General features: G+C 63.9%; 54 protein-coding genes and 1 tRNA gene (1 of these 55 only partly in view). 17 read left to right on the top strand and 38 right to left on the bottom strand.

The genetic code is table 11. The annotated features are described in order from the left end of the window. Positions 1–198, top strand: partial view of an RDD family protein gene (locus tag ACP7EG_RS02805; RefSeq protein ID WP_426086332.1) — the 3' portion only. It extends 345 nt beyond the left edge of the window; the window shows 198 of its 543 coding nt (coding positions 346–543); the start codon falls outside the window, past its left edge; the stop codon is at positions 196–198. Positions 199–261: 63 nt separating this feature from the next. Next, the gene (locus ACP7EG_RS02800; protein ID WP_071076336.1) at positions 262–690 is read left to right on the top strand and encodes a group III truncated hemoglobin; all 429 of its coding nucleotides are present in this window, start codon (positions 262–264) and stop codon (positions 688–690) included. On the opposite strand, the gene ACP7EG_RS02795 is transcribed toward ACP7EG_RS02800, so the two are convergent. From ACP7EG_RS02795 to ACP7EG_RS02740, 12 genes are all read right to left on the bottom strand, one after another. After that, on the bottom strand, positions 687–1,445 hold the full coding sequence (locus tag ACP7EG_RS02795; protein WP_426086330.1) for an rRNA pseudouridine synthase: 759 nt from the start codon (positions 1,443–1,445) through the stop codon (positions 687–689). The two genes, ACP7EG_RS02800 and ACP7EG_RS02795, sit on opposite strands and share 4 nt — an antisense overlap. A 238-nt stretch (positions 1,446–1,683) precedes the next feature. Next, positions 1,684–2,601, bottom strand: coding sequence for a class I SAM-dependent methyltransferase (locus tag ACP7EG_RS02790; protein WP_426086329.1), 918 nt, complete (start codon positions 2,599–2,601; stop codon positions 1,684–1,686). Then, positions 2,588–2,782, bottom strand: coding sequence for a Fe-S cluster assembly protein IscX (iscX, locus tag ACP7EG_RS02785; protein ID WP_071076333.1), 195 nt, complete (start codon positions 2,780–2,782; stop codon positions 2,588–2,590). Before iscX ends, ACP7EG_RS02790 begins: the two co-directional genes overlap by 14 nt. Before the next feature lies 1 nt (position 2,783). Further along, a complete protein-coding gene (gene fdx, locus ACP7EG_RS02780; protein WP_035820570.1) occupies positions 2,784–3,125 on the bottom strand; it encodes an ISC system 2Fe-2S type ferredoxin in 342 nt (113 codons plus the stop codon). Between the two features lie 66 nt (positions 3,126–3,191). Further along, positions 3,192–5,072, bottom strand: coding sequence for a Fe-S protein assembly chaperone HscA (hscA, locus tag ACP7EG_RS02775; protein WP_426086328.1), 1,881 nt, complete (start codon positions 5,070–5,072; stop codon positions 3,192–3,194). A gap of 88 nt (positions 5,073–5,160) precedes the next feature. Next, entirely contained in the window at positions 5,161–5,676 is a 516-nt protein-coding gene (gene hscB, locus ACP7EG_RS02770) for a Fe-S protein assembly co-chaperone HscB (protein WP_096236713.1), read from the bottom strand. Positions 5,677–5,742: 66 nt separating this feature from the next. Beyond that, on the bottom strand, positions 5,743–6,063 hold the full coding sequence (gene iscA, locus ACP7EG_RS02765) for an iron-sulfur cluster assembly protein IscA (RefSeq protein ID WP_010399774.1): 321 nt from the start codon (positions 6,061–6,063) through the stop codon (positions 5,743–5,745). 51 nt (positions 6,064–6,114) lie between these two features. Next, on the bottom strand, positions 6,115–6,504 hold the full coding sequence (gene iscU, locus ACP7EG_RS02760; RefSeq protein WP_010399775.1) for a Fe-S cluster assembly scaffold IscU: 390 nt from the start codon (positions 6,502–6,504) through the stop codon (positions 6,115–6,117). Between the two features lie 173 nt (positions 6,505–6,677). After that, positions 6,678–7,934 (bottom strand): IscS subfamily cysteine desulfurase, encoded by a 1,257-nt coding sequence (locus tag ACP7EG_RS02755; protein ID WP_426086327.1) that lies wholly within the window; start codon positions 7,932–7,934, stop codon positions 6,678–6,680. A 42-nt stretch (positions 7,935–7,976) separates the two neighbouring features. Then, complete coding sequence (gene iscR, locus ACP7EG_RS02750; protein ID WP_426086326.1) at positions 7,977–8,453, bottom strand: Fe-S cluster assembly transcriptional regulator IscR; 477 nt, start codon at positions 8,451–8,453, stop codon at positions 7,977–7,979. Positions 8,454–8,642: 189 nt separating this feature from the next. Further along, on the bottom strand, positions 8,643–9,194 hold the full coding sequence (locus ACP7EG_RS02745) for an NADAR family protein (protein ID WP_096236717.1): 552 nt from the start codon (positions 9,192–9,194) through the stop codon (positions 8,643–8,645). A 38-nt stretch (positions 9,195–9,232) separates the two neighbouring features. Further along, on the bottom strand, positions 9,233–10,012 hold the full coding sequence (locus tag ACP7EG_RS02740) for a uracil-DNA glycosylase (protein ID WP_426086325.1): 780 nt from the start codon (positions 10,010–10,012) through the stop codon (positions 9,233–9,235). 265 nt (positions 10,013–10,277) lie between these two features. Here ACP7EG_RS02740 and ACP7EG_RS02735 point away from each other — a divergent pair, with 265 nt between their 5' ends. Continuing rightward, positions 10,278–12,017, top strand: coding sequence for a diguanylate cyclase (locus ACP7EG_RS02735; RefSeq protein WP_426086324.1), 1,740 nt, complete (start codon positions 10,278–10,280; stop codon positions 12,015–12,017). A 27-nt stretch (positions 12,018–12,044) separates the two neighbouring features. Here ACP7EG_RS02735 and maiA read toward each other — a convergent pair whose 3' ends face one another. The 3 genes from maiA to ACP7EG_RS02720 are packed head-to-tail and all read right to left on the bottom strand — an operon-like array spanning position 12,045 to position 14,322. Next, positions 12,045–12,695, bottom strand: a complete 651-nt coding sequence (maiA, locus tag ACP7EG_RS02730; protein ID WP_426087124.1) for a maleylacetoacetate isomerase — start codon at positions 12,693–12,695, stop codon at positions 12,045–12,047. Between the two features lie 20 nt (positions 12,696–12,715). Continuing rightward, positions 12,716–13,738: a fumarylacetoacetate hydrolase family protein gene (locus ACP7EG_RS02725; protein ID WP_426086323.1), complete on the bottom strand. Its 1,023-nt coding sequence runs from the start codon at positions 13,736–13,738 to the stop codon at positions 12,716–12,718. A 50-nt stretch (positions 13,739–13,788) separates the two neighbouring features. Further along, complete coding sequence (locus ACP7EG_RS02720) at positions 13,789–14,322, bottom strand: VOC family protein (RefSeq protein ID WP_070311278.1); 534 nt, start codon at positions 14,320–14,322, stop codon at positions 13,789–13,791. 126 nt (positions 14,323–14,448) lie between these two features. On the opposite strand from ACP7EG_RS02720, the gene ACP7EG_RS02715 reads away from it, so the two are divergent. From ACP7EG_RS02715 to ACP7EG_RS02680, 8 genes are all read left to right on the top strand, one after another. Beyond that, complete coding sequence (locus tag ACP7EG_RS02715; protein WP_426086322.1) at positions 14,449–15,384, top strand: LysR substrate-binding domain-containing protein; 936 nt, start codon at positions 14,449–14,451, stop codon at positions 15,382–15,384. A gap of 53 nt (positions 15,385–15,437) precedes the next feature. Next, on the top strand, positions 15,438–16,022 hold the full coding sequence (locus tag ACP7EG_RS02710; protein WP_426087123.1) for a gamma-glutamylcyclotransferase: 585 nt from the start codon (positions 15,438–15,440) through the stop codon (positions 16,020–16,022). A gap of 232 nt (positions 16,023–16,254) precedes the next feature. After that, on the top strand, positions 16,255–18,657 hold the full coding sequence (locus ACP7EG_RS02705; RefSeq protein WP_426086321.1) for a sigma 54-interacting transcriptional regulator: 2,403 nt from the start codon (positions 16,255–16,257) through the stop codon (positions 18,655–18,657). After that, positions 18,632–19,852, top strand: coding sequence for a DUF917 family protein (locus tag ACP7EG_RS02700; RefSeq protein WP_426086320.1), 1,221 nt, complete (start codon positions 18,632–18,634; stop codon positions 19,850–19,852). Before ACP7EG_RS02705 ends, ACP7EG_RS02700 begins: the two co-directional genes overlap by 26 nt. Beyond that, a complete protein-coding gene (locus ACP7EG_RS02695; RefSeq protein WP_426086319.1) occupies positions 19,849–20,562 on the top strand; it encodes an aspartate/glutamate racemase family protein in 714 nt (237 codons plus the stop codon). Before ACP7EG_RS02700 ends, ACP7EG_RS02695 begins: the two co-directional genes overlap by 4 nt. 293 nt (positions 20,563–20,855) lie before the next feature. Then, positions 20,856–22,772, top strand: coding sequence for a PatA/PatG family cyanobactin maturation protease (locus ACP7EG_RS02690; protein WP_426086318.1), 1,917 nt, complete (start codon positions 20,856–20,858; stop codon positions 22,770–22,772). A 156-nt stretch (positions 22,773–22,928) separates the two neighbouring features. Then, positions 22,929–23,105 carry a hypothetical protein gene (locus tag ACP7EG_RS02685; protein ID WP_426086316.1) on the top strand — a complete coding sequence of 59 codons (177 nt, stop codon included), beginning with the start codon at positions 22,929–22,931 and terminating at the stop codon, positions 23,103–23,105. Between the two features lie 112 nt (positions 23,106–23,217). Beyond that, a complete protein-coding gene (locus ACP7EG_RS02680) occupies positions 23,218–23,481 on the top strand; it encodes a hypothetical protein (RefSeq protein ID WP_426086315.1) in 264 nt (87 codons plus the stop codon). A gap of 86 nt (positions 23,482–23,567) precedes the next feature. Here ACP7EG_RS02680 and ACP7EG_RS02675 read toward each other — a convergent pair whose 3' ends face one another. The 12 genes from ACP7EG_RS02675 to ACP7EG_RS02620 form a co-directional block, all read right to left on the bottom strand. Continuing rightward, complete coding sequence (locus ACP7EG_RS02675) at positions 23,568–24,707, bottom strand: PA0069 family radical SAM protein (protein WP_426087122.1); 1,140 nt, start codon at positions 24,705–24,707, stop codon at positions 23,568–23,570. A 128-nt stretch (positions 24,708–24,835) separates the two neighbouring features. Further along, positions 24,836–25,528, bottom strand: coding sequence for a tRNA-uridine aminocarboxypropyltransferase (locus tag ACP7EG_RS02670; RefSeq protein WP_426086314.1), 693 nt, complete (start codon positions 25,526–25,528; stop codon positions 24,836–24,838). Between the two features lie 71 nt (positions 25,529–25,599). Then, the gene (locus ACP7EG_RS02665) at positions 25,600–27,351 is read right to left on the bottom strand and encodes a methyl-accepting chemotaxis protein (protein WP_426086313.1); all 1,752 of its coding nucleotides are present in this window, start codon (positions 27,349–27,351) and stop codon (positions 25,600–25,602) included. A gap of 263 nt (positions 27,352–27,614) precedes the next feature. Continuing rightward, positions 27,615–28,127 carry a lipocalin family protein gene (locus tag ACP7EG_RS02660; protein WP_426086312.1) on the bottom strand — a complete coding sequence of 171 codons (513 nt, stop codon included), beginning with the start codon at positions 28,125–28,127 and terminating at the stop codon, positions 27,615–27,617. 35 nt (positions 28,128–28,162) lie between these two features. Further along, complete coding sequence (locus ACP7EG_RS02655) at positions 28,163–28,948, bottom strand: substrate-binding periplasmic protein (RefSeq protein WP_426086311.1); 786 nt, start codon at positions 28,946–28,948, stop codon at positions 28,163–28,165. 48 nt (positions 28,949–28,996) lie between these two features. After that, positions 28,997–30,028 (bottom strand): type VI secretion system protein TssA, encoded by a 1,032-nt coding sequence (gene tssA, locus ACP7EG_RS02650; protein WP_426086310.1) that lies wholly within the window; start codon positions 30,026–30,028, stop codon positions 28,997–28,999. A gap of 20 nt (positions 30,029–30,048) precedes the next feature. Beyond that, on the bottom strand, positions 30,049–32,688 hold the full coding sequence (gene tssH / locus ACP7EG_RS02645; RefSeq protein ID WP_426086309.1) for a type VI secretion system ATPase TssH: 2,640 nt from the start codon (positions 32,686–32,688) through the stop codon (positions 30,049–30,051). After that, on the bottom strand, positions 32,685–33,158 hold the full coding sequence (gene tssE / locus ACP7EG_RS02640) for a type VI secretion system baseplate subunit TssE (RefSeq protein WP_426086308.1): 474 nt from the start codon (positions 33,156–33,158) through the stop codon (positions 32,685–32,687). The genes tssH and tssE overlap by 4 nt, the downstream gene beginning before the upstream one ends. 66 nt (positions 33,159–33,224) lie before the next feature. Continuing rightward, a complete protein-coding gene (locus ACP7EG_RS02635) occupies positions 33,225–33,716 on the bottom strand; it encodes an Hcp family type VI secretion system effector (RefSeq protein ID WP_034750126.1) in 492 nt (163 codons plus the stop codon). 31 nt (positions 33,717–33,747) lie between these two features. Then, positions 33,748–35,247, bottom strand: a complete 1,500-nt coding sequence (gene tssC, locus ACP7EG_RS02630) for a type VI secretion system contractile sheath large subunit (RefSeq protein ID WP_426086307.1) — start codon at positions 35,245–35,247, stop codon at positions 33,748–33,750. A gap of 1 nt (position 35,248) precedes the next feature. Continuing rightward, positions 35,249–35,758 (bottom strand): type VI secretion system contractile sheath small subunit, encoded by a 510-nt coding sequence (gene tssB, locus ACP7EG_RS02625; protein WP_426086306.1) that lies wholly within the window; start codon positions 35,756–35,758, stop codon positions 35,249–35,251. A 37-nt stretch (positions 35,759–35,795) separates the two neighbouring features. Further along, a complete protein-coding gene (locus ACP7EG_RS02620; RefSeq protein ID WP_426086305.1) occupies positions 35,796–36,398 on the bottom strand; it encodes a hypothetical protein in 603 nt (200 codons plus the stop codon). 275 nt (positions 36,399–36,673) lie between these two features. Between ACP7EG_RS02620 and tssJ the strand changes: the two genes are divergently transcribed. From tssJ to icmH, 3 genes are read left to right on the top strand one after another with little or no spacing between them, the layout of a single operon-like run. Then, positions 36,674–37,258, top strand: coding sequence for a type VI secretion system lipoprotein TssJ (tssJ, locus tag ACP7EG_RS02615; protein ID WP_426086304.1), 585 nt, complete (start codon positions 36,674–36,676; stop codon positions 37,256–37,258). A gap of 36 nt (positions 37,259–37,294) precedes the next feature. Further along, positions 37,295–38,665 carry a type VI secretion system baseplate subunit TssK gene (gene tssK / locus ACP7EG_RS02610; RefSeq protein ID WP_426086303.1) on the top strand — a complete coding sequence of 457 codons (1,371 nt, stop codon included), beginning with the start codon at positions 37,295–37,297 and terminating at the stop codon, positions 38,663–38,665. Further along, complete coding sequence (icmH, locus tag ACP7EG_RS02605; RefSeq protein ID WP_426086302.1) at positions 38,662–39,447, top strand: type IVB secretion system protein IcmH/DotU; 786 nt, start codon at positions 38,662–38,664, stop codon at positions 39,445–39,447. Before tssK ends, icmH begins: the two co-directional genes overlap by 4 nt. A gap of 50 nt (positions 39,448–39,497) precedes the next feature. On the opposite strand, the gene ACP7EG_RS02600 is transcribed toward icmH, so the two are convergent. From ACP7EG_RS02600 to ACP7EG_RS02585, 4 genes are all read right to left on the bottom strand, one after another. Next, positions 39,498–40,280, bottom strand: coding sequence for an OmpA family protein (locus ACP7EG_RS02600; protein WP_426086301.1), 783 nt, complete (start codon positions 40,278–40,280; stop codon positions 39,498–39,500). 9 nt (positions 40,281–40,289) lie between these two features. Continuing rightward, the gene (tagF, locus tag ACP7EG_RS02595) at positions 40,290–41,270 is read right to left on the bottom strand and encodes a type VI secretion system-associated protein TagF (protein ID WP_426086300.1); all 981 of its coding nucleotides are present in this window, start codon (positions 41,268–41,270) and stop codon (positions 40,290–40,292) included. Next, positions 41,267–45,073 (bottom strand): type VI secretion system membrane subunit TssM, encoded by a 3,807-nt coding sequence (gene tssM, locus ACP7EG_RS02590; protein WP_426086299.1) that lies wholly within the window; start codon positions 45,071–45,073, stop codon positions 41,267–41,269. The genes tagF and tssM overlap by 4 nt, the downstream gene beginning before the upstream one ends. 194 nt (positions 45,074–45,267) lie before the next feature. Continuing rightward, positions 45,268–46,107: a M15 family metallopeptidase gene (locus ACP7EG_RS02585; protein ID WP_426086298.1), complete on the bottom strand. Its 840-nt coding sequence runs from the start codon at positions 46,105–46,107 to the stop codon at positions 45,268–45,270. A 139-nt stretch (positions 46,108–46,246) separates the two neighbouring features. Between ACP7EG_RS02585 and ACP7EG_RS02580 the strand changes: the two genes are divergently transcribed. Then, positions 46,247–46,924: a hypothetical protein gene (locus tag ACP7EG_RS02580; protein ID WP_426086297.1), complete on the top strand. Its 678-nt coding sequence runs from the start codon at positions 46,247–46,249 to the stop codon at positions 46,922–46,924. 72 nt (positions 46,925–46,996) lie between these two features. Here the strand turns inward: ACP7EG_RS02580 and ACP7EG_RS02575 are convergent, their stop codons facing one another. Further along, the gene (locus ACP7EG_RS02575) at positions 46,997–47,788 is read right to left on the bottom strand and encodes an alpha/beta fold hydrolase (protein WP_141170187.1); all 792 of its coding nucleotides are present in this window, start codon (positions 47,786–47,788) and stop codon (positions 46,997–46,999) included. Between the two features lie 338 nt (positions 47,789–48,126). Here ACP7EG_RS02575 and ACP7EG_RS02570 point away from each other — a divergent pair, with 338 nt between their 5' ends. Further along, positions 48,127–48,510: a hypothetical protein gene (locus tag ACP7EG_RS02570; RefSeq protein WP_244198899.1), complete on the top strand. Its 384-nt coding sequence runs from the start codon at positions 48,127–48,129 to the stop codon at positions 48,508–48,510. A 152-nt stretch (positions 48,511–48,662) separates the two neighbouring features. Here ACP7EG_RS02570 and ACP7EG_RS02565 read toward each other — a convergent pair. Beyond that, positions 48,663–48,738, bottom strand: a tRNA-Asn gene (locus tag ACP7EG_RS02565). Between the two features lie 258 nt (positions 48,739–48,996). Here ACP7EG_RS02565 and ACP7EG_RS02560 point away from each other — a divergent pair. Continuing rightward, a complete protein-coding gene (locus ACP7EG_RS02560; protein WP_071076308.1) occupies positions 48,997–49,704 on the top strand; it encodes a GntR family transcriptional regulator in 708 nt (235 codons plus the stop codon). Positions 49,705–49,786: 82 nt separating this feature from the next. Here the strand turns inward: ACP7EG_RS02560 and ACP7EG_RS02555 are convergent, their stop codons facing one another. From ACP7EG_RS02555 to ACP7EG_RS02535, 5 genes are all read right to left on the bottom strand, one after another. Beyond that, the gene (locus tag ACP7EG_RS02555) at positions 49,787–51,085 is read right to left on the bottom strand and encodes an NCS2 family permease (protein ID WP_071076307.1); all 1,299 of its coding nucleotides are present in this window, start codon (positions 51,083–51,085) and stop codon (positions 49,787–49,789) included. A 75-nt stretch (positions 51,086–51,160) separates the two neighbouring features. After that, entirely contained in the window at positions 51,161–51,562 is a 402-nt protein-coding gene (locus ACP7EG_RS02550) for a GtrA family protein (protein ID WP_426086295.1), read from the bottom strand. Positions 51,563–51,705: 143 nt separating this feature from the next. Further along, positions 51,706–53,175: a c-type cytochrome gene (locus tag ACP7EG_RS02545; RefSeq protein WP_426086294.1), complete on the bottom strand. Its 1,470-nt coding sequence runs from the start codon at positions 53,173–53,175 to the stop codon at positions 51,706–51,708. Beyond that, positions 53,172–54,830 carry a GMC family oxidoreductase gene (locus tag ACP7EG_RS02540; protein ID WP_426086292.1) on the bottom strand — a complete coding sequence of 553 codons (1,659 nt, stop codon included), beginning with the start codon at positions 54,828–54,830 and terminating at the stop codon, positions 53,172–53,174. The genes ACP7EG_RS02545 and ACP7EG_RS02540 overlap by 4 nt, the downstream gene beginning before the upstream one ends. Further along, positions 54,827–55,486, bottom strand: coding sequence for a sugar dehydrogenase complex small subunit (locus ACP7EG_RS02535; RefSeq protein WP_426086291.1), 660 nt, complete (start codon positions 55,484–55,486; stop codon positions 54,827–54,829). Before ACP7EG_RS02535 ends, ACP7EG_RS02540 begins: the two co-directional genes overlap by 4 nt. Positions 55,487–55,642: the final 156 nt, after the last annotated feature.

The raw sequence follows: 55,642 nt of genomic DNA, 5'->3' as shown, positions 1-55,642 counted from the left end.
CTGCCAGCCCTGCTGGTGTCGTACGCATTCGATTTGCAGCACTGGACTGCCCTGAGCGCCATCGGCGTGGGCATCCTGGCCTGGTCAGCCACGGCCCTGTTTACGGGCAATGGACAATTCCTGCACGACAAGCTGGCGGGCACGCAGATCGTGCAATTGCCCGCCCCCGCGAAGAAGTCGAAGAAAGTCGCCGCCTGAGTTTTTACGCGGCTTGACCTGGGTCATTGAAGCGCCACGGGGGCTCTGCGATCATGGCATGCCATGAATAATACCGCCCCCCTCCCCCACACACGCTTCGCGCCCTACCGCGAGGAAGTCTGCAGCGAAGACGACGTCAAGCATCTCGTCCACACCTTTTATGCGGCCGCGCGCGATGACGCCATGCTGGGCCCCATCTTTGCCGCCGAGGTCAAGGATTGGGATGCCCATCTGGCAACACTGGTCGATTTCTGGTCAGGCTTGCTGCGCGGCACCATGCGCTACCACGGCAAGCCGCTGGCCCAGCACGCGAAAATGGAACACCTCACGCCGTGCATGTTCCGCCGCTGGCTGACCCTGTTTTTTGCCACGACCGAGAGCATGGGCAACCCGGCCCTGCAGGAGAAGGCCGACACCATCGCCTTGAATATTGCCGAACGGCTATGGAAAAGCTTTGCAGAAAGCCACGCCATCGTGGCGCCGCAGCTTTAGAACCGCTCGTAACCCTGCAGATAGCGCCACTGACCTGACGGCATGGCGCCCATCGGGATGCGCCCGATGCGCAAGCGCTTCATGGCGACGACATCCAGTCCCACCATCTTGCACATATGGGCGATCTGGCCCGGCTGCACGTTTTTCAGGGCAAAGCGCAAGCGCGTCTCGTTCTGCCAGCTGACCTTGATCGGCGGCAAAGGCTTGCCATTGAAAGGTAAGCCGTGATTCAGCAGCGCCAGGCCGTTTTCGGCGATGGCGCCAGACACTTCCACGATGAATTCCTGCTCTACCGTTTTCGCTTCGTCGACCAGCTTGCGGGCGACGCGGAAATCCTGCGTGAACACCAGCAGGCCGGAAGCCATGGTGTCGAGCGGATTGGTGATGGTCAGGCCGATCAGGTGGCGCTTGAGGAAGCGCGTGACGGCGCTGGGCAGCACGTTTTCCGGGGTGAACAGCTCTTCGGGACGCAAACAGGCCAGGGCCGGCTTGCCTTCGCTGCCCACGCCGCCGTTGATGCCGGCCGGCTTGTGCAGCAAGATCGTCACGGGCGGCATTTCTTCCAGCGTCGCATTCGGCAACAGCACCACCGCCTGATTGTCGGCCACGCGCGCGCCCGACTCTTCCACCAGCACGCCATCGACCGTGACCCAGCCGCCCTCGATATACAGCTCGGCCTCGCGGCGCGAACAGGGCACGTCTTCAGACAGGCGCTTGGCCAGGCGGACGGTGGGCATTTCTATTGGTGTGGTCATGGGGAGGCGCAAAAAGCAAGAGGAGGAGAAAGCCGGTATTGTAACCGACCCGCTCCTCCTCTCTTGTTGACGTTGTTGCTGATTGCCCGGTGGTTGTCGGATTACGCTGCTGATTGTCGGATTACGCTGCTGATTGTCGGATTACGCTACGCTAATCCGACCTACCCGACCCACCCGACCTGCGCGGCGGTGGCGGGTTTGGTAGGTTGGATTAGCGGCTTGCCGCGTAATCCAACAATCAGGCCTGCGCCTTGGCCAATTCCTCGGCAAAGAAACGGTGGCCCATCTCTTCCAGGCCCAAGGTCTGCAGCACTTCCTGCAAGCGCTCCGTCGGACGCTGGCGCGGCAAGTTTTTATAGCTAGCGATGATCAGTTCATTCTTCATCGAATGCTCCCAGCCCACCAGTTCCGTCACGCTGACCTGGTAGCCGTGCGCTTCCAGCTGCAAACAACGCAGCACGTTGGTGATCTGGCTGCCGAACTCGCGCGTGTGCAGCGGGTGGCGCCACAATTCCGTCAAGGCACCCTTGCCCAGGCTCTTGCCCTTGTTCTTCTTCAGGACGGAAGCGACTTCGGCCTGGCAGCATGGCACCAGCACCATGAATTTCGCCTTCTTCTTCAGGGCGAAGTGAATGGCGTCATCGGTAGCCGTGTTGCACGCATGCAAGGCCGTAACGATGTCGATCTGTTGCGGCAGCAAGCTCGACTCCGTCGATTCGGCCACGGACAGGGGCAAAAACGACATGCCGGGGAACTTGAATTTCTTCGCCAGCTCTTGCGAGCGCTGCACCAGCTCTTCGCGCGTCTCGATGCCGTAGATGTGCGAACCGTCGTTGCCGTTCTTGAAGAACAGGTCGTACAGGATGAAACCCAGGTAGGACTTGCCAGCCCCATGATCGACCAAGGACACGCCGGGGTGGTCGAGCTGCACTTCGCGCAACAGCGGCTCGATGAACTGCGTCAGGTGGTACACCTGCTTGAGCTTGCGGCGGCTGTCCTGGTTCATCTTGCCGTCGCGCGTCAGGATGTGCAATTCCTGCAGCAAGGCGACCGACTGGCCATCCTTGATCTCGGGCATGTTGCTGGCGGCCGTGATGACGTCTTTCGACGCAGCGACTACGGTGGCGGCGGCTGCCGCGCCCTTAGCGCGCTTCATCGATCCACGCCATCTGTATCGCTTCGAGCACTTTTTCGCCGCCGCGCGTATGGTCGTCGTCGAAGCCGTCCAGTTCCACCACCCAGTTATGCAGGTCGGTGAAACGCACGGTCAGCGGGTCGATGTCCGGATGCGCGTCGTACAGCGCTTCGGCGATCGCGTGAATATCGGACCATTTCATGTTAGTGACTGCCTTCGCTGACCTGGTTGATCGTGTATTTCGGGATTTCGACGACGAGGTCGGCGTCGGCCACGATGGACTGGCACGACAGACGCGACACGGCTTCCAGGCCCCAGGCCTTGTCCAGCATGTCTTCTTCCAGTTCCGTCGCCTCGTTCAGCGATTCGATGCCTTCACGCACCAGCACGTGGCAAGTGGTGCAGGCGCACGATTTTTCGCAAGCGTGCTCGATGTCGATGTCGTTTTCCAGCAGGATGTCGCAGATGGACTTGCCGGCCGGGGCTTCGATGACGGCGCCGTCCGGGCAAAGCTTGGCGTGCGGCAGGATAACGATTTGTGGCATGGTTTCTTCTTTCAGTCTGTCATTCGGAGCGCGGCCGCAGCTTCGGCGGCGCGCTGTTCAATTGGTTTATACGACCTGGTCGAGGGACTTGCCCTTCAGGGCCGTACGCACGCTGCGGTCCATGCGGCGCGAGGCGAAATCCTCGGTGCCGTCGGCCAGCGCTTCGATCGCCAGTTTTAATGCCTGGTGGTCGATGGCACCGCTTTGCGATTGCACAATGGCGTCGCGCACCTTGTTCATCAAGCCATCCACGGTGGCGCGCTCAAGCGAGTCGAGCAAGCTGCCGTCTTCATCGAGGGCCGACTGCGTGGCCAGCAGGATGCGTTCCGCTTCCACCTGCTCTTCGCGCAGCGCGCGCGCCACCATGTCGACGTCGGCCGAGGTGTACGAATCCTGCAGCATGCGCGCGATGTCGTCGTCGCCCAGGCCGTAGGCCGGCTTGACGCTGATCGACGCTTCCACGCCCGAGCGCAATTCGCGCGCCGACACCGACAGCAAGCCATCCGCATCGACCTGATACGTGATGCGGATGCGCGCGGCGCCCGCCACCATCGGCGGAATGCCGCGCAATTCAAAGCGCGCCAGCGAGCGGCAATCGCTCACCAATTCGCGCTCGCCCTGCAGCACGTGCACGGCCAGCGCCGTCTGGCCATCTTTAAATGTCGTGAATTCCTGCGCGCGCGCACACGGTATGGTCGAATTGCGAGGGATAATTTTTTCCACCAGGCCGCCCATGGTCTCGATGCCCAGGGACAGCGGAATCACGTCCAGCAGCAGCCAGTCGTCGCCGGCGGCGCGGTTGCCAGCCAGCAAGTTCGCCTGGATGGCCGCGCCCAGCGCCACCACCTTGTCCGGGTCGATATTCGCGTGCGGCGTCGTGTGGAAGAATTCGCTGACGGCGCGCTGCACGTGCGGCATGCGCGTGGCGCCGCCCACCATCACCACGCCGTCGACGTCGTCCGCATCCACGTTCGCGTCGCGCAAGGCTTTTTTGATGGCGTTCATGGTCTTGCCCACCAGGTGCTGCGTCATGGCGGCAAATTCCGTCGCCGTGATGCGCAGGTGGATTTCTTCGCCCGAGTTCAGGGCCGCGTCGATCATCGTTTCCGACTTGGTCGACAGCGTTTCCTTGATCTCGCGCGCCTTCACCATCAGGATGGCCGTGTCTTCGTCCGACAGCGGTGCCAGCTTGGCGTGCTCGCTGATCCAGCAGAACAGGCGGCGGTCAAAATCGTCGCCGCCCAGGGCCGAGTCTCCGCCCGTGGACAAGACTTCAAAGACGCCCTTGCTCAGTTTCAGGATCGAGATGTCGAAGGTACCGCCACCGAGGTCATACACGGCGTACACGCCTTCGGAGGCATTGTCGAGGCCATACGCGATGGCGGCGGCCGTCGGCTCGCTGAGCAGACGCAAGACATTGATGCCGGCCAATTGCGCCGCATCTTTCGTCGCCTGGCGCTGCGCGTCGTCAAAGTAGGCGGGCACGGTAATCACGGCGCCCACCAGGTCGTCGCCCAGCGAGTCTTCGGCGCGCTGGCGCAGAGTGGCGAGGATTTGCGCCGACACTTCGACCGGGCTTTTCACGCCAGCCACGGTTTTCAGCTGCACCATGCCAGGCGTATCCTGGAAGTCGTAGGGCAGGTTTTCCGCGTAGGCGATGTCGGCCAGGCCGCGGCCCATGAAGCGCTTGACGGACACGATGGTGTTCTTCGGGTCGGTGGTTTGTGCGGACAGGGCCTTGTAGCCGATGTTCGCATGGCCGTTCGGCAGGTAGCGCACGACGGAGGGCAGCAGGGAGCGCCCGTCTTCGTCATTGAGCACCTCGGGAATGCTGTTGCGGACGGTGGCGACCAGAGAATTGGTGGTGCCCAGATCGATGCCGACGGCCAGGCGGTGCTGGTGCGGCGCGGTCGACATGCCTGGTTCGGAAATTTGCAGAAGTGCCATTGTATTCGTGCCTCGATTAATTTTGTGCGTGGTGCTGCTGATGCCTGTCGCGCATTATAAGACGCGCGCCGGACTGGCGCTTGGTCAGTCAGGCTTCCATGGCTTCGTATGCAAAACGGACTTCCTCGCCGAATTTGTCGAGGAACATCAGGGCGCGCACGCTTTGCGCGGCATTCACATAGTCGGCGGCGTCCAGCTGGGCCGCCACCTGGGCCAGCAGCGCCTTGCGTTCGCCGCGCAGCTGGCGGTCCAGGGCGTCGAGCGCATCGGCATCCTTGCCGGCACGCGCATCGCCCAGCTCTTCGCGCCATTCCATCTGCTGCATCAGGAAGCTGACGGGCATGGCCGTGTTCGACTCCGTCTGCAAATCGACGCCATTCAGTTCGCACAGGTATTGCGCGCGCTTTTGCGGGCTTTTCAGGGTTTGATAGGCTTCATTGGCGCGCGTGGCCCATTGCATCGCCACGCGCTTTTCAGCGCTGCTGGCGTTGATGAAGCGGTCCGGATGGACCTTGCCCTGCACGTCGCGGTAGGCAGAGTCGAGCGCGCTCATGTCGAGCCCGAACTGCGCCGGCAACTGGAATAATTCGAAGTGATTTTGCATAATGGTCGGTGGTCGCTGTACCGCAATCGATGGGTACAGCGCACCGACCGGGGTCTTGCCAGCTGTTTAAATCCTGAAGGACTCGCCGCAGCCGCAGGCGTCTTTTTCGTTCGGATTGTGGAACTTGAAGCCTTCGTTCAAGCCTTCGCGCGCGAAATCGAGTTCCGTGCCGTCGATGTAAGGCAGGCTTTTCGGGTCGACGAAGACCTTCACGCCGTGCGATTCGAAGACGCTGTCTTCGGCCGCCACTTCATCGACATATTCGAGCTTGTAAGCCAGGCCCGAGCAGCCCGTGGTACGCACGCCAAAGCGCAAGCCCATGCCCTTGCCGCGCCGTTCGATATAACGGTTGATGTGTTTCGCCGCTTTTTCGGTCAGTGTGATCATGTATTTCTCCGCAACTGCCCCGGCCTTGCGGCTGGGGCGGGCTGCCAACGTTTAAGCTGCTACTGGATGGCGGGTCTGGTAATCCAGCACTGCCGCCTTGATGGCGTCTTCCGCCAGGATGGAGCAGTGGATTTTCACTGGTGGCAGGGCCAGTTCTTCGGCGATCTGCGTGTTCTTGATCGCCAGCGCCTGGTCCAGGGTCTTGCCCTTGACCCATTCGGTCACCAGCGAGCTCGACGCGATGGCCGAACCGCAGCCATAGGTCTTGAATTTCGCATCTTCGATCAGGCCATCGGCGCCGACCTTGATCTGCAGTTTCATCACGTCGCCGCAGGCAGGCGCGCCCACCATGCCGGTGCCGATGGTGTCATCACCCTTGTCGAAAGCGCCCACGTTGCGCGGGTTTTCGTAGTGATCGAGTACTTTGTCCGAGTAAGCCATTTTGATGCTCCTTAAATATTCTTGCCGGCCCCGTTTGGGGCCTGATTAGCGTAAAGTGCCTGGAAAACCGTAGCGAGCGGCAGTGAGTTGTGGCCGAGAAGCGGAACTGTGCTGTAGCACAGTGAGCATCGCAGGCCGCAAATCGCGACGCGCAGTAGGTTTAACAGGTGCTTTTAGTGGGCTGCCCATTGGATCGAATTAATATCGATGCCGTCCTTGAACATATCCCACAGCGGCGACAGTTCGCGCAGCTTGTGTACTTTCGATTTCAGCAGGTTCACGGCGAAGTCGATGTCTTCCTCGGTCGAGAAGCGGCCGATGGTGAAACGGATCGAGCTGTGCGCCAGTTCGTCGCTGCGGCCCAGGGCGCGCAGCACGTACGATGGCTCCAGGCTGGCCGAGGTGCAGGCCGAACCGGACGACACGGCGATATCCTTGATCGCCATGATCAGCGACTCGCCTTCAACGTAGTTGAAGCTGACGTTCAGGTTGTGCGGCACGCGGTGCTCCATGTCGCCGTTGATGTAGACTTCTTCGATCTCTTGCAAGCCCTTGGCCAGGCGGTCGCGCAAGGCCTTGATGCGGCCGATTTCGCTGTCCATTTCTTCCTTGGCGATGCGGAAGCACTCGCCCATGCCGACGATCTGGTGCGTCGGCAGGGTGCCCGAACGCAGGCCGCGCTCATGGCCGCCACCGTGCATCTGCGCTTCCAGGCGCACGCGCGGCTTGCGGCAGACATACAGGGCGCCCACGCCTTTCGGGCCGTAGGTTTTGTGCGCCGTGAAGGTCATCAGGTCGACCTTGGTCTTTTGCAGGTCGATGACGACCTTGCCCGTCGCTTGCGCAGCGTCGCAATGGAAGATGATGCCTTTCGAGCGGCAGAACACGCCGATTTCGTCGATCGGCTGGATCACGCCGATTTCGTTGTTCACCAGCATCACCGACACGAGGATGGTGTCCGGGCGCACGGCCGCGGCCAGTTGCTCGACGGTGATCAGGCCGTTGTCCTGCGGTTCCAGATACGTCGCTTCGAAGCCGATGCGTTCCAGTTCGCGCACCGTGTCGAGCACCGATTTATGCTCGGTCTTGACGGTGATGATGTGCTTGCCCTTGGTCTTGTAGAACTGTGCCGCGCCCTTGATGGCCAGGTTGTTGCTTTCCGTCGCGCCGGAAGTCCAGATGATTTCGCGCGGATCGGCGTTCACCAGGGCCGCCACGTAGCCACGTGCCTCTTCCACGGCTTTTTCCGCCGTCCAGCCATACATGTGGCTGCGCGATGCCGGATTGCCGAACTGCTCGCGCAGGTAAGGAATCATCTTGTCGGCGACGCGTGGATCGATCGGCGTGGTGGCCGAGTAATCCATGTAGATCGGAAAATGCGGTGCGGTTTCAAAGTGCACTTGGCCTACGTTTTTTTCAGGGGCGTTCATCAATAACTCCAATGCAATCAGCAACTTAGTATTTTGTATTTATCAACCGAGGGCGGCGTGGTTACGGTGCATCACCATCACGCTTTGCTCGGCAATCTTTTGTCTCTGCTGGTCGACCAGGTCCTGCAGCGACACAGAATCCAGATAATCGACCATTTTTTCGTTGAGTGTGGACCACAATTCATGCGTCATGCAGCGCGCACCCGTGGTCGCGTCGGCGCCGTGGCAATGTTCCTTGCCGCCGCACTGCGTGGCGTCCAGCGGCTCATCGACGGCGATGATGATGTCGGCCACCGTTACTTTGTCGGCACGGCGCGCCAGGCTGTAGCCGCCGCCCGGACCACGGATCGATTCGACGATCTCATGCCGGCGCAGCTTGCCAAACAGCTGTTCCAGGTAGGACAGGGAAATCGACTGGCGCTGGCTGATGCCGGACAAGGTGACCGGTCCCTTGCCCTGGCGCAGGGCAAGATCGATCATTGCAGTCACGGCAAAACGGCCTTTTGTAGTCAGACGCATACATCCTCGGTTCAACTAGTTTAAAATATTGCGGCTTTTCAACTTCTCAAACCCTGAGTAGTTGAATGATTTAGTCAAGTATAACAAATTCGGCGGGGTTTGTCAGAGCGCCCCTCGATGACCACAGGGCTGGCAGGGGCATAGCCGGCCGCGCCAGGCGCGGCGGCTTCAGGAAAACAACAGCAGGGCTCAGGCGCGTAAAGCGCTGCGCACTTTCATCAGTTCAAAACCCAGCAGGTTCAGACCGTCCCAGGTGGCGGGGTCCAGGATGCGCGAATTGTCCGAGGCCAGGCCCACGCCCCAGATGCGGTCGACGGGACTGGCTTCGACGATGACGCGCTCGCCCGTTCCCAGCAGAAACTTGCGCAGCGCGGCCTTTTGCGAGAACTTGGCAAAGTTGCCATCGAAGACGATGCCGGCGCGCGCCGCTTCCCATACCTTGGCGTCAAAGTTCGCCACTTCGCGCCCCAGCTTCTTCACCTCCGACGGCCGCCCGGCCGCCACGATGCGCGCCTGCACCGAGGTATCGCCAAACAGGGCCGCCTTTTGCGCCATCATGTAGTGCTCGGCCGTCGCATACGTCACGCCAGCGAGACTGAACGGCGACGGAAACCACTGGCTGAAGCAACTTTTGTCGGGCACCTGCGGCTGCGCCGGCGTGTGGCCCCAGAAATACAGATAGTCGGGCACGCCGCCCGCCGCTATCCACGCCTTCAATTCTTCCACATTACTGATTTGCATATTCCCCGCACTTCCGCCAGACAGGCGCCAATTCAATCTCAAGCACGCAACAGTTGCATCGGACCAAACAAGGCCTGCATGTCGCTGTTGCCGATAAAGGACAGATTATACGGATGTTCCGCCGTCACCTGCGGCAGCATTGCCGCCACCGGCAGGCGTTTGATGAGCTCGGCAATCTTGCCCCACAACACCAGTTGCGGCAAGGCCGCCCGGCCCTGCTGCGCCAGCGCTTCCAGCACCACCTGCAGGAAGGGCAGCCAGCCGCGCGCATCCTGCACGGGCGGCACGTGGGCACGGAACACCAGCGCCGCGTTGAGCAGCAAGAAACCCTGCTCCGTCATCTTGCGCTGCAAGTCGGGCAGGGTCTGGATCACGCCGCTGCCGGCTTGCAGCGCGGCGGCCGCCACGGGCGCCATGGCCGCGCCGGACGTGTCACCGCCTTGCAACTGGCCATCGGCCACCAGCAGCATCTTCATGAAGTTGCGCAGGGATGTGGCGCGGTTGACGGGTTTCGACAACCCCGTGGCCGACCATAAACTGCCGACGGCGCCATCCATGAAGCACACGCCCGTGGCGCTGTCGGCGCGCGGATACGGCCCCTCGCCCACCAGCACGTAGCGCACCTGCGCCAGCGGCAGGGCAAAAGCGGCGAACAGCCGGCCCTGCGTGGGCAGATAATCGTCGACGGCCAGCGTCGGCAGATAGGCGGGATCGGCCGCCATCACGGCGTGCAAGCCACGCAGCAGGATGGGATGCCAGGAAACATGCGCCAGGGACAGGGCATCGGTGATGCTGGCAGGAACGGTGGTTGCGGTCATGAGGCGTGAAGTATTTGGGCAAACGCAAATTGTAGCGCACCGATACGCCTGCGTTGTTGAATGGGCACCATCCCCACATTTCACAGCAATACCAATATCGCCACAACCGTATCGAAAATTGCACGCCACCTGCGCCAATCGAGGCCGGCAATGCTAGACTGGTTTCCGTGGAACTTGAGCCACATCAAGATATAGTGCTTACCGGCTTCTTCGATCCACTAACGCTCATTGCGCCTGGGCAAGTTCTCAACACACTGCCCTGTCCATGCCCCGTCCCTACCTCATCCGATTGCGCGCCGCGCTACGCCTGCCCTGCCTGAGCTTTCTGCTATGGCTATGCTGCAACGCCCCCGTCCATGCGCTAGACCTGGCGGAGATCAGCGCACCGCGTTTTGCGCCAAGGCAAGTGCTGGTACTGTATTCGCTGGGCAGCGATGCCTCCTCGCAGTGGCAAACGCTGATCCACAAGGGCATGAGCGTTGAACTGGCCAACGAGAACTGGCACCTCGCGCCCGGCATCTATGAGGAGCGGCTCGATTCCGTGCGCGTGGGCGAACAGCCTGCCGTCGCCGGGCTGGAAACCTATCTGCAAACCAAGTACAGGATGGTGCAATTCGATGCCATCATCACGGAAAACTACCTGGCGGCCCAGTTCCTGAGCCAGCATCCGCAGCTGTTTCCCGGCGTGCCGCGCTACTATGTGAATCAGGGACGGCAGGACTGGACTCCTGCCGACGGCATCAATCTCGATGTGCGCCACGATTTCGGCAAGGCCATCGCCGTCATGCTGCAAGTGACGCCAGGACTGCGCCATATCGCCGTCGTCGGCGACGGCAGCGCACGCGGCCAGGCGTGGATCGCCGCCATCCGCGCCGCCATCGCGCCCTACCAGGGCCGTCTCAAGGTCGACTTCTGGGACCACCTGAGCCAGGAAGAGCTGTGGCGCCGCACCGGCACGCTGGGACCGGGCAGCGCCATCTACCTGCTGCCCGTGTATCGCGACGTGCTGGGGCAGCGAACCACGCCGCCCGCCATGGCGCGCGACCTTGCCTCGCGCAGCGCCGTGCCCATTTTCACCAGCGTGGAATCGCTGATACTGCCCGGCGTGGTGGGCGGCTATGTCATCAGCGGAGAGAAAGTGGGGCGCACCATTGCGCGCATTCTGCTGGGCAGAACGCCCGACCCGGATGGCATGCAGGCAACTATCTTCGACGATGCCGCGGTACAGCGTTTCGGCTTGCACAATCTGCCCGACGAGTCGCGCATCCTGAACCGGCCACAGGGTGTATGGGCGCAATATCACTGGCAGATCATCGCCGGACTGTCGCTGATCGCGCTGCAAGCGGCGCTGATCACGGCCCTGCTACTGGCCCAGCGCAGCCGCCGCGCCAGCGTGGCGGCGCTGCATGCGGAGCGCGACATGCTCGAGGAACGGGTCTTGCAGCGCACCCTGGAACTGCTGGTGGCCAACTCCCGGCTGGAGCAGCAAGCCACGACCGACCCGCTGACGGGCCTGGGGAACCGCCGCATGATAACGCTGCGGCTGACAGAGGAACTTGAACGCGCCCAACGCTTCGGCCATACGCTGTCGCTGCTGATGATCGATATCGATCACTTCAAGCGCATCAATGACGACCATGGCCACGACGCGGGCGACCGCGCCATCGCTGCCGTCGCGCAAGTGCTGCGCAGCGTCACACGGGGCATGGATACGGCGGCGCGCTTCGGGGGCGAGGAATTCGTGCTGCTGATGCCGGAGACGCCACTGCCAGTGGCGCTGGAAGCGGCCGAGCGCCTGCGCCTGGCGGCAGCCAGCTTGCGCGTGGAATGCGATGACGGCCAACTGGTCAGTCTGACCATCAGCATCGGCGTGACATGCAACACGCCGCAATCGACCGCAGCAACCAGGCGGGAAGCGGACAACATGACCGATCTGCTGATCCGCGCCGACCAGGCCCTGTACCGCGCCAAACATGGCGGACGGGACAGGGTTGAGTGGAGCTGAACCTGCTCCCCTTGTTGACCTGATGCCCTATTCGGCGTCAGGCTGCTGCGACGGATGGGCGGCGGCAAACGCCGGCAAGCCGGCGCAATGCGCGTGGATGCGTGCCACGCGCGGGTACGGCGCCAGGTCGATGGCGAAACGCTGCGCATTGAACACTTGCGGCACCAGGCAGCAGTCGGCCATCGTCGGGCTGTCGCCATGGCAGAACAGGCCCGTGCCGGCCGGGTCGCCCTGCGCCAGCAGCGCTTCGACGGCGGCCAGTCCCTCGGCCATCCAGTGGCGGTACCACTCCTGTTTGGCCTCGTCCGACAGGCCCAGGGTGTTTTTCAGGTATTTCAGGACGCGCAGATTCGTCAGCGGATGCGCATCGCTGGCGATCGCCAGCGCCAGCGCGCGCACGCGGGCGCGTCCCAGCGCGTCCGTCGGCAGCAGCGGCACGGCCGGTCGCGTTTCGTCCAGGTATTCGAGCATCGCCAGCGACTGCGTCAGGATGGCGCCATCGTCATCGAGCGCCGGCACCAGCGCCGACGGATTCACGGCGCGGTAGGCCGGCAGCAACTGCTGTCCGCCATCCTGCAGCAGATGCACGGGGATGCTGTCGTAGGCGATGCCCTTTACATTCAAGGCAATGCGCACGCGGTAGGCGGCCGAACTGCGAAAGTAGGTGTACAACTTCATGCTCATGGCGGGGCGTCCTTTCAGGCGCGGCCGGCGTACAGCGCGACCGTCTGCTCGATGCTGCCGAAGATGCTGGCGCCAGCCGCGTCGCGCATCTCGATGCGCACCGTGTCGCCGAACTTGAGGTACGCCGTTTTCGGTGCACCATGTTCGATGGTTTCATACATGCGCACTTCGGCCAGGCAGCAATAGCCCACACCGCCGTTCTCGATGCTGGAACCGAACAGGTTGCCCTGCTTGTTCGACACGGTGCCCGAGCCGACGATGCTGCCGGCGCCCAGTTCGCGCGTCCTGGCCGCATGGGCGACGAGTTGCGCAAAGTTGAAGGTCATGTCTTCGCCGGCATTCGGCTTGCCGAAGGGCTTGTCGTTCAGGTCCACCAGCAGCGGCAGGTGCAGCTTGCTGTCCGCCCAGTCGGCGCCCAGTTCATCGGGCGTGACGGCGACGGGCGAAAACGCGCTGGCCGCCTTCGACTGGAAGAAACCGAAACCCTTGGCCAGCTCGCCCGGGATCAGGTTGCGCAGCGAGACATCGTTGACCAGCATCACCAGGCGAATCGCTTGCGCCGCATCGTCCACGCTGGCGCCCATGGCCACGTCACCCGTGACGACGGCCACTTCCGCCTCCAGGTCGATGCCCCACTCTTCCGACAGGGCGAAGATCGGGTCGCGCGGGCCGATGAAGCTGTCCGAGCCGCCCTGGTACATCAGCGGGTCCGTGTAGAACGAGGCCGGCACTTCCGCGTTGCGCGCCTTGCGGACCAGTTCCACATGGTTGATGTAGGCGGAACCATCGGCCCACTGGTAGGCGCGCGGCAGCGGCGAGTGGCACAGATTGGCATCAAACGGCTGCGCGTCCGGCGCCTGGCCCGCATTCAAGTCGGCATACGCCTGCTCCAGTTTCGGCGCCACGGCGTCCCAGTTGTCGAGCGCCGCCTGCAGGGTGGGGGCGATGGCGGCCACGCGCTGGTACTGGCGCAGGTCACGGCTGACGAGGATCAGGGCGCCATCGCGGCTGCCGTTTTTCAGGGTTGCGAATTTCATGGTGTTCCTTGTTCGGTGGTTGTTTCAGAGAGGTTGCCGATCCGGGGCGCTCAGGCGTCGGCCGGCGCGTGCATCCAGGCGGCGTGCTTCGGTGCGCGGCGCGTCTGCGACCATTCTTCCAGCATTTCCCATTTGACGGCGTCCAGTTTGGCCATCATCTCGGGCGTGCCCACGTTGGCTGCCAGCTCCAGGCGGTGGCCGTTCGGGTCGAAGAAGTAAATCGACTGGAAGATGGCGTGATTGACGGGGCCCAGCACCTCGATGCCGGCGGCCACCAGGCGCTCCTTGGCGGCCAGCAGTTCCTCCATGCTGCCCACTTCCAGCGCCAGGTGCTGCACCCAGGCGGGGGTATTGCGGTCGCGATCCATCGGCGGCTGCGTCGGCAGCTCGAAGAAGGCCAGCACATTGCCCTGGCCCGCGTCGAGGAAGACGTGCATGTACGGGTCCGGCGCCTTGGTCGACGGCACCAGGTCTTCGGCGATGGCGAGGACGAAATTCATGTTCAAATGCTTGACGTACCACTCGACGGTTTTCTTCGCGTCGATGCAGCGGTAGGCGACGTGGTGGATTTGCTTGATCTTCATGGTGCTTGTCTCCAATGGATGCGCCCGGGGCGCGATGACTGGCCTGTTTTTCAGCTTTTCACCATTAGAATCGAGTTACAGCTATCATACAAACAATTTTTAACCATTGATTTATCGGATTGTCTTATGAGTCCCAGTCTGCGACAGATGCGCGCCTTCGTGGCGCTGGCCAAGACCGGCAGTTTTACCCTGGCCGCCGAGTACCTGCACGTGACCCAGTCCGCCTTGAGCGGCTTGATCAAGGAACTGGAAAGCGTGCTGGGCGTGCGCGTGGTCGAGCGCAGCACGCGCAAGACGCAGCTGTCGGAAATCGGCCGCGAGCTGTATCCGCTGTTTGAAAAGATGATCGAGGACCTCGACGGCGCCATGGCCGGCATCGCCCAGCGCAAGGCCCTGAAAACGGGGATGGTGCGCATCGCCGCGCCGCAGATGATGGCCTGCACCCTGCTGCCGGAAGTGATCGCCGCCTACCGCCAGGCCCACCCGGACGTGCAGCTGCGCCTGGTCGATTGCCCCGTGGAAAACGTGTCGGCGCGCGTCTTCAGCGGCGAAGTCGATTTCGGCATCGGCCCCGAGCGCGACCCGACGGCGGAAATCGCCGCGCAAGTACTGTTCGAAATGCCCTTCGTGCTGGTCTTCCCCGAGCAGCATCCGCTGCAACAAAAAGAAAGAGTCACCTGGGCCGACGTGGGCGACTACCCTTTCATTTCGCTGCAGGGCCAGTTCACGGAGCGCCTGCTGCGCGACATGCACGGCGCGTTTCGCGAGCTGTCGCTCAATCCCTACAACGAGGTGACCTTCATGACGACGGCGCTGGCCATGGTCAGCGCCAACCTGGGTATCACGGTCTGCCTGCCGTACGCGGAACCGATGGTCAAGCTGTACCAACTGCAGATGCGCGCCCTGCACGAGCCGGAACTGACGCGGCGCTTTTTCGTCTACACGAAGACGGGCCGTTCGCTGTCGCCGGCCGCCGAAAGCTTCATGGCCTTCCTGTTCCAGTTCGTCGAGACGCACGAGTGGAACGTGGCAGCGGGCGGCGGTACTGGCGCACCTTTATAATCCATCATCGCCCCCTCTCCGCTTGCACCATGACCCAACCTGACCTGTCCGCCATCGACGCCGCCACCATCGCCATCAACCAGCGTATGAAAAAATTCGACGGCCATGCACAGGTCTGGCTGTTCGGCTACGGCTCGCTGATCTACAAGGCCGACTTTCCCTATCTTGAACGCCGCCCCGCCAGCATCGCCGGCTGGACACGGCGCTTCTGGCAGGGATCGCACGATCATCGGGGCACGCCGATGGCGCCGGGGCGGGTCGCCACCATCGTGCCGCAGGCGGGCGCCGTGTGCGACGGCATGGCTTATCTGATCACGCCCGAAGTCTTCGCCCACCTCGACCACCGCGAAAAGAACGGCTATTTGCGCCTGGCCACCGACATCACCTTCGACGATGGCAGCAAGGTCGAAGGCCTGGTGTACATCGCCAACGAGGAAAACGCCGCCTTCCTCGGGGCCGCGCCGGAACTCGACATCGCGCGCCAGATCGCCCGATCAAACGGCCCCAGCGGCCCGAACAGCGAATACCTGCTGCACCTGGCCAGCGCCCTGCGCGAACTGGGCAAGAACGATCCGCATGTCTTTGCCATCGAGCAACATCTGGCGCAATTGAAGGATGCGCCGCCTGCAGCGCAGTGAGTTGCGGCGGGCGAGGGCCTGGCCCCAAAACTTGCGCCTGGCTGCGGGCCGCCAACTTGCATGATGCAAGCGATGAATATCTTTGTATTGTGACAATTGGCGACTATCCCCCGTTTCATTAGCGACCATAATCGGAACGCGCGATTCCTTTAGCAATGGTTCGCGTCAGCAGGCCGCGGGGCAGAACCACGGCCCTGCATGATCGGAGCGAAATCACCGGAGTGAGACGACCATGTCCGAAACGTCTATGCTGCAACAGCATGGGAGGCAGCCGCATTACGTTCTTCCCGGTCCGGGCGCCATTGCTCCCATGCATGCCGCCATTCCCCGCGGTAGCGTCGGAGGCGGGCTGAACATCATCGGCAGCGCCCCGATATTCCAGCGCCTGCTGCGCATGGTCGAAGCGGTCGCACCGACCCGCAGCACGGTGCTCATCAGCGGTCCCACCGGTTCCGGCAAGGAAATCATCGCCCAGCTCGTGCACCGGCAAAGCGGCGATCCCGGTGCGCCATTTGTCGATCTCAACTGCGGCGCCTTGCCGGAACACTTGATCGACGCGGAACTCTTCGGCCATACCAAAGGAGCGTTTACGGGAGCGTTCAACAACCGCGCCGGTTTTTTCGCCCAGGCGGGACAAGGCACGCTGTTTCTCGATGAAATAGGCGAACTGCCATTGGCCGTACAGAGCAAGCTGCTGCGCGTGCTCGAATCGCGCTGTTTCCGGCCGCTGGGCGGAGGTGATACCCAGCCTTTCAACGGCCGCATCGTGGCCGCCACCCACTGCGACCTGGCCGCGATGGTGCAAGCGGGCCGTTTCCGCGAAGACCTGTATTACCGGCTGGCGGTAGTGAAACTCGACGTACCGGGCCTGGACCAGCGCCGCAGCGACGTCGCCGCCCTCGCCGCGCACTTTGCCAGCCAGCAGAAGCGGCCCATCCGCTTCACCGCCACCGCCGTGGAACGCCTGTGCCGGCATGTCTGGCCCGGCCATATCCGCGAACTGCGCAACCTGATTGAACGGCTGTCTATACTGGCCGAATCGGCGCTGATCGATGCCCACAGCCTGGAAGCCTTTCTGTCGGCGGGCACACCGGAGGACGCCGATCACACGCTGCTGGCAGAAGCCCTCATGCGGCTGGACGGAGATGACAAGCTGGCTGCTGCGCAACAATTGCTGATCGACTATGCGATGCGCATTGCCGATGGCAACAAGACGATCGCTGCCCGCCACCTGGGTATCAACCGCAAGGTCATCGAACGCCGCCTGCATGGCGACGAGGAGCGCAGCAATTTCGCCCGCGTCTGCCTGCTGGAGGGGCGCGCACTGATCGAGGCGGCCCGCTTCAAGGAAGCCATCGAAGTGTTGCGCCGCGGCCTTACGCTGCTGGCCGCCGATGCGCACCCCTGCACGGCGCGCCGCCTGAGCTGCGACCTGCACCGCTGGCTGGCCATCTCGCACCGCGGTATCAGCGGATGGCAAAGCGCCGAAGCGCTCGCCTGCTATCAGCAGGCATTGCAGGAGGCGGCGGCGCTGGGCGACGAGGTGGAAATCACCGCCCTGCGGTTCGGCATCTGGAGTTCGCAGCTGATGGCGCTGGACCTGGTGGCGGCCCGGGCAACAGCGCAGGACATGCTGCAGCGGGCGCAAGCGATAGGGGACACGGACTTGCTGTCCCAGGCTCACCTGGCCCTGGCCAACACGCTTTTCTGGCTCGGCGACTACCGCGAGACGCTGGCCTGCCTGGAGCGCGGACACCTGCTCTGCGGCGCGGCATCGACCGAAGCCGGGGGACAGGGCCTGGATATCGCCGGGTTGTCCGCCACCTTCGAAGGCCTGTCCTACTTCCAGGGCGGCGCCTTCCGGCGCGCGCGCCTGGTGATGGAGCAACTGATCTTGCGCGGCAGCGCCGACAACCCGCATCCCTTCCACCGCGTCATCGCGCTGCAGGGCGCCGCATGGCTGGCCTGCATGTTCGAAGATTGGGACAGACTGGCCAACCTGGCGGCGGACCTGAAAACCGTCGCCAGCGAATATGGCTATCAATTCTACCTTGGAGTAGGCCAGATATTCCACGCCTGCGCACTGGCGCCGGGCAACGCCCATGCGCAAACCGAGCAGCGCATCGCCGACGGCTACCAGCACTACATGCTGTGTGAAGGCGGCATGCTCTTCCATTCATTCCAGGCCTGGAAGCGGGGCGAACTGCTGCTGTCGGCAGGCCAGCCTTTGCAAGCCCGGCAGTTGCTGCACGGCGCCATCGAAATGGCGCTGGAACATGGCGAACGGGCCTACCTGGTCGAACTGCTCGACATGCACGCCAGGACGTGGATCGCGGTGGGCGACCTGGACAACGCGGAACGCGAGCTGGGCAGTGCGCTGTCGACAGCCAAGGCGCTGGGCGCAGCGGCCGGCAGCCTGCTGGTGGCGACCCGCCTGGCGCAACTGCTGCTGCAGCGCGGACGCCGGCCCGAAGCACTGGCGCACCTCACGCGCGCCTTGCGCAGCGTGGAACCTGACACGGCTTTCCCCCGGTTTGCCCAGGCGCTGCAGTTGCAGGCCACCCTGGCGCAGGCCATTTCCATGCCATGCCAACCTGAGGATACGCAACATGAGCTATCTGCTGAACCACGATGACCTTGAATCGCTGCTGCTGGGAGCTTGCTTCTTCGGCAGCGGTGGCGGCGGCACGCTCACGTCCGCGCGCAGCCTGCTGGCCCAGTTCCACGCCGGCGATTATTATCCGCGCGCCCAGGTGCGCGTGGTCAGCGTCGACGAAGCCACGGATGGCGATACGGTCATGGTGGCTTACCTGGGTTCGCCCGTGGCGATCAATGGCGCCCACTTTCCGCAGGGGCCCGTGGGTGCCGTGATCGCGGTCAGGGAGCGCCTGGCGCGGGAAAAACGCACGCTGTCCTACCTGGCGCCGCCGGAAAGCGGAGCACTGGGGTTTCTCGTCGCCTGCTTGGTCGCCGCCCACCTGGGGCTGGCGGTGATCGACGCCGACGGCGCCGGCCGCGCCGTACCCTCGCTGCCCCAGCTGACGTATGCGGCTGCGCAGATCAGTCCGCGTCCGGCCTTCCTCGTCAGCCAGTCGGGACTGCGCGTGGAACTTGACGTCGAACACAGCCAGGGCGAGAACGGCGCTCAGTCCCAACGGCAGGACGTGGCAACCATCATCGACCAGATGATGCGCCCCATCGTCTCGCAAGCCGATTTCAAGCAGTTCGGCGGGCTGGCCATGTGGATCATGGCACCGGCAGAGCTGGCCCGCGCGCTGCCGGTGCGCGGCACCTTGGGGCGTGCCCTGCGCCTGGGCCGCGAACTGCAGGCAGGCCGCTTGCGCAGCGCTGACGAACTGGTCAACTATCTGGCGCTGCAATTCGACGTGCGCGCCCGGCCGCTGTTTCCGCAGGGTACATTCGTCGCTGCCGAAGCCGAATCGCGCAATGGCTTCGACCTTGGGAAGATCACCATCCGCGCGGGCGACCGGCTCTGTACGGTCCTGTACCAGAACGAATCGCTGCTGGTCTGGGACAGCAGCCGCAGCAGCCCCATCTGCATGGCGCCCGACACCATCAGCTACTTTGTCGAGGGCGATGGCCAGGCCGTGTATTCGAATGGCGACTTGCTGCTGCCTGACGGCACGCTCAACCCGGCCCTGCAGCAGCGCAAGGTAACGCTGCTGGGCTTGGAAGCCAATCCGGTACTGCGTGAACGGAGCGGCCTGATACTGGACAGCTTCATGCAACTGCTCAACACCATCGGCTACCTGGGGCCCTATGTGCCGCTCACTGGCAATGCCAGCACAGCAGCAGGGAGCGCCGCATGAAACCGCTGCGCATCTGCATCGTGGCGCCGGTAGCCACCGCCGCCTACAACCAGCACCTGCTCGACGCTGTCCAGCCCGTGATGCCGCCCGACGTCGAAGTGTCCGTGCGCAACATTTCGACCGGGCACGACTGCATCGAATACCGCATCGACTGGCTGCAAAACGGCTATCCGGTGGTACAACTGGCCAGAGAAATCGAACGCGAAGGCCACGACGGCATCTGGCTCAGCGACTTCGACATGTGCGGCGTGGAAGCAGCGCGCGAAGTGATCGACATCCCCATCCTCGGCGGCTTCCCGCCAGCCGCCTTTACCGCGCTGGCACTCAGCGAGCGCCTGTCGATCATGACGATACTGCCCAGCACGCTCGCCATGCAGCAGGGCCACATGCAGGCCTACGGCTTGCAGGATAGCTTCGCCTCCATCCGCTCCATCGACTGTCCCGTCGGCGACCTCGACAAGCTGGACAAGGTGGTCGAAAAAACCTTCCAGGCCGCCATGCTGGCCGTACAGGAAGACGGTGCCCAGTCCATCCTGCTCGGCTGCACAGGCTTTGTTGGCGTCGCCGCGCGCGTCACCGCCCTGCTGGAGGATGCGCTGCACACCTATGTGCCGGTCATCGATCCGAACCAGGCAGGCTTCAGCTTCCTCGTTTCCCTCGTGCGCATGCGCCTGCGTCCCAGCCGCGCCTGCTACAGCAAGCATAGCTGATGCACCGCACGCGCCCGGGCCACGCCATGCCGTGACCGGGCGCGCCCCCCACCCTTCCCCGCTGCCGTTTTCGTCCATCCGCGTCAAAGATAGTGGACGATATCCGCCATCATTGTTGCGTCACGACAATGCAAATCAACCCTTCCCCTTGCAAATCAAGCACTTGGCGTTCTGGCACATCCCTTGCTAAAGATCATGCTATCGGTGCCTGACCAGCAGGCGCCGCAGCAGGCGGGCGGAGCACCTCAAACGGTGTGCCGCACGCCACCCAAGACCCAGCAAGGAGCCGCGCCGTGCCGACGACTATGGAAGAATCCACCACCCACGACAGCCTGGCCAATCATGGCTTGTTGCCCGGCCTGGCTGCCTTGCTAGAAGGCAACGCCGGCTGTGCCGATATCTGCATCGCCGTGCTCGACGGTCCCGTCGATACCAGCCACGACTGTTTTGCCGGCGCCAACCTGCAACTGCTTGACACCCTCGCCACGGGCTCCAGCGGCAATGGCCGGGCATCGCAGCACGGCACCCACGTCGCCAGCATCATCTTTGGCCAGCCAGGCAGCCCCGTCACGGGCCTGGTCCCCCGTTGTCGGGGTTTGATCCTGCCCATCTTTGCCGACCGCGCCGACGGCGCACTGACGCAATGTACGCAACTCGACCTGGCCCGCGCCATCACCCAGGCCGTCGAGCATGGCGCACACATCATCAACGTCAGCGGCGGTGAACTGTCCGACAGCGGCGCCGCCGATGGCCTGCTGCAAAAAGCCATACAGCTGTGCCATGAACGCAACGTCCTGCTGGTCGCTGCGGCAGGTAATGACGGCTGCGATTGCCTGCATATCCCCGCCTCCATCGAGTACACCCTGGTGGTCGGCGCCCTGGACCGGCAAGGTGCTCCCATGCCCAACAGCAACTGGGGCGAGGCCTATCGCGCGCGCGGCATCATGGCGCCCGGCACCGACATCCTCGGCGCCGCCCCCGCAGGGCGCGTGCTTGTCAACAGCGGCACCAGCTTTGCCACCCCGATCGTCTCGGCCATTGCAGCCTTGCTGCTATGCCGACAACACCAACATGGGGATCGTCCTGACCCTCGTGGAGTTTGCAGCGCACTGCTGCAAAGCGCAACGCGTTGCAACACCAATGGCGAGCTGGACTGTCGCCGCCTCCTGACTGGGACATTGAATGTGCCGGGCGCCACTCAACTTATATTATTAAAAGGGAAAATTGAAATGTCAGACGATACTGTGATTGAAGCGAGCCCAGCCAATGCCGACACTTCCGCGCAGGCGCATCCGCTCAGCGTTCCCATGCGGGAAACCCCCTCCCTGGCCAACCTCGCGGCCCCTTCCGGCGCAACGCGCCAAGGCATCAGCGCCTCCGGCATCGATGCCTCAGATTGCGGCTGCGGCGGCGGTGCGGCCAAGGGCCCGACGCTGGTATATGCGCTGGGCAACCTGGGCATCGACTTCGGCAGCGAAGCGCGCCACGATTCCTTTGTCCAGGCCATGCCCCCGGGCAGGAACAACCCGGACGATCCGCAGCAATTGATCGAATTCCTGCGCGCAAAGCCATATTTCCGCCAATCACTGACCTGGACTGTCAACCTGGACGCCACGCCGATTTACGCGATCGTGCCCGTCGGTCCGTATGCCGACCTGACCTATGAACTGCTGTTCGAGGCCTTTGTCGGCACGATCGATGGCAAGGTCGTCATGAATTCGTTTCCCGGCGTAATTGCGGGCGCCGCCAGGCTGATGTCCGGCCAGGTCGTGCCCGTGATTCAGCCAGCCATACGGGGCATGTTCAGCTGGAATGTCCCGGAACTGATCAGCAGCCTGATGGCGGCACAGGACAACCAGGAACTGAACAGCGACAACACGGGCGCGCGCCTGGAAAACTTCCTGAACCGTATCTACTACGACTTCCGCAACCTGGGCGTCACGGGCATGGACCGCGCCCTCAACTTCTCGGCCACGAATGCCATGCAGGCTGCGGAAATGCTGGCCAAAACCACCGGCATGCAGCTCGATACCATCGTGGTGCAACAGAGTCCCGTGTGCCGCCCGGGCTCCGAGTGCTACGACATCATCATGACCTTCTTCAACCCGGAAAATCTGCAGGTAGCCAACACGGTCGCCCGCTTCGCCGTCGACGTCAGCGATGTGATACCGGTCAGCGTCGGACCCGTGCGCTACTGGTCGCAGCGCTAACTGCCACGCCATTTGACTTGTCGGGGCACGTGGGCGCAGCGATGCGTGCACGCGCTTCAGCAAACGGTCGTTGGCGGGAAACGATCAGCACCGTACCCCTCGGTACACACATCCATTGTCGTTGCCCGCGGCGGCGCCACCACAAGGAGTTTTGAAATGAACAATCTGCCATTGCAAGCCAAAGCCGTTCAACGCAACCCCAGCATCTCCAGCATCAGCCAGGGTGTCGCCCCTTCCGGCATTGCCTGCACCCTGTGCCAAATGGGTTGCAGCGCCTTGAGCGGTATCGCACAGCAAGCCTGCATGGCTGCTTGCGCCGCCACCGTTTGCTGATCACGCCAGCAAGATAAAGCCATCCCGGCTAAACCCGGCATGCCTGCGGGCGATGAGTTTCTCGTCGCCCGTTCAGCGGGCCGGCATCATCCACAATTGAGGAATGACAGCGATGCGACTCCCATTACAAAGCCCGCCTGTTTCGCGCAGCGCGCGTGGCCCCATCAACGCACAAGCCAACGTACAAGCCAGCGGCCCGCACACCAGCGGCATGCAGCCGTCCGCCTGCGGACCGACCAACACCGGCCAAGGCCAGTGCTTCGATACGCACGGGCCGATAGGCGGACCGACAGCCCATAATTGCAGCGCCTGCTGCGCCCGGCGCGGCGCGATTCACTGGCAAGGCGTGAATGGCACCTTTGCCATCTGCCACTGAGCACCGATTCCGCTCGCCAGATTCCCGCCTCCTGGCCTCCGCCAGAAGCGGGAACTGCATTGACCGCAGTCCGGTCACGCCATGCGCTAAAACAAATCCAGCTGCCCCGCATTGCCCCCTTTTGCCGAGTTCCCCAACGGCGGCACCACCAGTGGCCGGCGGAACTGCGTGCAATCGAGCTGCTTGAAGCGGCCACCCTTGCCGTGCAAGCCCAGCCGATGCACGGCCTTTTCAAAGCGCTGACGGATGAGATCGGCCCACACGCCTTCGCCCCGCATGCGCATGCCGAACGCGCTGTCGTAATCCTTGCCGCCACGCATTTCGCGCACCCGGTTCATCACGCGCTGGGCCCGTTCCGGGAAATGCGCTTCCAGCCATTGCTGGAACAAGGGGCTCACTTCCCACGGCAGGCGCAGCACCACGTAATGGGCGTGGATGGCGCCCGCGTCGCGCACGGCTTCGAGCAGCTGCTCGATTTCCGGTTCCGTCACGAAAGGAATGATGGGCGCGATGCTCACGCCCACGGGGATGCCCGCCTCCGTCAGGGTGCGGATGGTGCGCAGCCGCCGCGCCGGGGCGGCTGCGCGCGGCTCCAGCGTGCGCGCGATGGCGGGATCGAGCGTGGTGACAGTGACGGCCACGGCCGCCAGGCGCCTGGCCGCCATGGGCGCGAGAATGTCGATGTCGCGTTCGATCAGCGACGATTTGGTGATCAGCGCCACAGGATGATCGCACTCGTGCAGAACTTCCAGCACGCGCCGCGTCAACTGCCGTTCGCGTTCGCACGGCTGATACGCATCGGTATTGACGCCCAGGGCGATCGGCTCGGCCACATACGACGGCTTGGCCAGTTCGCGCCGCAACAGCTCAGGGGCGTTCACCTTGGCGTAGATGCGGCTTTCGAAATCCAGGCCCGGCGACAGGCCCAGATAGCTGTGCGTGGGACGGGCAAAGCAGTAAATGCAGCCGTGTTCGCACCCCCGGTACGGATTCAGCGACACATTGAAGGGCAAATCGGGCGAAGCATTGCGCGTGAGGATGGTGCGCGCCTGCTCGTCGCTGACCTGCGTTTTCCAGCCCGGCGCCGCCTCCCCCTCCGCCGCATCCAGGCCACCCACGCTCCAGCCGTCATCGAAACCGGCGCGCGCCTGCGCCTCGTAGCGCCCTTGCAGGTTCGACACGGCACCGCGCCCCTTGAGGGCTTTCAGCGATTGCGGCGGCAACATGGCTTGCCCGGCGAAGCTGTCATCGTGCTCTGGAATGATTGCTTTCATGAACGGCCCCACTAACTGTATATACGTACAGTATACTATGCCGCTGTGCGGGCAAGATCAAGGGCTGGCGTGCTGCCGTTTCACGCTTTTTCACCATGCGGCATGACATAACTCAACTGCTGTTCGACAAAGCCGTCAAATGCCGTGATCAGGGGAACGAAGCGGGGCGCATCCTGCTCCAACTGCATCAGGGCATAGCAGGTCGCTTCCAGGGTCGATAACTGGTCTGGCGCGTGCGCCTTGCGAATCAGGTAATGGGAAGCGGGCGTATCGCGCAGTGGCAGGCGCGGCAACTGTTGCAACGAGGGATTCAGGTACAGCATCTTGCGGCTCTTGCGCCAGGTGGCGTCCAGCACCACCAGCTGCAATTGGCTCAAAAATCGGGCCGGATCGAGCAAGATGGCGGGGTCGAGCGCTGGCGGCGGCGCGATGCCCAGCGAACGGTCGCCGGGCGTATCCGGATACAGCAGCACATTGTGCTTGTCGGCCAGCAGTGCGGCGAGCGTATCGGGGGCAAACTGCTCGCCCGTCAGCATGCGGCTGTTGGGCAGGCTCAGGTGCAGCAAGCGGGCACTGCCCTTGGCGTTGTGGACTTCCAGCGGATGCTGCAGGATCAGCACGTCCACTGCATGGGCCACGGGGGCGATCCAGCGGCAGATGCAGCTGCTTGCGGCGCGCAGGCAGGCTGGGCAGCGTGCGCGTTTGGCGGGTTCAGCCAGGGAGGACGATGCGAAGGTAGAACTGGTAGAACTGGAGGTACGGCGGGTGGTCATGGCGGAGCGCGTTCGCGGCTGTCTTCAAGCCGCGATTGTAGCGCCCGCGCCAGGCCACGGGGAATCTGCGCTTAAAACTCTTCCCATTCGTCGGCGCCAGACGCCACCGGCGCCTTCGGCGCGCGTGCGCGCACAGCTTCCGCTGGCGCCGCCTTGCCCGGCGCGGCTGCGGGCTGTGCTGGCGCGCGCCGTACGGCCGCTTGCACGACAGGCCGCACGGCAGTTTTGACCGGCGCAGACGCTTTCACAGACGGGGCAGCACTGGCGGAAACAGAGTGCTGCGTGGCATCGAGCTTGAACACGCCCACCACGTCGGCCAGCTTGGCTGCCTGCTCCTGCATGGATTCAGCCGCCGCAGCGGCTTCTTCCACGAGGGCCGCGTTTTGCTGCGTCACCTGGTCCATCTGGCCGATGGCCTGGTTGACTTGTTCGATGCCTGCGCGCTGCTCATCGCTGGCATCGGTGATCTGGTTCATGATCTGCGTGACGTGGCTGATGCTTTGCACGATTTCGTCCATGGTGCGCCCCGCCTTGTCCACCAGTTGCGAACCGGCCTCGACCTTTTGCACGGAATCGTCGATCAAGCCCTTGATTTCCTTGGCCGCCGCGCTGGAGCGCTGCGCCAGGTTGCGCACCTCGGAAGCCACCACGGCAAAACCGCGGCCCTGCTCGCCAGCCCTGGCCGCTTCCACGGCCGCGTTCAGGGCCAGGATATTCGTCTGGAAGGCGATGGCGTCGATGACGCTGATGATGTCGACAATCTTGCGCGAGGAATCGTTGATCGAGCCCATGGTACTGACCACTTCCGACACCACCACGCCGCCCTTGCTGGCGATCTGCGAGGCGTCGATGGCCAGTTGATTCGCGCTGCGCGCATTGTCGGCATTGCGTTTCACGGTCGAGGTCAGCTCTTCCATCGAAGACGCCGTCTCTTCCAGCGAGCTGGCCTGCTCTTCCGTGCGCGATGACAAGTCCAGGTTGCCGGCGGCAATTTCGCTCGACGCGGTGCTGATTGATTCGGTGCCGACGCGCACCTGGCCGACGATACTGACCAGTTTATCGTTCATGTTTTTCAGCGCATGCATCAATTGCCCCGTTTCATCGCGGCTGTCCACCACGATATGGCTGGTCAGGTCGCCGGCGGAAACGGCTTCCGCCACCTCGACGGCGCGCGTGATGGGACGCGTGATCGAGCGCGTGATCCAGTAGGCGCAGGCGATGCCCAGCAAAATGGCGACCGCGCCCAGCGAGATCAGCAGCAAACGGCCATTTTCGTAGCGCGAACGGATTTGCGCGGCCGCTTCATCGAGCAATCTGGTTTCCAGCACGGCCAGCTTGTTCAGCGACGCCAGGTAAATGTCGCGCTTGGTGGCCATGTCGCCTTCATACAGGCGCTTGCCCAGTTCCAGGTCGCCCGCATTCTTGGCCTTGAACACATTCTTGCGCACTTCCGTGTACGCCTTGCGCGTGCTCAGCACTTCTTGGTATAGCGCCTGCTCTTCGGCGTTCAGCTCGCTCTTGCCGATAGCGTTCTGGATTTCCGTGGCGCGCGCCGACGAGACCGCCATTTCCTGTTCAAACTGCTTCTGGTGTTCGGGATCGCCCACTTTCCAGGCGGCCGCCGTGCGCGCCGCATTCACCTCGATGACCTTGGTCCATTCACCGATCAGGCGCTCATTGCGCACCTTGACATTGACCAGTGCATCGGTTTCCTTGCTGGCGCTTTGCATCTGCACGATGCCCACCACGGTCAGGCTCGTCAACAGCAGCAGGACGGCGGCAAAAGCGCCACCGAGGCGTACGCCGATTTTGAGGTTTTTCATTGCGTGATTCCTATCTGAAAAAACAATGCACAGACGCCACGAAACCGACTTGCTGCTACGTACCAATATAGCAGGCATCTGCCGTGCGGCAATCACGAGCGGCGACGCACGCTACCCAGCGTCGCCAGAATGGCAGCGCGCCGCAGCGCACCACTTTGGAGCAGATTGTGAGTGAATCAGGATGGTATTGCAAGAAATAACATGCAGAAAAGCAACAATTGCAAGGCGCTATGCCGCCGCGTACGGGCGGCTGGCAAGCATCGTCAGTTTTGCTTCACATAGATCAATTTTGACGTGTCGAAACCCAGCCCTCGGGCTTTCTCGACCAGCCGCTGCTGCAAGGCAGGGTCCATGGTCGGCGTGCGCGACAGCAACCACAAATATGATTTATCGGGGCCGCTGATCATGGAATAGCTGTAATCTTGCTGGTCCAAGTCAAACACGATGTAGGAACCATAGAAGGGACCGAAAAACGATACTTTCAGGTAGCCCACGTCTTTCTTGTCGACGAAATACGCCTTGCCTTCGGCTTCCTTCCACTTCGCGTCCGCCTCCTTGTAGCCGCGATTGAGTACTTTCAGGCCGCCATCCTGGCGCAGGCTGTAGTCGGCCGTCACATGGCTCAGGCCCCGTTCGAACGAGTGGTCGAGGCGCGCGATCTCATACCACTTCCCCAGATAGCGGGTCGTGTCGAAGTTCTTGACGGGATGAATATTCTCGGGCCGGCCCACACAGCCGGCCAGCACGAGCACACACAGGAACAACAGTTTTTTCATGGTCTTCTCCAGATGGTGAAATCAGGGCAGCAACGTCAGGGTAACAATGCACGGTCGACGATGCGGCGGATCGCGCCACTATTTTGCATGCGCACGATGGCGGTATTGAATTGCTCGATAAAGTCATCGCGATAGGGGTAGGCGGCCGGCCGGCGCACCGTGAAGCCCAGGTGGCCCTGCTGGCTGGCCAGCTGCGCCGTTTCCTCGATCGCCTGCATCGGCGCGCCCGGCGGACTCTCGCGCCCGATGCGCTGCAATTCCCACTGCGCCGACAGGCGGTCGCTGACATAGCAATCGATGCGCCCGCGCATCAGCTTGAGCAGATTCGTGCGCGTGCCCTTGGCCGGGTCAAGCACGATTTTTTCGGTGCGCAAGGACGCCGTCAGCGTCGCATCGCCAAGCAGGAAACCCGCGTTCACGCCGATGTGCAGGCCGCCATAATCGGCGGGCCACTGCCGCAGCGCGCGCCTGGCCAGCACGTCCTGGTTACACAGCACCACCAGCTGCTCCATCAGCAGCGGCACGGAATAGCGCACATACGGCCGTTCGCTGCGCCACGAATACGGCGGGTACAGGGCAAAGGCCTCGCCCGTCTGCAGCATCAGCAGCCCCCGCTTCCAGGGTACGGGGCGCAACTGCACCGCATACTGCGGCATCGCTTGCACCGCTTCGCGCACGATCTGCGTGTAGATGCCTTTCAGCTGGCCATTCTCGACGTAGGAGTACGGCGGATAATCGTCGTCGCCATAGATCACCAGCGGCGTCGGCGTCCCGGCCTGCGCGCTGGCAGCGATGAACAGGCATAGCGCGGCAGGCAACATGGGCATTCTGGGCATGCCCAAAGATTAGCATGGAAGCGCGACAAGCGATCATCCGTTCGCGCTGTTCGTGCCCAGCATCTCGTCGAGCTGCGCCAGGGTGCCCGAGTCCTTCACGACGGCGCGCAGCCACAGGTGCAGCGGCAGCTCGCCCCAGCTGGCGGCCTTGTCGGCCAGGTAGGCAACGGGGCTGTGCGGCTCCGTGCGGCGGAAGAAATCGGCCACCTGGCGCAGTTGGGCCAGCGCCTGCTGGCGCTGCACGATGGCGCCCCCGCCCCCGTCGGCGCCCTGGCCGGCGGCGGCCGGCGCAGCAGCGAAGTCCGCGCCGGGCGACAGCGGCGCGATGAAATGAATGACGTTTTCCAGCGCTTCGCGCGCGGCGCGAAAACTCGGGCCATCGGCACCGAAACGCGCATCGACGCTGCGTTCGAACGCCAGCAGCGACTGCATGCAGTATTGCGCATCGGCCAGCAAGCCGTCGGAAAAGGCGCGCGTATTCCTTTGCCGCGCCGCCTCCATCTGCGCCAGGGTCGCAGCGTCGTCGTGGCGCGTATCGCCCCAGCCCTGCTCCGCTGCGCCCTGCGCCAGGCTGGCCGCCGCGCGCTGGCGCGCCGCATCGAAATCCTGCAGCGCAAACAGGCCATCGGTGCCTTCCGTCAGCGGGATCTGGCGCAGCAGCTGCGGCGTGCGCGACAGCAACCAGAAGACATTGCCGATGCGCTGTTCCTGGTCGCCCTCTTCCGCCGGCGGGTACAGGCCTTCCCAATAGCGCTCACACAGGCCGGCCAACAGCGCGTAGCCATCGCCCAGGCCACGGAAGTGGCGCGTCTTCGCGTGGGCCTCGGCCAGCCACACGGCCACGCGCAAATCCTTGCTGCGCGCTGCGATCAGCTGTTCGCAGCGCGTCGCCACGAAAGGCCAGTCGGCTTCCTTCAGCGCCGTTACCCACTCGCCCTGGTCCAGACTCGGGTCATCGTGCTGGCGCGCGCGCGCGATGGCGTCGAGCTCCTGGCTGAAGGTGATGTCTTCGCCACATGGGCTGACGGCGCTGACGGGATGCAGCAACTGCTCCAGATTGAACATGGCGCTCTCCGCAAGGTGGATTATCGGATCGTGTACTTGAACTGCCCCTGCTTGCCGGCGCTGACGCGTATCGAGGCGATCGGCTCGCCTTCGGCCATGCGCGCCAGCACCGCTTCGGCAATCGCCGGCAGCAGGCTGCCGTTGAGAATTTGATCGACATTGCGCGCGCCCGAATCGACCTCGGTGCAGCGCGCCAGCACGGCGTCGACCAGGCCCGCGTCATGGCTGAACTGCGCCTGGTGGTTGCGCGCGATGCGCGCGCCGATATGCGCCAGTTTCAGGGCGATGATCTCGGCCAGCACCGCGTCGGTCAGGGGATAGAACGGCAGCACCTTCAGGCGCCCCAGCAAGGCCGGCTTGAAATGCGCCACCAGTTGCGGGCGCACCAGTTCTTCCAGCGCGGCCGGCGTGGGCAAGTCTTGCGCCGCACGGTTCAGGCAGGCGGCCATCATGGCGCCCGAACCCAGGTTCGAGGTGGCGATGATGACGGTGTTGCGAAAATCGACTTCGCGCCCTTCCGCATCATCGAGCACGCCCTTGTCGAAGACCTGGAAGAACAATTCCAGCACGTCGGGATGCGCTTTTTCCGCTTCGTCGAGCAGCACCACGCTGTAGGGCTGGCGCCGCACGGCTTCCGTCAGCACACCGCCCTCGCCATAGCCGACATAGCCGGGCGGCGAGCCTTTCAGGCCTGCCACGCTGTGCGCTTCCTGGTATTCGCTCATGTTGATGGTAATGAGCTTGCGCTCGCCGCCATACAGCAGGTCGGCCAGCGCCAGCGCCGTTTCCGTCTTGCCCGTGCCGGACGGTCCCGTGAACAGGAACACGGCTTGCGGCTTGTTCGGGTCGTCCAGGCTGGCGCGCGCCGTGCGCACGCGCTGCGCAACAGCCGCGATGACGTGGTCCTGCCCCAGCACCCGTTCGCGCAACGCGCCGTCCAGGGTCAGCACCGTGCGGATCTCGTCCTTCAGCATTTTCCCCAGCGGGATGCCGGTCCAGCCGGCGACGATGCCGGCCACCACCTGGGCGTCGACTTCCAGCGGCGACAGCGGCGCTTCTCCCTGCAGCGCCGCCAGTTCTTCCTTCAGCGCCAGCAGGCGCGCCGCGCCGATCTCACCCGGCCGCTCGCCGCGCAACTGCGCGCGCAAGTCGCCGATCTGCGCCACCAGCGTTTTTTCGCGCTCCCAGCGCTGTGCCAGCGCCGCGACTGCCGCCTGTCCTTCGTCATGCTCGCGCCGCAGCTGCGCCAGGCGCGCGGCGCCCGCTTTGTCGGGCGCTTCGCCCTCGGCCGCCTCACGGCTCAAGGCGGCGATTTCCGCGCCGATGCGTTCCTGCCGCCGGTTCGCGTTTTCCAGCTGCGCTGGCGTGGCGCGCTGGCCCAGCGCCACCTTGGCGCAGGCCGTATCGAGCACGCTGATGGCCTTGTCGGGCAACTGGCGCCCGCTGATATAACGGTGCGACAGGCGCACCGCCTCGACGATGGCGGCGTCGCGCACGCGGATGCCGAAATGGCGCTCCATCAGCGGCGCCATGGCGCGCAGCATGGCGCAGGCGATGTCCTCGCTTGGCTCTTCCACCTTCACCACCTGGAAGCGCCGCGCCAGCGCCGCATCCTTTTCAAAGTATTTTTTGTACTCGCTCCAGGTGGTGGCGGCAATCGTGCGCAGGGCGCCGCGCGCCAGCGCCGGTTTCAGCAGATTGGCCGCGTCGTTCTGCCCCGCCTGGCCACCGGCACCGATCATGGTGTGCGCCTCGTCGATGAAGAGGATGACGGGATGCGGGCTTTTCGCCACCTCATCGATGACGTTTTTCAGCCGGCTTTCGAATTCTCCCTTCACGCTGGCACCGGCCTGCAGCAAGCCCATGTCGAGCGCGTGGATGTGCGCGCCCTGCAGCACCTCGGGCACGTCGCCAGCCGCGATGCGCAAGGCCAGGCCTTCCACCACGGCCGTCTTGCCCACGCCCGCCTCGCCGGTGAGTATCGGATTATTCTGGCGCCGGCGCAGCAGGATGTCGACGGCCTGACGGATTTCCGCCTCGCGGCCGATCACGGGATCGAGCTTGCCGTCGCGCGCCAGCTGCGTCAGGTCGGTGGTGAACTGATCCAGCGCCGGGGTTTTGCTGGCCAAAGTCGCAAGCGGATCGTCGGGTGTCTCGGAAAGCTGCGGCACGGCCGCGCTGTCCTCCCCGGAGCCGGCCGTCAGCTTGTCCGGATGGTGCTTCAATTGCTCCACGCTGAAGCGGGCGAACAGCTTCGAGCCACGGTACGCGAGCTGCGACAGTTCCGGTTCCGTCAGCAGCGCCAATAACAGGTGGCGGCTGCGGATGGGTCCCGGCTGCGCCGTATCGAGCGAGGCGATCAGCCAGGCGTGCTCGAACAGCAGCGGCAAGTGGGGCGAAAACACGGGCGTGCGCGCACTACCCGTGCGGAAGCCGCCGATCTCGCGGCGCAAGTCCGCCTCCAGCGCCGTCAGGCTGATTTCGCTGCGCCGCGCGATGGTGACGAAATCGCTGCGCTCCTGCTCCAGCAGCGCCAGGAACAGGTGTTCGACATCGACTTCATACTGCCCCAGTCCCACGCAGATGCCGGCGGCGCGGGTGGCGGCCGTGCGCGACGTGTCATTCAGTTTGGCGATCAGGGTTTTCAAATGATTGCTCATGCGGCGGCTCCCTTGCGGTTGATCGAATAGCGCAGCGACGACGGCTGCAGCACGGCGTCGAAATTAACCGTCTCGCCACCGGACATCACGGCCAGGGTGCCGCTGATGACGAAGCCGACGCGGTTGATGCTGCCCGCTTCCCGCTCCAGGCGGGCGCGCACATTGCGCAGACGCGGTTCGTGGCGTTCGATGGCCGCCTTCAGCGCGGCGCAGATGCGGGCGCGGTCTTCGCTGCTGGACAAACACATGCCGGCGAAATCGATCAAGCCGTAGTTGACGATGGACGCCGCGCATTCCGGATAGGCGTCCAGCGCGCCGGGCGGCAGGGCCACGCGCGTGTTGAGCAGCTCTTCCAGGTCGCGCGCCACCGCATCCTTCAATTGTTCCAGCGACAGGCGCACCGCCACGCCGCCCGCCGCAGCGCCGTCGCCCATCAGGCGGTCGAACAGGCCGGGTACATAACTGTCCATGCGCTCTCCTGAAAAAACGGCGCGGCGCGCGGGCGTTGGTGGCCGCCGCGCGCCGCGCGCCATCGATCAAGCCACGCGGTTCGCGGCCAGGTCCCAGCCGCCCGAGGTATTGCCGCCGGCGCCGCCCGTCACTTTTTGCTGCGTGTATTTCCACTTCACTTTCGAGAACTTGAAGCCGACGTGTTCACCGAGAATGTCGCCTTCTTCCACGTTCGGCGTGACGGCGCCGATCAATACATTTTCGATTTCGATTTCAAAGTACTTGACGCGCTCGCCCTGGCCGTCGGCGCGCATGAATTCGAAGCGCGCCTTGGGAATGGTCTTGCCGGCCGAGCAGGTCTGCAGCAGCACCGGCGAGGCCAGGTCGGCCAGCTTGGAGATGACGATGTCCTTGTGCTCGCAGCGTTCGGCCGTGTGGCCGCCGCCCGTCGAGGCGGTGGCCGATTTCGGCTGCTCGACGCTCCAGCTGACCGATTTGCACTCGATCCAGTCCTTGTGCTTGTCATCGGTGGACTCGCCCTTGATGCCGTCTATCTGCAGATATACATCGATTGCCATGGTGTGCTCCTCTGGTTGAAAGATGGGTGGATCATGAATTGGTCGACTTCGGCAACTCCGCGACCAGTCGGAGCGAAACGGACAGCTCATCGAGCTGGAAATGGGGACGCAGGAACGACACGGCGCGATACACGCCGGGCCGGCCCGGCACTTCATGCACTTGCACGGACGCCTCGCGCAGCGGGAACTGCGCCTTCTGCTCCTGGCTGGCGTTATCGTCGAGCAGTACGTACTGCATCAGCCAGCGGTTCAGAAAATCTTCCACGTTGGAGGCGGCGGCAAAGCTGCCGATCTTGTCGCGCATCATGGCCTTCATGTAGTGGGCGATGCGCGAGACGGCAAAGATGTACTGCAGCTGCGACGACAGCACCGCGTTGGCATTGGCCGCGTCGCTGTTGTACTTGCGGCTCTTCTGCGCCGACTGCGCACCGAAAAATGCCGCGTACGCCGTGTTCTTGCAGTGCACCAGCGAGATGAAGCCCAGATCCGACAATTCCTTTTCGCGACGGTCGGTGATCGCCACTTCGGCCGGGCATTTCAGGGCCACGTCGCCCTCGTCCGTCTTGAAGGTGTGGGTCGGCAGGTCATCCACCAGGCCGCCGCCCTCCACGCCGCGGATGGCGGCGCACCAGCCGTAATCGGCGAACGCGCGCGTCAGCTTGCTGCCGAACGCATACGCGGCGTTACACCACAGGTATTTGTGATGGTCGCTGCCATCGACTTCCTCGACAAAATTGAAACCTTCGACGGTGGTGCCGTCGACGGGATTGAAGGGCAACCGGCCCAGGAAGCGCGGCAAGGTCAGGCCCACGTAGCGCGCATCCTCGGATTCGCGGAAGGCTTTCCATTTCGCGTACTCGATGGTGTCGAACACCTTGGCCAGGTCGCGCGGCTTGCCCAGGTCGCCGTAGCTTTCCAGGCCAAACAGTTCCGGCGCGGCCGAAGCGATGAAGGGTGCGTGCGCGGCGGCGGCGATGTGCGACATCTGCTCGACGAAATACATGTCTTCCGGCTGGCGCGAAATGGCGAAGTCGCCCAGCAGCGCGGCGAACGGCGCGCCGCCGAAGGTGCCGAACTCCTCTTCATACACCTTCTTGAACATGCTGCTCTGGTCGAACTCCAGCGCGGCCTGGAAATCCTTCACCAGTTCGCGCTTGGTGGCGTTGAACATGCGGATCTGCAGGCGGGTGCCCGTATCGGAATTGCCGACCAGGTAGCGCAGCCCCGTCCAGCTTTGTTCGAGCTGCTGGAACGGCGCCGCGTGCATGATTTCGCTGAGCTGGGCGGAGATCAGGCGGTCGATTTCCGCCACGCGCGCGTCCAGCGTCGCCGACAGGCTGCTGGACATCAGCACCGTGCCGTCGAGCACCTGCGCCACCAGTTCCGAGATCAGGTCGCGCGCGCGCGCATGCTCGGCGCCGGACTTGGCGACGCGGCTCTGCTCGACGATCTGGTCCAGCAAGTCGGTCGCAGCCGGGGCATCGGACACGGATACAGCAAGGACTTCTGGGGCTTCTGCCTGGGCGCTCATCTCAATCCTCCTGTGCAGGGAACTGCGGTTTCAGGCTGGCCAGGCTGTCCGTGTTGTTCAGCACTTCCGTCAGCAAATCTTCCAGCTTGTCGTTGCCGGCCAGCTTGTTGCGCAAGTCGGCCAGCTTGGTGCGCGCCTCGAGCAGCTTGCGCAAGGGGTCGACCTGGCGCACCACCGATTCCGGGCGAAAGTCATCCATCGAGCGGAAGTGCAGGTCGACGGCGAACGTGCCGCCCGCCTCGCTGATGCGGTTCGGCACGGCGAAACGCGCCACCGGCTCCACGCCGGCCAGCACTTCGTCGAAATTGTCGCTGTCGATGGCGACGAACTTGCGGTCCTTCAGGCGTTTTTTTTCGCTGTCCGGATTGCCGCCAAAGTCGCCCAGTACGCCAACCACGAAGGGCAGCTCCTTGTTTTCAATCGCGTCGCCAATCTCGACGTCATAGGTCATTTGCACGCGCGGCGCGCGTATCTTTTGCAGGCGTTTTTGCACGCTGTCGGACTTGGGCATGTCGCTTCCTTTGCAAAGGGATGGTGGGGATGCTGGCTTATTTCAAGCCGCTGAACGGGTCGGCCGCGCTGCCTGGCGCTGCCGCGCCCTTCGCCGCCGGCGTGCCGACGCTGGAACTGGAGCTGGCAGCGCGCTTGCCGGCCGCCGGCGCACGCCTGGCCGGCGGCACCAGCACGTCTTCGCCGATGCTGGCACGCAGCAGCTTGGCCAGCTCCTGCGCTTCCGAGCGCAGCGAGCCATTCAGATTGTTTTGCCGCGACAGGTCGGCCAGCGCCTTGCCGGACAGGCGCAAACCGCTGACGGCGACGATGCTGTTGGCGACCTTGTCATCCGGGTCGCGTTCCAGCGCTTCGAGCGCATGGCCGATGGCGTCGCCGTATTGGCCGCGGTCGAACTTCATCTGCGCCATTTGCAGCCACGGCGCCTTGTCGGCCGGGTAGCTGCTGCCACCGGCCTTGAGCAGGGTCATGGCGCGTTCGTACTGGCCGGCGCGCGCGGCCGCATCGGCGTCGCTCATCACTTGCGCCAGGGTCGGCGCGGCAGGTTTGGTGGGCGCCGGCTGGTCTGGCGTGGCGCAGGCGGCCAGCAGCAAGGCGCTGGCGAGGCAGGCAATACGGGGCAACATGGTGGCTGGCTTCATCGGGCATTCCTTCACGTGGAGGACGCTACCGCTGGGAAAGATGGGCGGCGCCTTGGTGGAGGCCATTATTGATCGCCAATTTTTTTGCCAGATTGAGATTAATCAGCAAAGAAGAAGTTCCACGCCACAGCGGGGTACAGCTCCATGAATCCTGATCTGGCGCAGTAATTGTCTTGATCGCAGGCGGACTTTGCGCCAACGCAAGTAGATCGCCGGTGCATGGGATTAAATGGCAGCAACACTTTTATTTCTCCCTCCCTTTGTAAAGCAAACCCATGCCATCTGACGCCTCTTTCCGCCTGGCGCGCGCCATCGCACTACTGCTGCCGGCCCTTTTGCTGGCCGGCTGCGCGGGCGGCGCCATCGGCACCCTGGCCAACGCGGCGCTGCAAATGGCCGGCGTGGCCAAGCCGCCGCCCGAACTGCCGGACGCGCAAAAACCGCCGCGCAACGTCAGCATCCGCCTGCACGCGGCGCAGCGCCTCAACACCGATGCCGAAGGCCGGCCGCTGGCGCTGGTGGCGCGCATCTACAAACTGCGCCAGAGCGCCGCCTTCGAGCAGGCCCCCTACGACAGCTTCCTCGACGCGCAGCGCGAAAAGGCCGCACTGGGCGCCGACCTGATGGAAGTCAAGGAGGTACTGCTGGTACCGGGCCAGCGCTACGAAGTGCAGGAAAAAGTCAGCAAGGAAGCATATTTCATCGGCGTCGTGGCCCTGTTCCGCGCGCCAGCGGCACAGCGCTGGCGCGCCACCTTTGGCGCTGCCGACGCGGAACGCGGCGGCATCACCGTCGGCCTGCACGCCTGCGCGCTGAGCGTCAGCGGCACGTCCACGCTGTCAAGCCCGCGCTGCCAGTAGCGCAAACACACGCCACACACTCAAAGGAGAAACGCGATGGGCATGGCAGCGAAAGTCTTGTGGGGAGAGGGCCTGTTCCTGCGGCCGCAGCATTTCCAGCGCCAGGATCAGTATCACGAAGCACGCCTGCATCACACGGCCAGTGCGCTGCATCCCTACCTGTGGGGCGTGGCGCATCTGCAGTGGGACCTGGCGGCGCTGCAGACGGGCACCTTGCGCCTGCTGGCCCTGTCGGCGATCTTCCGCGACGGCGAAGTGTTCGAGGCGCTGGGCGACGGCGCACCGGGCAGCGATACCCTGCCCCCGCCGGTGGACCTGGAAGCGCTGCCGCCAGCGGTGCAGGAAGTGACGTACTACGCGGCGCTGCCCATCCTTAACCGCGAAGGCATGAATTACACGGCGCAGGAATCAAAGGCAGGTACGCCGGCGGCCACGCGCTTTGCGCACGCCATGCGCGCCACGCCCGACCTGTTTACGGAGTCCGCCGTCGCCGACGTGGCCTACCTGAAGAAAACCGTGCGCCTGATTCCCGACAGCGAAGCGCGCGGCTCCTACGACTGCCTGCCGCTGATCGCCCTGCGGCGCACGGTGTCGGGCGGCTTCGAGCCCGTACCCTCGTTCATGGCGCCCAGCCTGGCGATCGCCGGCGCGCCGCGCCTGCAAGGCGTGCTGGAACACCTGCTCGACGCGCTGCAGGCGAAAGTGAGCGCGCTGCACGGCCACCACCGCGAGCCGAGCCGCAACGTGATCGAATTCCGCTCGGGTGACGTGTCCTCGTTCTGGCTGCTGCACACGGTCAGCACGGCCGCCGCCGCACTGATGCACTATGTGCGCCATCCGGCCCTGCATCCGGAGCGCCTGTACGAGGCGCTGCTGGGCCTGGCGGGCGGCTTGCTCAGCTACTCCAAGCACTACACCCTGGCCAGCCTGCCCGCCTACGACCACGCGCAGCCGGGCGCCTGCTTCGACGCCATCGACGCGATCATCCGCGAACTGCTCGATACCGTCATCTCGTCGAAGTATTTTTCCATCGCCCTGCTGGAGGACAAGCCGTCGTATTACCTGGGCAAGCTCGATTCGGGCAAGATCGACCAGCACACCACCCTGTACCTGGCGATACGCGCCGCCATGCCCGCCATCGAGCTGGTGGATGTGGTGCCGCTGCGGGTAAAAGTGGGGGCGCCCGACGACGTCGAAAAATGCGTGCTCACGGCCATGCCCGGCCTCAAATTGTCGCATGCGCCGCAAGTGCCGGCGGCCATTCCCGTGCGCCCCGACACCTATTACTTTGCGCTTGAAAACCGCGGTGCCCTGTATGAACAGATGCTCAAGGCGCAGTCGATTTCCGTCTACGTGCCGGCCGGCATACGCGACCTGCAGCTGGAACTGATCGCGGTGACGGCATGAGCCAGCTCATCGAACGGCGCGCGGCGCCCTCCCTGCTGGGACCACGTGGTGCCGCCCCTGCAGGCAACAGCCGGCAGGCCGGCAGCGCCCTGCTGGACCTGATGCACGAAGGCTTTTACATGCTGTTCATGCTGAAGCACGGTTCGGCGCCCGGCGACGAGCAAAGCTTCATGGAGCGCATCACGGCCTTCCTCGGCGACTTCGAACGCGAAGCGAAAAAGATCCGCGCCGATGGCGATGATATCGAGGCGGCCAAGTATGCATTTTGCGCGGCCGTCGATGAAATCATCCTGGCCTCGCCGTTCACCCTGCGCAAGCAGTGGGAAAGGCGCCCGCTGCAGCTGCTGATCTTTGGCGACCAGCTGGCGGGCGAACATTTTTTCGACCGCCTCGACGCTTTGCGCGGCAAGGGTGCCATGCGCGTACAGGCGCTGCAGGTTTTCCACATGTGTTTATTACTGGGATTCCAGGGCAAGTATGCGATCGATGGCGGCGAAAAACTCAGCTACCTGACGGCGCGCCTGGGCGACGAAATCGCCCACATCAAGGGCAAGAGCCGTGGCTTCGCGCCGCGCGCGGAACGCCCCGACCAGGTGATCAACAAACGCGGCAGCGACGTGCCGCTGTGGGCGCTGTCGAGCTTTTTCGCCCTGCTGGCCATCTGCGCCTACCTGGGCCTGAAGACGCATCTGACGCGCGGCACGCAAACGACCCTGGCCGCGTATGCGGACCTGGTCAAACTGGCGCCAAGCCCAGCACACCTGACCATCACCCTGCCCTGAACACCTCACAAAACCTACTGCGCGTCGGTTTTGTGAGGTGTCAACCCAATCTACTGCGCCATCCTGAACTCGATGCGCCGGTTTCTCGCCCGGCCATCGGCCGTGGCGTTGCTGGCCACGGGGCGGTCCGGACCCTGGCCCGACACCAGCACCGACTCGGCCACGATGCCCTTGCTGGCCAGATAGGTGCGCACGGCTTCGGCGCGCGCCTGGCTCAGGGCCACATTGCTGGCGCGCAGGCCCGTGTCGTCCGTATGGCCGATCACCTCCACCTTGCGTCCCCGCAGCTTGAGCATGACGGCCGCCATCTCGTCGAGGATGGCCAGGCCGGCCGGCGTGATGGACGCCTTGCCGCTGTCGAATTCGATGATGCGCTTGTCCAGCGCCGCATCGAGCAAGCCCTGCTCGGCCTCGGCCGCCTTGACGCGCAAGCCATTGTTGACGGTGTAGGTGGGATTGAGGCTGGTGGCGATGTCGCTGGCGATCTGCTGGCGCTGCGCCTCGTTCGCCACTTCGCCGCGCACGCTGACGTTGTTGCCGGCGATGCTGATCTGCCCCCGTGAAATGAGCTTCAGGTTCGGCGCGATCAATTTTTGCACGTAGGCGTTCCAGTTGGCCGGCACGGCCACGTTGCCGATGGCGATCTGGTCGACCACGCGCTCGGCGCCATACAGTTCGCGCAGGCGGGCCAGCACGGCCGCCTTGCCCGCCTCGTCGGCCAGGGTGCCCGTGACGAGGATCTGCCCCGGCATCGGCGTCTGGGGCGCTTGCGCTTGCGCGTGGCAGGGAATGGCCGCGGCAAGCAGCGGCAGCAGGAAAATGTGAGATTTCATCGCAATCCTTCAGGCAAAGGTGGCGGCAAACATGGCGCAGGCCGAGCGCAGCGACAACTGCTCCTGCTGCAGGCAGGCGGAAAACTGGCGCAGCGCCGCAGCGTCTCCCAGCTGCTCCTCGACCCAGTCGAGCTGGTCGAACACGATCAGCCGTTCGCTGCCAGCCTGCGGATCGATCAGCGCGCGCAAGCCGTGCGGGTCGGCGCCGCAAAAACCGATCACCAGCACGGGCGCCTCGTCGAGGTGGGAAAAAAACAGCGCCAGTTCGAAATCGGCCTGGCGCAGGAAAGGCGCGATCAGGTGCAGCCAGAAGCTGGCCACCAGCTCGCGCAGCTGCACCTCCTGCGGCAGCGGCAGCACCAGGCTTTTCTCCAGACGCGGCAAGCCGCTCTGGCGCACCGGCTGCAGCAGCAGGCCCAGACCCAGCAGCAATTCACGCACCGTCACGGGGAACGCGGGCGAAGCCAGCATGGTCTGCAAGCCGTGCACGGTCTGCGCCTGCAAAAAGGCGGCCAGCCGCGCCGCGTGGCACGCTGCGGCCGGTTCGACTTCGACCACGTTGCCGGCCAGCGCCAGCAGCGCCGGACCCGGTTCGGCGCTGGCCACGATGCCTTGCGAGAGCTGCTCCACGCGCTGCCACAGCGGCGCCAGCGCCAGCGGGCTGCAAGCGACAAAGGCTTCGGCGTCATCGACTTCCAGCGCGCCCATGGCCATGAAGGGAAAGCGCCGCAGCGACTGGTCGTTGCTCGCTTCCAGGCGTCCGGCGATGGCGCGCCGGCTGCGCGTGCCGACAAAGGCAAAGCGCAGCGGCGGCAGGGCATCGTAATTGAGCTTCCAGCGCGGTTCCACCGTCAGGGCAGTCATGACCTGCGCCAGCCAGTCGTCAAGCAGCTGCACCAGCGCGTGATTGTCGCAAGCCTTGATGAAATCGCCGCGCGCGGGGATCTTGCCGAAGTAGCCGAGGCGCACCTGCTGTTGCGCGCGCGTCATGGCGACACTCCCGCCGCCGCAACGGCGGCAATGGCCGGCACGGGTGCCGCAGCGCCAACGATAGTCTCGGGCAGCTGCATGCCACGAAAACCCTGCTCCTGCACCGCAGTGGCGGCACCGGCGCCCGTCGTTTCCGCGCTGCTGGTGATTTTCAGGTCGACCGCCACGGCCACCTCGCCGCGCGCCCAGCGCAGTTCGAACACGCCGCCGTCCTTGCGCTTTTTGGTGGCCGCATCGATCATGCGCTTCAAGCCGAATTGCCCCGGCTCGTTGAACAGTTCCACCGTGCGCCCGTCGAAGGTGACGGCCGTGATGCGCGCCCCTTGCATGCCCGATGCGCCTTGCGGGCCGGGATGGAGCATGTTCGTCCACTGCGCCGGGGTGTTGCGGTAGCGCAGCTGCTGGCCGTCGATCTCCACCGTGTATTCCAGGGTGCCCGGCGCGGGCGACGGCTGGATCTGGAACACGGTTTGCGCCGCCGTCGACGTGGCCGCCACGCCGCCCGCGCCCAGCGGCGCGATCCAGCCGGGAAAGCGCGCCACCACCTGCGGCGACAGGCTGATGCCCATGTCGGCCCAGGTGCGCGGCGCCAGCATGTCGCCGCGCCGCACCACGAGGGGGCCCATCGAGGTGGTGACGAATTTCGCCACCAGGCCTTCCGGGCCGAAGAACTGGCCGATTTCCAGGTTGCTCGCCTCGATGCGCGCCGTGGGCGCGAACGGATACTTGTTGGCCAGCGATTTCTGGAACGGTTCATATACCTGCGCCGCCCAGGTCTTGTTGATATCGAGTTCGGCCGGCGCGACGATGACGGCAAAGGTCTGCATCAGCGGGCGCACGAGGATAGGGCGAATCGCCTGCTTTTGCGCGTCGCTCATCCCCGTGAGCATCTGCTCGTCGACCAGTTTCAGGGTGTCGGCCAGTTCGGAACCACTTCCCTCCAGCGTCTGCTGCATGAACTGGCGCGCACCCGGCCCCGCGTCGCCCTGGTTCTTCAGCAAGTTCAAACGGCTGCGCAGTTTCGACAGCGCTTCCAGGTAGGCGCGCATCAGCGAGGCGTTGTTGTCTCTGGCCGCCACCAGCTTGCCCACGCCGGCAAATTCGCGCCCCACGGGACCCATCGGTTTATCCAGGCGGGCCGGGTCGATCTGCGCATTCACGCCCGGATTGACCGTCAGCTGCGATGGCGCGCGGCGCAGTACGGTTTCCTTGAACCAGGCGATGATGCCCCGCTCGGCCTTGCGCAATTGCGCATTCTGCAGCGCCGGGTTGTCCCACGAGGTTTCCTCGTAAATGGCCGTGAGCAGTTTGGCAATCGGCGACGCTTGCGGGTCACCCAGGCGGTTCATCGCCTGCACGGCGCCGTCAAAGCCTTTCAGGTCGGCGACGGCGACACCCTGCACGAATTTTTGCCATTCACGCGCGTAGTCGGCCTTGTACATGGCCACCAGGTTTTTCTCGATCTGTTCCGGACTGCCTTCCAGGGTCAGGTCGTCGGTGGAAGCGCTTTTCAGCACCCAGTCGGCGCTTTGCAGCTCGCGGTTGGCGGCGTCGCGAAACGCTCCCTCGACGAACTTTTCCCAAGCCTGGCGCGTAAAGGCGCCGGAGACAGCGTAACTGCCCGCCAGCAGCGCCTGATCCTGTTCGCCGACGATGCGCGCCACCGTCATGCCAGGAAAACGCGTCGAGGCGCGCGCGCGAATGTCGGCATACACGCGCTCGCGCGCCGGCATGCCGCGCACCACGCGGCGCAGGTTTTCGCGTGCCTGGTCGACCAGCGCCAGCTTCTGCTCGATGCGCGGCCAGGACGGATCGCCGATCTGCGCCAGGTAAAACGTCAGCAGCCGTTCGGCGCTGCGTATCATCTGCTCGCGCGGCATGGCGCCCCGGTTGCCTTCCAGCCAGCCGCGCCAGAAACGCGTCAGCTGGTCGTTCAGGTGGCTGCTCTCGGCATGCGTCTTGTCGGCCAGCATCAGATAGGTTTTCAGTGCGTTGTAGGCATCTTCCACATTCGTCGCGCTGGCCGCCTGGTACTGGACATTGCGTGGCGCAGAGGATGCGGCGGCCGGTGTCTGCGGCGTGCGCGCCGTGGGCTGCAACTGGTCGGCGCTGGCGTTCATCTCGAACAACAAGGCTTCCAGCGCGCCCGCCACGGGGTCCAGCATGACCTGGCGCGCGCCGGCAAAATATTCCTCGCGCAGCTTGCGTTCAAGTAACTCACCCTGGTACAGGCCCAGGCGCAAGGACCAGGGCCGTTGCGTGCGGTACGCTTCCAGCTGCTCGATGCGGTCCTGCAAGATCTCCAGCGCTTCCAGGCGCGACTGCAAGTCCAGCCGGCGCTCCTGCAGTTTCACCACTTTGTTCAGATCGGCCTCGACATTGGCCACCAGTTGCCGGTTGCCCAGGTAGGACCAGCTCCAGCCGCCCAGGCAGGCGCCCAGCGACACCGTCGCGGCAAAGAACACGGCGTACTTGAAGCGCAGCTTGGCGCGGTTGGCATAGTTGGCCACCAGGTGCTTGTCGGCAAAAATCACCTTGCGGAACAGTTCCAGCAGAAAAAAGCCATGCTGGCGCGCACCGGACGGCGCTGCGACCGGGGCCGGCGCGTAGGCCAGGTCGAAGCGGCGCGCCACCTGCTGCGAAGAGGCACTCACGGGCTCGCCCTCCTGCAACGCGCTGGTGAAATAAAAGCCGCGGAACACGGGCTGGAACTGGAATGGGTTTTCCTCGAACAGGGTGGCGATGAAGGCGCGCAGGGCCGGCTTGATGGCGGCAAATTCCAGCGGAAAGGTGAATACGCCCGGCGCCATCGTCTTGCGTTGCCGGTGTGCCATGTTGGCCAGGCTCAGCTCCGTCAAGCCATCGTGCAATTCATCGAAACTCTGGTCGAAAAACGCCAGCAGGTCGGCCGTGGGCAGCTTGCGCTGGTAAGGCATGGTGGCGCCCCAGACGCGCTCGCGCTCGCTACGTTCGGCATCGGCAAAAAACTCCGTGAAGCCGGCGATCAGGTCCGCCTTGGTAAACACGATGTACAGGGGCGCGAACACTTCCAGGCGTTCGATGACGTCCTGCACGCGCTTGCGCAGGCTGCGCGCCAGTTGCATGCCCACGTCGGGGTCGCCTTTCAATTCGGCGATGCTGACGGCGATGAGGATGCCGTTGACGGGTGCCTTGCGCCGGTATTTTTTCAGCAGGTCGAGAAAGCCGAACCATTCGCCGCGATGCTCGTCGACGATAGAATAACGTCCCGCCGTATCGAGCACGATGCCATCCGTGGTGAAAAACCAGTCGCAGTTGCGCGTGCCGCCCACGCCTTGCACGACCTTGCCGTCGGCGAAGGGGAATTGCAAGCCCGAATGCAGGATGGCGCTGCTCTTGCCGGCGGCCGGATTGCCGATGATCATGTACCACGGCAATTCGTACAGGGCGGCGGCGCCTGATTTGAGGCCCAGCTTGGACGTCTTGATAGTCTCGATGGCAGCCAGCATGCCCGTGCGCACGGCGTCGAGTTCACCGTGCTGGGTGCTGTTGGCCGTCGAGGCCGAGGCCGCTTGCGCGGCGGCGATCTCGGCTTCGTTGAGGATGGCTTGTCCCAGCGCCTGGGCATTGTGCCGCGCGCGGCGCCGGCGCCACAGCCACAGGCCCAGCCAGGTGACAAAGGCCAGCAACAGCAAGGCCAGCGCCCAGATCAGCGCCACTTCCAGCACCTCGGCCCCCAGGTACAGGAACACGGCCAGCGCCACGAAGCCGAGGATGGTCAGATTGCGGCTGTCGGTGAGGAAATACCAGATTCGTCGCAGCATGATGAGCCCAGGGTGAGGTCGCAAAGCAAGCGGATTCGACCCATGCTGACAGCAAGTCGGCGCGTCTTTGTTGACATATGACAAGTACCAGGCGCCAGCGCACGGCAGGCGCTGGCGTGCCATTGACACTGCGCAAGTAAGCTTGCAGCTGTGAAAATGATGGCGCGGCGCGGCGCTAGAATGGCTGGCGCGGCTTACTTGCCCAGCACGCGCGGTTGCGGCAATTCCGTGTGGCCAAAATCCATCATGGTCCAGCGCCCACCCCAGCGCAGGCCCACCGATTCGGCCGTCACGCCATATAAACGGTAGCCGCGCATGGCCCAGGCATTTTTTTCAGAAATGATGAGCTTTCCTTCATGCATGAATGCGCAATCGGCCGCCAGGCCATACTGGTGATAGCTTTGAAACGCCCTGGCGTTGGTCACGTTCGGGCCGGCCGCCGCCAGCTGGTCCTGGCGCGCGGGGCTGCGGTAGCCTTCCAGCAAGACCATATCGTAGCCATGCACGTCCTTCATGATCTTGAAGACCAGCAACAGGCGCTGCGCGTAGTCGTGGTCGAGCAATTGCCAGTTGCGGCTGGCGCCGCCCAGCAGCGGGCGCAGCTGCGTCACTTCCGCCGTGGAAAACAGCAGCGGCGGCAAGGTTGGCGGCGGCACCAGCTGCTCACCTTTCAGCAAGTCGCTGACCTGGTCGTTGATGACGTGTTGCCGGTCGGCATAGCCGCGCAGGGCGATGCGGTCGCTGGACAACCACGCCAGCAGGGGCGGCACGATGACCAGCACGCTGCCTGCCAGGCTCAGCCAACGATGCCGCCACAGCAGCTGCCAGGCGCGCGTCATGCCCGAGCCCGTGTGCTGCTGCACGCGCTGCCACTGCGCACCGCTGCCGCCTTTCAGATGCTGCGCGCGCCGCTGCATGCGCCAGCCCAGGTTGACGAGCGTGTGCAGCACGATGGCGCGACCGCCGGGAAACAGCAGCAGCCAGCAGGCAAAACAGGCAAGCAGGAAATACATCAGGACCAGGGCGACGAACATGGGGCGCTCCGTGACAGGGATCGGTGTGGGCCGGACAGCAATTTCCCGGCGGTATCGCTAGATCGTAGGCGTCCGCGGCCCGCATGAGCGCGGTTTACATCAAGGTCAGTCGAGTTTGATCCACTGCGGAGGTGATATTTTGTCTCTATTGAAACCCGGGGATGGCCAGGCGCACGGTCCTGACCTGCTGAGCAAGGCCGGCGCGGCTGGCGCGCACAGCGACGGCAAGGGCATCCTGTCGCAGCTCGAACACGGCGTCGCCGCGCCTGCGGCCAGGCCCGCCCTGCGCTGGTGCCCCGGCTGGCGGCACTGGGCCGCTGGCACGCTGTGCCTGGCGGTGCTGATCACGGCCGTGCTCGCTTATGACACGAGCATCATGCCACCGGCGCCCGCCACGGCCGTGGCTGTGGCTCCGCCCGCACTGCCGGAGCCATCCGCACCCATTGTGCCCCCGCACACAGCGCAGGCGGCCACCATCGTCAATACGGCGGCCCCGCCCTTGCCTGCGCTCGCTGCCACAACGGCAAGCGCGCGCGCTAGTGCGCCACGCAAGGCAGCACCACCCGCGCGCCCGCAGGGGCCGAGGCCGGCTGCCGCGCCCGGCGACAGCGACGTCGCCTTGCTGACGGCAATGGTGGCCCATGCGCACCGGCAGGAAGGCACGGCAAAACCCGTGCGCGACGTGGTGCAGCGCAGGCAGGAAGACGAAACGGCGGAACTGTTGCAGCGCTGCAAGCAGCTGGGCCTGATCGAAGGCATGCTGTGCCGCTCGCGCATCTGCTCGGGCCGCTGGGACAGCGATCCTGCCTGCCACTGAGGCCGACGCGCCCGATGGGACGTCAGCCCCGCTTGTCGCGGGTGGTCAATATCAGATGATCGAGGTGCTCTATCAAATGCTTCTCGGGTGAGTGGCTGCGTCCATGCGGCCTTGCAAAAAGCCTTCCATTAGCGCCAGCAATGCCTGCGGCTGCTCCTGGTGCGGTGCATGCCCGCATTGTTCGACCATGGCAGGCACGGCGTTGAGGGCCTGCGCCACGATGGTGTCGACCTGGGCCGCGCTGCCGTACTGGTCCTCGCTGCCCTGCAGCACCAGCGCCGGACATTCGACGGAAGGCAGCAGGTATTCGATGTTCCAGAACTGGAAACCGTAGCTGAGCCAGGTATCCGACCAGGCCTTGAAGATGGATTCCGTCTTGTCGCCATGGTATTTCGCCAGCGCGCGCAGCTTGCCCGCGCCAAACGCCGCGTCCGCCACGCGAATGCCATCAAGCGTGACACCCTCGACAAACACGTGCGCCGCTTCGGTGATGATGCCGCGCAAGCGCGGTGGCTGCTGCGCCGCATAAATGAGGGCGATGCTGCCGCCATCGGAGTGGCCGATGAGAAAATGGTCCTGCCCCGGCAGCAGTGCGGCGAGCACTTGTGGCAGCTCGCACAGCGCGTAGTCGTGCAAATAATGGAGTTGGCGGCGCGCCGCCAGCGGCGACGATTGCCCATAGCCGTGGCGGTCATACAGCAAGCCGCGGCAGCCCGTCGCCTGGCATAGCTGCGCGGGAAAATCTTTCCACATCGCACAGCAGCCGAGCCCCTCGTGCAGGAATACCAGGCAGGGCTTGGCAGGGTCGCCTTCAATCAATTCGTAATAGATATCGGTTTCGGCACTCAGGTTCAGTATCGGCATGGGCTAGGCTCGCAACAGGTTGCGTATCGACAGGTCGGCTGCGCCTATTGTGCCATTGTCCAGCGCGGCATGCGTGACGGCCCCATAAAAATAGCCTACGGGAAAAGATCTTGCGATTTGCCTGCAAGGTGTTTGCGCCAGCACAAGTTAGCACCGTTTTTCCGGTGGCCTTGCGCGCTTTTTGCCCGCGCGTTTGCCTAGAATGGCTTACTCCAACAGCATGGAGCAGGCGGCTACCTTATCAGCCAGGACGTGACACTGGCCGTCACGGCAACAGATAGGGCGTCTTGCCGCACGACGACAGGCGCGGCATCCAAACTATCGATCAGGAGTACATCATGGATATGAAAGTAGAACATCGCACCGGCAGCAACCTGGCACTGGAAGAAACCGATGCACCGATGGAGCAGGAAGGAAAAAGCGCAAAAGGCGCGGCAGCACAGGACTTGAACCTGAGCGCCGCCGCCTTCACCACCTATTACGTGTGGACGGCCAATGGCGTGCATCCTTCGGTCAACTTCGCCAATGCCAACGTGAAAGCCAATTCGCGCGTATTGCTCAACATCAGCGAGTATGGCGCGACTCCCCAGGACCGTTTTATCGGTTCCGCCCGCATGGCAGTGTACAACATCGCACCGTACAACGGTGGCTTCCGTGCCTGGGTGGATATCTCGTGGGGCAGCCCGCTCAAGGTGCGTTTCGACGTGTTTGTGGATCCCTGATCCGGGAAACACTGAGCATGCCCCTGCCACCAGCAGACCGGCACCGCGCATGTCACTAAGACACTGAAGGAAGGGCAAGCGTGAACGGGAAACCGTGCGCGCAAAACAAAAGGGCCACGTGTTGCCACGTGGCCCTTTGCTACTGCTTGTTCTGGCTCCCCGACCTGGACTCGAACCAGGGACCTGCGGATTAACAGTCCGTCGCTCTACCAACTGAGCTATCAGGGAAAGGAGGCCGAATTATATACGTCAAAATTTCTCATGTCCAGTTTCAATCTGCATGGCCAGCAAAATACGCCGCCAGAGAACAAGCCTTGGCAGGTGGCTGCGTCCGTCTGCGCGGCGCCACGCAAGATAGTAGAATAGCCAAGCCTTGCCGACACGCAAGGCGCTAACGGCATGCTGGCAGCGGGGCGTCGACCACCGCGCTGCCAGCATGCGCTTGCAAGGCTCATCCTTGCCCCTGGCTGACTGCTCTCACTCGACATGACAGAATCAAGCGCATCCCTGGTGGACAAGCCCGGCAGCGGCGACAGCTCGGCGGAAATTGCCGAGCATATGGCGGCCGCCATCGTGGCGCGCCAATTGCCGCCCGGTACGCGGCTGCGCGAAGAGGCGCTGTGCCGGCTGTATGGCGTCAGCCGCACCAAGATCCGCGCCGCCCTGCTGATTCTCTCGAAAGACAAACTCATACGCATGGTGCCCGACAAGGGCGCCTTCGTCAGCCAGCCCACCGAAGCGGAAGCGCGCGACATCTTCGCCGCGCGGCGCATCATCGAAGCGGCCCTGGCGCGCGAATTCGTCGCGCGGGCCAAACCCGCCGACTACCGGATGCTGGAGCGGCACCTGAAAGCGGAGCGCCTGGCGCTGGCACAAGCGACGCCGCTGCGCTCGCAACTGCTGGGCGACTTCCACGTCTTGCTGGCCGACATCGCCGGCAACGCCGTGCTGCGCGATATCGTGCGTGAACTGGTGGGGCGCAGCTCGCTGATCACCATGCTGTACCAGTCCGGCCATGCTGCCGCCTGCTCGTACGACGAACACGGCCGTTTTCTTGAGGCGGCGCGCAGCGGCGACGCAGACCTGGCGGCGCGCCTGATGGTCGAGCACCTGGCGCATGTGGAAGCGGCCTTGCGCTTCGACGGCAGCGCCGGCGACGCCAGGAAGGATCTGGTGGCGGCGCTGCTGATGTAAGCCGCCCCATCAAAAAAGGCCGCCGATGCGGATGCACGGGCGGCCTTGTCATTGCGCCGGCAACTACTTGCCAGCAACCGGGCTATTCGCCCAGGTAAATAAACTTGAACAGGAAGATGGCGGCGATGATGTAAGCCACCACGGACACTTGCTTGCCCTTGCCCGTCAACAGTTTCAATACCGCATAGGTGATGAAGCCGAACGCCACGCCGCTTGCCACCGAATAGGTAAACGGCATCATCAGCGCCGTGATGGCGGCTGGAATGCTTTCCGTGCTGTCATCCCAGTCGATGAAGGTCAGTTCGCGCAGCATCAGACACGCCACGTACAGCAATGCTGGCGCCGTCGCGTACGGCGGCACAGTGTGCGCCAGCGGGGCGAAGAACAGGCTGCCCAGGAACAGCAGCGCGACGGCCACGGCCGTCAAGCCCGTGCGGCCACCCGCTTGCACGCCGGCCGCGCTTTCCACGAAAGCCGTGGTGCTGGACGTGCCCAGGCAGGCGCCGGCGGCAATCGCCGTGCTGTCGGCCAGCAAGGCCTTGTTCATGCGTTCCATCTTGCCGTCTTTCAACAAGCCGGCACGGTTGGCCACGCCCATCAGGGTACCCGTCGCATCGAACAATTCCACCAAGAAAAACACCAGTACCACATTGACGATGCCGATCGACAGCGCGCCCATGATGTCGAGCTTGAACAGGGTCGGCTCGATGGCGGGCGGCGCAGAGACGATTCCGTTGAATTGGTTGCCGCCAAAGAAGAAGCTGGCGATGGTGATGGTGAGGATGCCGATCAGAATGGCGCCCGGCACTTTCAGGCGGTCCAGCGCGACGATGATGAAGAAACCGAGGATGGCCAGGATGGGCGCAGCCTTGTGCAAGTCGCCCAGCGCGATGATGGTGGCAGGGTTCGATACCACGATACCGGCGCTTTTCAGCGAAATGATGGCCAGGAACAGGCCGATACCGACCGTGATCGCCGTGCGTAGCGCGGGCGGGATGCTGTTGATGATCATCTCGCGCACCTTGAACAGGCTGACCAGGATGAACAGGCAGCCGGAAATGAAGACGGCGCCCAGCGCCACTTCCCAGCTCATGCCCATTCCCTTGACCACCGTGTACGAGAAATACGCGTTCAAGCCCATGCCCGGCGCCAGCGCGATCGGGTAGTTGGCGTACAGGCCCATGATCAGGGTGCCGATGGCGGCAGCCAGGCAGGTGGCAACAAAAACGGCGTCTTTCGGCATGCCCGCGTCGCCCAGGATGGACGGGTTGACGAAGATGATGTAGGCCATCGTCAGGAACGTGGTCAGGCCGGCCAGCAGCTCCGTGCGCACATTGGTTCCGTTGTCCTTCAGTTTGAAATAGCGTTCCAGGAACTGCATGATTAACCCCTTGTTTTGGTAAAACCGCGCGCCGGGTCTTGGCCCATGCGCATCTTTTTTTCTTGCAACAACTGTTTACTTGGTCGGTACGCTGGCCGGCTTGAAGGCCCACCAACGGCTGCCCGCAAAATTCCAGACCAGCCCGATACCGGTGGCCAGCACCTGCGCCAGCCAGTAATACCAGCCCAGCTGGTGTACCAGCAGCCACATCAGGCCCGTATTGATGCACCAGCCGATGCCCAGCAAGGTGAAATACTTGCTGGCCGCCTCACCATGGCCCTTGTCGCTTTTAAACGTGAAAAAGTAATTGAGGAGGTAGTTGACGACGGAACCCAGGATGTAGCCGATGCCGGAAGCGGCGGCGGCGCTGATGCCAACCCATTCCACGCCGCCCCACAGCACGCTGTATTGCACGGCCGTGCCGGAAGCGCCGACGGCGGCGAAACGTAAAAATTGGTGATGCAGGGAATGAGACATTGTCAATTTTCAAATGAGCGAAAGCAGGATCGGGCCAGAATAAAAAATGGCTACGATTGCTCGTAACCATTTTTCAGCCTGCATTTTACTGCAAGTTGCACCCAACGTTCATATTCACCGCCGATTCTCCACGGCTCCGATGCTTATTCCTTGCCTTGGCGGCGCCGGCGCAGCCATACAAACAGCGCGATCAGCAGCAAGATGCCCACGATGCCGCCCGGCAGCATGAACGGCTGCATGCGCGCCAGCACGGGCTTCTCGCCACCGCTGCGCGCCTGCGCCACATACGCGGGCGTGACGGACACATCCGGGTTACCGTACTGCTTCAGCACGTAGTTGGCGATCGAAGCGATCTGCTCGTCCGTCAATGGCTGCACGTAGGAACGCTGGTCGAAACGGGGCATGAACGCTTCGTGCTCTTCCCCTTCGATCTTGCGCTCGACGCCAAACAACATGGCCGAAACCAGATTGGCCGGCGTGTTGCCGCCCGTCGCCGTGTTATTAAACAGGGCGGGATACGCCTGGCCTGTACTGCCCGCGCCGCTGGCCGAATGGCAACTGGCGCAATAGCCGGAAAACAGCACCGCGCCGCTGTTCAGGGAATGGTGCTCGGTGGAGCCGGCCATGCCGCGCAGCGCAGCTTCTTCGCTGGCGGCGCTGCCGTAACTGAAAGCGGCCTTGGCCTGCCCCGGCGCGCGCACGGCCGGCACCGTGCGCAAGTACGCCACGATGGCGGCCACGTCGTCGTCGCGCAAAAATTGCAGGCTGTTCTGGATGGCTTCGGCCATGCCTCCCGCCGCCTGCCCCTTGCCTTCCACGTGGCCCGTCTTCAGGTACGCCGTGAGTTCTGCATCCGTCCAGGCGCCGATGCCGCTGACCTTGTCGGACGTGATGTTCGGCGCATGCCAGGAACCGAGCGACGCGCCCGCCAGGGTCTGGCTGCCGATTTCGGCCATCAGCGCGTTGCGCGGAGTATGGCAGGCGCTGCAGTGCGCCAGGCCTTCGGCCAGGTAGGCGCCCCGGTTGATCTGCGCGCTCTTCGCCGGATCGGGCACGAAGCGTTTATTGTCGAGGAACAAGGTATTCCAGCCCAGCATGGACAGGCGCACGTTGAACGGGAATGGCAGGGCCGTCTGGCGCGCCGGCTCGTCGACGGGCTGGACGGCCTGCATGAAGTAGTAATACAGGTCGCCCACGTCCGCATCCGTCAGCATCGCATAGCTGGTGTAGGGCATGGCCGGATACAGATGGCTGCCATCGGCGCGCACGCCGTCGCGCAACGCGCGCGCAAAGTCGGCTTCCGTGTAGTGGCCGATGCCACCTTTTTTCGACGGCGTGATATTCGTCGCATAAATCGTGCCCAGCGGCGAGTCGATGGCGTAGCCACCTGCATACGGCTTGCCGCCTGCTGCCGTATGGCACGCCATGCAGTCGGCCGCGATGGCCAGGTAGCGGCCCCGCTCCAGGCGCGCATCGGGCTTGGCGGCCACGGGTGCGGCCGGGCGGTCCGGCGTCAGGGTGACGGGCGGAACAGGTGACACCGGTGGCACCGCGTACGCGGCCAGCGGCAAACCGGCCGCCAGCGTCAGGCCCAGCAAGAAACGGCGCATCATGCGGCCTCCCTTGCCAGGGTGCGGGCGATGTCGTCGGCCGCGCGCAAGCCGAGCGCGGCCATGCTGAGGGTCGTGTTGACGACGCTGGCCGACGGCATGGCGCCGCCGCCCGGCAGCCACAAATTGGCATGATCGTGGGCGCGACAATTGCCATCGACGACGGAGTCAAGACGGTTCGAACCCATAATGACGCCGCCCATGATGTGGTTGTTGGCGTTCAGGCTGTCGGTAATATGGAATTCCACGGCGCCGAACAGCTTGCCGATGTGTTCGAGCTGCGCATGCGCCGCCTTCGCGCCATTGCGCACGTAATCGCCCACGTCATAATAAATGTCGGGACAGGCCAGGCCCAGCGGGTCCTTGCGCGTCTTGCTCAAGGTCAAGCGGTTGTGCGCCTCCGGCAGCGGTTCCAGACTGATCGACAGGTCCACGCCAAATGCAGCGCGGCGGCGGATTTCATCGTCGAGGTCCTTGCCCACCAGGCCCAGCTTCAAGGATTGCTGGGTAGCAGGTCCCACCCTGGTGATATTGTTCAGGATCATCTTGTTGGCCGAATACTGCGCGCGGAAGGCACCGTCGCGCGGTCCCACCAGGCAGCTGCTCTGCGCGGGGCCACGGCCCGTCCAGATCGGCTCGTTGGCCAGGAAGGTACAGTGGAAGCCCGAGTGATCCATCATGTTGCGGCCGACTTGATCCGAACTGTTGGCGATGCCGTTCGGATTATTCTGGTTGGCTGCCAGGAGTAAAAGGCGCGGCGTCTCGATGCCGTTGCAGGCGATCACGAAGGCCTTGCCCGTCGCCATGTGCGACTGTTTTTTCGCGTCATACCAGTGCACGGCCGTGACGCGGTTGTTCTGGTCCGTGTCGATGCGGTAGACGACGGCCTCGGCCAGCACGCCCGCGCCTTTCAGCTCGGCCCGCTCCACATGGTGGATGCCGTTGTACATGGCGCCGATGGGGCAGATCGGCTGGCAATTGTTATTGCCGCAGCAGGTGGGACGGCCCTGCCATGGGCGCGTCGAGCGGCCTTGCGGAATCGGCACGGAGCGGTAACCGTGCGGATTGACCACTTCGGCGAAGCGCTTGTCGCCATAGCCCCAGGGCACCATGTCCATCGGATACGGTTTGCTGCGCTCGCTGGGCGACTGCTGCGCCGGATCGTTGGGGCCGGCCACGCCCATTTCCTGCTCGGCGCGGCAATAATAGGGTTCCAGTTCATCGTAGGAAATGGCCCAGTCGCGCCCTACCCCGTAATCGCTTTTCATGCGCATGTCGGTCGGCAAATGGCGCCAGCACGACGCAGCCCAGTGCCAGGTCGTGCCGCCTACCGTGCGCAGATAGCCCTGCTGGAAACTGCTGCCGCTGGGGCCGGACAATTCCACATAGTTGTTCTTTGGAAAATACAGGGGTGCGGGCGCGTTGTCCGCCTGCGGATACAGGCCCTGGAAATCCGAACCGACGCGGTTCTCGAACGGCATGTTGCGCCAGTTTTCCACGGCTTGTCCCCGCTCGATGCGCAAGCCCGCTTCCAGCATGATCACGGAATGGCCTTGGGCGGCCAGCTGGTCGGCCATCATGGCGCCCACGACGCCCGTGCCGACGATGACGACATCGGCGACGACGTCGCCATTACTCTTGAATTGCGGTGATTTCATTTTGCTTGCTTGCCTTTCGGTTCGGGAGTGCCGGTGGTGGCCGGGGCCGGTACGGGTTTCGGCGCCACGGGCGCGGAAACGCGCACGGCCGGCGGCGCCTTCAACCACCACAGGGGGCCATAGTTGCAATAGGTGGGCACGACCTGGCCATCGGCCACCGTGCGGTACATCAAGGCTTCCGCATACGCGACGACGATGGACTTCGTGCCCTGCGCCGCGTTGCCGGCGACGGTGCCCGTGTACCAGGCGGCGACGATGGCCAGCGCCAGCTCGCGCAAGCTGGCATCGGCAGCGGTGGCGGCCGCCAGCAGCGCCGTGGCTTCCTGGCCCGTGACGAGCAGCGCACCCAGCCGTGGCAAATGATCGGCAAAGCCGGGCACGTTGCTGCGCATGGCTTGCTCGATGCGCGCCGCCGTACCGGCGGACAGGTCGCGGTGGCCCGTGATGGTTTGCGACAAGGTGTAGAACAGCATGGTGGCCGGCGCCAGCCCGGTCGCCGGTGCGCTGGCCGGCGCCTGCATGGCGGCGGACAGGGGATTGCTCCAGAAACCGGCCTGCGCCAGCAAGGCGGCCAGACCGATCAGGGCGTGGCGACGGCTGATGCGGGGAAGGGATGACACGGATGGTGCAGATGGTTCGCTGCCTGGATGGTTCATGAGACTCCCGCAAGACTTGTTGTTTTGTTGACTTGGATGATTGCGTTACATTGCATTTACGCATAAATGGAACCGGTTCCACATTATCCTACATAAATAAATTGTTTGCCAATGGAGTATGACTACCGCAGCAGTAGTGGGCAATTGACGAGGCAC

Source organism: Janthinobacterium sp. PSPC1-1 (assembly GCF_049897625.1).
Classification (GTDB): domain Bacteria; phylum Pseudomonadota; class Gammaproteobacteria; order Burkholderiales; family Burkholderiaceae_D; genus Janthinobacterium; species Janthinobacterium tructae.
The sequence above is the reverse complement of the archived record's forward strand: the minus strand, read 5'-3'. Positions and strand labels throughout refer to the sequence as shown.

Coding starts and splice junctions, on each gene's coding strand:
- ACP7EG_RS02800 (WP_071076336.1), top strand. CDS start 262: ATGAATAATACCGCCCCCCTCCCCCACACACGCTTCGCGCCCTACCGC.
- ACP7EG_RS02795 (WP_426086330.1), bottom strand. CDS start 1,445: ATGACCACACCAATAGAAATGCCCACCGTCCGCCTGGCCAAGCGCCTG.
- ACP7EG_RS02790 (WP_426086329.1), bottom strand. CDS start 2,601: ATGAAGCGCGCTAAGGGCGCGGCAGCCGCCGCCACCGTAGTCGCTGCG.
- iscX (WP_071076333.1), bottom strand. CDS start 2,782: ATGAAATGGTCCGATATTCACGCGATCGCCGAAGCGCTGTACGACGCG.
- fdx (WP_035820570.1), bottom strand. CDS start 3,125: ATGCCACAAATCGTTATCCTGCCGCACGCCAAGCTTTGCCCGGACGGC.
- hscA (WP_426086328.1), bottom strand. CDS start 5,072: ATGGCACTTCTGCAAATTTCCGAACCAGGCATGTCGACCGCGCCGCAC.
- hscB (WP_096236713.1), bottom strand. CDS start 5,676: ATGCAAAATCACTTCGAATTATTCCAGTTGCCGGCGCAGTTCGGGCTC.
- iscA (WP_010399774.1), bottom strand. CDS start 6,063: ATGATCACACTGACCGAAAAAGCGGCGAAACACATCAACCGTTATATC.
- iscU (WP_010399775.1), bottom strand. CDS start 6,504: ATGGCTTACTCGGACAAAGTACTCGATCACTACGAAAACCCGCGCAAC.
- ACP7EG_RS02755 (WP_426086327.1), bottom strand. CDS start 7,934: ATGAACGCCCCTGAAAAAAACGTAGGCCAAGTGCACTTTGAAACCGCA.
- iscR (WP_426086326.1), bottom strand. CDS start 8,453: ATGCGTCTGACTACAAAAGGCCGTTTTGCCGTGACTGCAATGATCGAT.
- ACP7EG_RS02745 (WP_096236717.1), bottom strand. CDS start 9,194: ATGCAAATCAGTAATGTGGAAGAATTGAAGGCGTGGATAGCGGCGGGC.
- ACP7EG_RS02740 (WP_426086325.1), bottom strand. CDS start 10,012: ATGACCGCAACCACCGTTCCTGCCAGCATCACCGATGCCCTGTCCCTG.
- ACP7EG_RS02735 (WP_426086324.1), top strand. CDS start 10,278: ATGCCCCGTCCCTACCTCATCCGATTGCGCGCCGCGCTACGCCTGCCC.
- maiA (WP_426087124.1), bottom strand. CDS start 12,695: ATGAAGTTGTACACCTACTTTCGCAGTTCGGCCGCCTACCGCGTGCGC.
- ACP7EG_RS02725 (WP_426086323.1), bottom strand. CDS start 13,738: ATGAAATTCGCAACCCTGAAAAACGGCAGCCGCGATGGCGCCCTGATC.
- ACP7EG_RS02720 (WP_070311278.1), bottom strand. CDS start 14,322: ATGAAGATCAAGCAAATCCACCACGTCGCCTACCGCTGCATCGACGCG.
- ACP7EG_RS02715 (WP_426086322.1), top strand. CDS start 14,449: ATGAGTCCCAGTCTGCGACAGATGCGCGCCTTCGTGGCGCTGGCCAAG.
- ACP7EG_RS02705 (WP_426086321.1), top strand. CDS start 16,255: ATGTCCGAAACGTCTATGCTGCAACAGCATGGGAGGCAGCCGCATTAC.
- ACP7EG_RS02700 (WP_426086320.1), top strand. CDS start 18,632: ATGAGCTATCTGCTGAACCACGATGACCTTGAATCGCTGCTGCTGGGA.
- ACP7EG_RS02695 (WP_426086319.1), top strand. CDS start 19,849: ATGAAACCGCTGCGCATCTGCATCGTGGCGCCGGTAGCCACCGCCGCC.
- ACP7EG_RS02685 (WP_426086316.1), top strand. CDS start 22,929: ATGAACAATCTGCCATTGCAAGCCAAAGCCGTTCAACGCAACCCCAGC.
- ACP7EG_RS02680 (WP_426086315.1), top strand. CDS start 23,218: ATGCGACTCCCATTACAAAGCCCGCCTGTTTCGCGCAGCGCGCGTGGC.
- ACP7EG_RS02675 (WP_426087122.1), bottom strand. CDS start 24,707: ATGTTGCCGCCGCAATCGCTGAAAGCCCTCAAGGGGCGCGGTGCCGTG.
- ACP7EG_RS02670 (WP_426086314.1), bottom strand. CDS start 25,528: ATGACCACCCGCCGTACCTCCAGTTCTACCAGTTCTACCTTCGCATCG.
- ACP7EG_RS02665 (WP_426086313.1), bottom strand. CDS start 27,351: ATGAAAAACCTCAAAATCGGCGTACGCCTCGGTGGCGCTTTTGCCGCC.
- ACP7EG_RS02660 (WP_426086312.1), bottom strand. CDS start 28,127: ATGAAAAAACTGTTGTTCCTGTGTGTGCTCGTGCTGGCCGGCTGTGTG.
- ACP7EG_RS02655 (WP_426086311.1), bottom strand. CDS start 28,948: ATGTTGCCTGCCGCGCTATGCCTGTTCATCGCTGCCAGCGCGCAGGCC.
- tssA (WP_426086310.1), bottom strand. CDS start 30,028: ATGTTCAATCTGGAGCAGTTGCTGCATCCCGTCAGCGCCGTCAGCCCA.
- tssH (WP_426086309.1), bottom strand. CDS start 32,688: ATGAGCAATCATTTGAAAACCCTGATCGCCAAACTGAATGACACGTCG.
- tssE (WP_426086308.1), bottom strand. CDS start 33,158: ATGGACAGTTATGTACCCGGCCTGTTCGACCGCCTGATGGGCGACGGC.
- ACP7EG_RS02635 (WP_034750126.1), bottom strand. CDS start 33,716: ATGGCAATCGATGTATATCTGCAGATAGACGGCATCAAGGGCGAGTCC.
- tssC (WP_426086307.1), bottom strand. CDS start 35,247: ATGAGCGCCCAGGCAGAAGCCCCAGAAGTCCTTGCTGTATCCGTGTCC.
- tssB (WP_426086306.1), bottom strand. CDS start 35,758: ATGCCCAAGTCCGACAGCGTGCAAAAACGCCTGCAAAAGATACGCGCG.
- ACP7EG_RS02620 (WP_426086305.1), bottom strand. CDS start 36,398: ATGAAGCCAGCCACCATGTTGCCCCGTATTGCCTGCCTCGCCAGCGCC.
- tssJ (WP_426086304.1), top strand. CDS start 36,674: ATGCCATCTGACGCCTCTTTCCGCCTGGCGCGCGCCATCGCACTACTG.
- tssK (WP_426086303.1), top strand. CDS start 37,295: ATGGGCATGGCAGCGAAAGTCTTGTGGGGAGAGGGCCTGTTCCTGCGG.
- icmH (WP_426086302.1), top strand. CDS start 38,662: ATGAGCCAGCTCATCGAACGGCGCGCGGCGCCCTCCCTGCTGGGACCA.
- ACP7EG_RS02600 (WP_426086301.1), bottom strand. CDS start 40,280: ATGAAATCTCACATTTTCCTGCTGCCGCTGCTTGCCGCGGCCATTCCC.
- tagF (WP_426086300.1), bottom strand. CDS start 41,270: ATGACGCGCGCGCAACAGCAGGTGCGCCTCGGCTACTTCGGCAAGATC.
- tssM (WP_426086299.1), bottom strand. CDS start 45,073: ATGCTGCGACGAATCTGGTATTTCCTCACCGACAGCCGCAATCTGACC.
- ACP7EG_RS02585 (WP_426086298.1), bottom strand. CDS start 46,107: ATGTTCGTCGCCCTGGTCCTGATGTATTTCCTGCTTGCCTGTTTTGCC.
- ACP7EG_RS02575 (WP_141170187.1), bottom strand. CDS start 47,788: ATGCCGATACTGAACCTGAGTGCCGAAACCGATATCTATTACGAATTG.
- ACP7EG_RS02570 (WP_244198899.1), top strand. CDS start 48,127: ATGGATATGAAAGTAGAACATCGCACCGGCAGCAACCTGGCACTGGAA.
- ACP7EG_RS02560 (WP_071076308.1), top strand. CDS start 48,997: ATGACAGAATCAAGCGCATCCCTGGTGGACAAGCCCGGCAGCGGCGAC.
- ACP7EG_RS02555 (WP_071076307.1), bottom strand. CDS start 51,085: ATGCAGTTCCTGGAACGCTATTTCAAACTGAAGGACAACGGAACCAAT.
- ACP7EG_RS02550 (WP_426086295.1), bottom strand. CDS start 51,562: ATGTCTCATTCCCTGCATCACCAATTTTTACGTTTCGCCGCCGTCGGC.
- ACP7EG_RS02545 (WP_426086294.1), bottom strand. CDS start 53,175: ATGATGCGCCGTTTCTTGCTGGGCCTGACGCTGGCGGCCGGTTTGCCG.
- ACP7EG_RS02540 (WP_426086292.1), bottom strand. CDS start 54,830: ATGAAATCACCGCAATTCAAGAGTAATGGCGACGTCGTCGCCGATGTC.
- ACP7EG_RS02535 (WP_426086291.1), bottom strand. CDS start 55,486: ATGAACCATCCAGGCAGCGAACCATCTGCACCATCCGTGTCATCCCTT.